Origin of the sequence: Natronococcus sp. A-GB1, assembly GCF_029688845.1 — an archaeon.
Taxonomy (GTDB): domain Archaea; phylum Halobacteriota; class Halobacteria; order Halobacteriales; family Natrialbaceae; genus Natronococcus.
Genome location: NZ_JARUKW010000006.1, coordinates 56,319 through 111,364 on the forward strand (window position 1 = coordinate 56,319; position 55,046 = coordinate 111,364).

At 64.7% G+C, this 55,046-nt stretch carries 59 protein-coding genes and 2 pseudogenes (2 of these 61 cut by a window edge); 40 read left to right on the forward strand and 21 right to left on the reverse strand.

All coding sequences use genetic code 11. The features are described from left to right. Positions 1 to 285, reverse strand: the beginning of a protein-coding gene (dph2, locus tag QA600_RS08500; protein WP_278291518.1) for a diphthamide biosynthesis enzyme Dph2. It extends 765 nt beyond the left edge of the window; the window shows 285 of its 1,050 coding nt (coding positions 1–285); its start codon is at positions 283 to 285; its stop codon lies off the left edge, out of view. 137 nt (positions 286 to 422) lie between these two features. Between dph2 and QA600_RS08505 the strand changes: the two genes are divergently transcribed. The 3 genes and pseudogenes from QA600_RS08505 to QA600_RS08515 all read left to right on the forward strand — a co-directional run bounded on the left by QA600_RS08505 (position 423) and on the right by QA600_RS08515 (position 2,344). Next, positions 423 to 1,322 carry a permease gene (locus QA600_RS08505; RefSeq protein WP_278291519.1) on the forward strand — a complete coding sequence of 300 codons (900 nt, stop codon included), beginning with the start codon at positions 423 to 425 and terminating at the stop codon, positions 1,320 to 1,322. 80 nt (positions 1,323 to 1,402) lie between these two features. Next, a pseudogene (locus tag QA600_RS08510) lies at positions 1,403 to 1,792 on the forward strand (hypothetical protein); the annotation flags it as partial. Positions 1,793 to 1,960: 168 nt separating this feature from the next. Further along, positions 1,961 to 2,344 (forward strand): hypothetical protein, encoded by a 384-nt coding sequence (locus tag QA600_RS08515; protein WP_278291520.1) that lies wholly within the window; start codon positions 1,961 to 1,963, stop codon positions 2,342 to 2,344. A 3-nt stretch (positions 2,345 to 2,347) separates the two neighbouring features. On the opposite strand, the gene QA600_RS08520 is transcribed toward QA600_RS08515, so the two are convergent. The 4 genes from QA600_RS08520 to QA600_RS08535 form a co-directional block, all read right to left on the reverse strand. Then, complete coding sequence (locus tag QA600_RS08520) at positions 2,348 to 2,956, reverse strand: hypothetical protein (protein ID WP_278291521.1); 609 nt, start codon at positions 2,954 to 2,956, stop codon at positions 2,348 to 2,350. Positions 2,957 to 3,161: 205 nt separating this feature from the next. Further along, entirely contained in the window at positions 3,162 to 3,383 is a 222-nt protein-coding gene (locus QA600_RS08525; RefSeq protein ID WP_278291522.1) for a hypothetical protein, read from the reverse strand. A gap of 1 nt (position 3,384) precedes the next feature. Continuing rightward, positions 3,385 to 3,585 carry a hypothetical protein gene (locus tag QA600_RS08530; RefSeq protein ID WP_278291523.1) on the reverse strand — a complete coding sequence of 67 codons (201 nt, stop codon included), beginning with the start codon at positions 3,583 to 3,585 and terminating at the stop codon, positions 3,385 to 3,387. Continuing rightward, positions 3,578 to 4,192: a hypothetical protein gene (locus QA600_RS08535; protein ID WP_278291524.1), complete on the reverse strand. Its 615-nt coding sequence runs from the start codon at positions 4,190 to 4,192 to the stop codon at positions 3,578 to 3,580. Before QA600_RS08535 ends, QA600_RS08530 begins: the two co-directional genes overlap by 8 nt. Before the next feature lie 343 nt (positions 4,193 to 4,535). On the opposite strand from QA600_RS08535, the gene QA600_RS08540 reads away from it, so the two are divergent. From QA600_RS08540 to QA600_RS08555, 4 genes are all read left to right on the forward strand, one after another. Beyond that, positions 4,536 to 5,075, forward strand: a complete 540-nt coding sequence (locus tag QA600_RS08540; protein WP_278291525.1) for an FxLYD domain-containing protein — start codon at positions 4,536 to 4,538, stop codon at positions 5,073 to 5,075. A gap of 781 nt (positions 5,076 to 5,856) precedes the next feature. Beyond that, the gene (locus QA600_RS08545; RefSeq protein ID WP_278291526.1) at positions 5,857 to 6,723 is read left to right on the forward strand and encodes a hypothetical protein; all 867 of its coding nucleotides are present in this window, start codon (positions 5,857 to 5,859) and stop codon (positions 6,721 to 6,723) included. A 35-nt stretch (positions 6,724 to 6,758) separates the two neighbouring features. Beyond that, positions 6,759 to 7,517: a hypothetical protein gene (locus QA600_RS08550; RefSeq protein ID WP_278291528.1), complete on the forward strand. Its 759-nt coding sequence runs from the start codon at positions 6,759 to 6,761 to the stop codon at positions 7,515 to 7,517. Between the two features lie 379 nt (positions 7,518 to 7,896). Then, positions 7,897 to 8,823: a hypothetical protein gene (locus QA600_RS08555; RefSeq protein ID WP_278291529.1), complete on the forward strand. Its 927-nt coding sequence runs from the start codon at positions 7,897 to 7,899 to the stop codon at positions 8,821 to 8,823. 120 nt (positions 8,824 to 8,943) lie between these two features. Here QA600_RS08555 and QA600_RS08560 read toward each other — a convergent pair whose 3' ends face one another. Further along, on the reverse strand, positions 8,944 to 9,918 hold the full coding sequence (locus QA600_RS08560; protein WP_278291530.1) for a tyrosine-type recombinase/integrase: 975 nt from the start codon (positions 9,916 to 9,918) through the stop codon (positions 8,944 to 8,946). After that, positions 9,890 to 10,489, reverse strand: a complete 600-nt coding sequence (locus tag QA600_RS08565) for a hypothetical protein (protein WP_278291531.1) — start codon at positions 10,487 to 10,489, stop codon at positions 9,890 to 9,892. Before QA600_RS08565 ends, QA600_RS08560 begins: the two co-directional genes overlap by 29 nt. Before the next feature lie 59 nt (positions 10,490 to 10,548). Here QA600_RS08565 and QA600_RS08570 point away from each other — a divergent pair. The 3 genes and pseudogenes from QA600_RS08570 to QA600_RS08580 all read left to right on the forward strand — a co-directional run. Next, a pseudogene (locus tag QA600_RS08570) lies at positions 10,549 to 11,307 on the forward strand (hypothetical protein); the annotation flags it as partial. A gap of 205 nt (positions 11,308 to 11,512) precedes the next feature. Then, positions 11,513 to 11,914, forward strand: a complete 402-nt coding sequence (locus QA600_RS08575; RefSeq protein WP_278291532.1) for a hypothetical protein — start codon at positions 11,513 to 11,515, stop codon at positions 11,912 to 11,914. 10 nt (positions 11,915 to 11,924) lie between these two features. Beyond that, positions 11,925 to 12,548 carry an METTL5 family protein gene (locus QA600_RS08580; RefSeq protein ID WP_278291533.1) on the forward strand — a complete coding sequence of 208 codons (624 nt, stop codon included), beginning with the start codon at positions 11,925 to 11,927 and terminating at the stop codon, positions 12,546 to 12,548. Here the strand turns inward: QA600_RS08580 and QA600_RS08585 are convergent. Continuing rightward, positions 12,545 to 14,299, reverse strand: a complete 1,755-nt coding sequence (locus QA600_RS08585) for a rhomboid family intramembrane serine protease (RefSeq protein ID WP_278291534.1) — start codon at positions 14,297 to 14,299, stop codon at positions 12,545 to 12,547. The genes QA600_RS08580 and QA600_RS08585 overlap by 4 nt on opposite strands. 92 nt (positions 14,300 to 14,391) lie before the next feature. On the opposite strand from QA600_RS08585, the gene QA600_RS08590 reads away from it, so the two are divergent. After that, positions 14,392 to 14,676: a DNA-directed RNA polymerase subunit L gene (locus QA600_RS08590; RefSeq protein WP_278291535.1), complete on the forward strand. Its 285-nt coding sequence runs from the start codon at positions 14,392 to 14,394 to the stop codon at positions 14,674 to 14,676. A gap of 55 nt (positions 14,677 to 14,731) precedes the next feature. Here QA600_RS08590 and QA600_RS08595 read toward each other — a convergent pair whose 3' ends face one another. After that, positions 14,732 to 15,556, reverse strand: coding sequence for a hypothetical protein (locus QA600_RS08595; protein ID WP_278291536.1), 825 nt, complete (start codon positions 15,554 to 15,556; stop codon positions 14,732 to 14,734). A 128-nt stretch (positions 15,557 to 15,684) separates the two neighbouring features. Between QA600_RS08595 and QA600_RS08600 the strand changes: the two genes are divergently transcribed. Continuing rightward, entirely contained in the window at positions 15,685 to 16,113 is a 429-nt protein-coding gene (locus QA600_RS08600; RefSeq protein WP_278291537.1) for a TIGR03668 family PPOX class F420-dependent oxidoreductase, read from the forward strand. Here the strand turns inward: QA600_RS08600 and hisF are convergent, their stop codons facing one another. After that, positions 16,114 to 16,932, reverse strand: a complete 819-nt coding sequence (gene hisF / locus QA600_RS08605; RefSeq protein ID WP_278291538.1) for an imidazole glycerol phosphate synthase subunit HisF — start codon at positions 16,930 to 16,932, stop codon at positions 16,114 to 16,116. Positions 16,933 to 17,045: 113 nt separating this feature from the next. On the opposite strand from hisF, the gene QA600_RS08610 reads away from it, so the two are divergent. Then, entirely contained in the window at positions 17,046 to 17,234 is a 189-nt protein-coding gene (locus QA600_RS08610; protein WP_278291539.1) for a hypothetical protein, read from the forward strand. On the opposite strand, the gene QA600_RS08615 is transcribed toward QA600_RS08610, so the two are convergent. Next, on the reverse strand, positions 17,231 to 17,455 hold the full coding sequence (locus tag QA600_RS08615) for a ribbon-helix-helix domain-containing protein (protein ID WP_005555281.1): 225 nt from the start codon (positions 17,453 to 17,455) through the stop codon (positions 17,231 to 17,233). The genes QA600_RS08610 and QA600_RS08615 overlap by 4 nt on opposite strands. A 168-nt stretch (positions 17,456 to 17,623) precedes the next feature. Then, entirely contained in the window at positions 17,624 to 17,923 is a 300-nt protein-coding gene (locus QA600_RS08620; RefSeq protein ID WP_278291540.1) for a hypothetical protein, read from the reverse strand. A gap of 238 nt (positions 17,924 to 18,161) precedes the next feature. Here QA600_RS08620 and QA600_RS08625 point away from each other — a divergent pair, with 238 nt between their 5' ends. From QA600_RS08625 to QA600_RS08695, 15 genes are all read left to right on the forward strand, one after another. Next, positions 18,162 to 18,761: a sulfite oxidase-like oxidoreductase gene (locus QA600_RS08625; protein WP_278291541.1), complete on the forward strand. Its 600-nt coding sequence runs from the start codon at positions 18,162 to 18,164 to the stop codon at positions 18,759 to 18,761. Between the two features lie 55 nt (positions 18,762 to 18,816). Next, positions 18,817 to 20,166, forward strand: a complete 1,350-nt coding sequence (locus QA600_RS08630; protein ID WP_278291542.1) for an isochorismate synthase — start codon at positions 18,817 to 18,819, stop codon at positions 20,164 to 20,166. Further along, complete coding sequence (gene menD, locus QA600_RS08635) at positions 20,163 to 21,950, forward strand: 2-succinyl-5-enolpyruvyl-6-hydroxy-3-cyclohexene-1-carboxylic-acid synthase (protein WP_278291543.1); 1,788 nt, start codon at positions 20,163 to 20,165, stop codon at positions 21,948 to 21,950. Before QA600_RS08630 ends, menD begins: the two co-directional genes overlap by 4 nt. A 240-nt stretch (positions 21,951 to 22,190) precedes the next feature. Beyond that, positions 22,191 to 24,005 carry a gamma-glutamyltransferase gene (gene ggt, locus QA600_RS08640; protein WP_278291544.1) on the forward strand — a complete coding sequence of 605 codons (1,815 nt, stop codon included), beginning with the start codon at positions 22,191 to 22,193 and terminating at the stop codon, positions 24,003 to 24,005. A gap of 135 nt (positions 24,006 to 24,140) precedes the next feature. Next, a complete protein-coding gene (locus QA600_RS08645) occupies positions 24,141 to 24,368 on the forward strand; it encodes an antitoxin VapB family protein (protein ID WP_278291545.1) in 228 nt (75 codons plus the stop codon). Continuing rightward, the gene (locus QA600_RS08650) at positions 24,365 to 24,775 is read left to right on the forward strand and encodes a PIN domain-containing protein (protein ID WP_278291546.1); all 411 of its coding nucleotides are present in this window, start codon (positions 24,365 to 24,367) and stop codon (positions 24,773 to 24,775) included. The genes QA600_RS08645 and QA600_RS08650 overlap by 4 nt, the downstream gene beginning before the upstream one ends. A 77-nt stretch (positions 24,776 to 24,852) precedes the next feature. Beyond that, on the forward strand, positions 24,853 to 25,746 hold the full coding sequence (locus tag QA600_RS08655; RefSeq protein WP_278291547.1) for a 1,4-dihydroxy-2-naphthoyl-CoA synthase: 894 nt from the start codon (positions 24,853 to 24,855) through the stop codon (positions 25,744 to 25,746). Positions 25,747 to 25,854: 108 nt separating this feature from the next. Beyond that, positions 25,855 to 27,159, forward strand: a complete 1,305-nt coding sequence (locus tag QA600_RS08660) for a Tat pathway signal protein (RefSeq protein WP_278291548.1) — start codon at positions 25,855 to 25,857, stop codon at positions 27,157 to 27,159. An 18-nt stretch (positions 27,160 to 27,177) separates the two neighbouring features. Beyond that, positions 27,178 to 28,521, forward strand: coding sequence for a hypothetical protein (locus QA600_RS08665; protein ID WP_278291549.1), 1,344 nt, complete (start codon positions 27,178 to 27,180; stop codon positions 28,519 to 28,521). Next, the gene (locus QA600_RS08670) at positions 28,518 to 29,348 is read left to right on the forward strand and encodes a cohesin domain-containing protein (RefSeq protein ID WP_278291550.1); all 831 of its coding nucleotides are present in this window, start codon (positions 28,518 to 28,520) and stop codon (positions 29,346 to 29,348) included. The genes QA600_RS08665 and QA600_RS08670 overlap by 4 nt, the downstream gene beginning before the upstream one ends. 104 nt (positions 29,349 to 29,452) lie before the next feature. After that, on the forward strand, positions 29,453 to 30,394 hold the full coding sequence (locus tag QA600_RS08675; protein ID WP_278291551.1) for a 1,4-dihydroxy-2-naphthoate polyprenyltransferase: 942 nt from the start codon (positions 29,453 to 29,455) through the stop codon (positions 30,392 to 30,394). After that, positions 30,391 to 31,440, forward strand: a complete 1,050-nt coding sequence (locus tag QA600_RS08680; RefSeq protein ID WP_278291553.1) for an o-succinylbenzoate synthase — start codon at positions 30,391 to 30,393, stop codon at positions 31,438 to 31,440. The genes QA600_RS08675 and QA600_RS08680 overlap by 4 nt, the downstream gene beginning before the upstream one ends. Beyond that, entirely contained in the window at positions 31,428 to 33,008 is a 1,581-nt protein-coding gene (locus QA600_RS08685) for an AMP-binding protein (RefSeq protein WP_278291554.1), read from the forward strand. Before QA600_RS08680 ends, QA600_RS08685 begins: the two co-directional genes overlap by 13 nt. A 48-nt stretch (positions 33,009 to 33,056) precedes the next feature. Further along, entirely contained in the window at positions 33,057 to 33,821 is a 765-nt protein-coding gene (locus QA600_RS08690) for an NRDE family protein (RefSeq protein WP_278291555.1), read from the forward strand. Between the two features lie 69 nt (positions 33,822 to 33,890). Then, positions 33,891 to 34,241 carry a hypothetical protein gene (locus QA600_RS08695; RefSeq protein ID WP_005555312.1) on the forward strand — a complete coding sequence of 117 codons (351 nt, stop codon included), beginning with the start codon at positions 33,891 to 33,893 and terminating at the stop codon, positions 34,239 to 34,241. Between the two features lie 18 nt (positions 34,242 to 34,259). Here the strand turns inward: QA600_RS08695 and QA600_RS08700 are convergent, their stop codons facing one another. From QA600_RS08700 to gatC, 3 genes are all read right to left on the reverse strand, one after another. Further along, positions 34,260 to 34,673: a hypothetical protein gene (locus QA600_RS08700; RefSeq protein WP_278291556.1), complete on the reverse strand. Its 414-nt coding sequence runs from the start codon at positions 34,671 to 34,673 to the stop codon at positions 34,260 to 34,262. A 72-nt stretch (positions 34,674 to 34,745) separates the two neighbouring features. Next, positions 34,746 to 36,017: an Asp-tRNA(Asn)/Glu-tRNA(Gln) amidotransferase subunit GatA gene (gatA, locus tag QA600_RS08705; RefSeq protein ID WP_278291557.1), complete on the reverse strand. Its 1,272-nt coding sequence runs from the start codon at positions 36,015 to 36,017 to the stop codon at positions 34,746 to 34,748. Beyond that, the gene (gene gatC / locus QA600_RS08710) at positions 36,014 to 36,292 is read right to left on the reverse strand and encodes an Asp-tRNA(Asn)/Glu-tRNA(Gln) amidotransferase subunit GatC (protein WP_278291558.1); all 279 of its coding nucleotides are present in this window, start codon (positions 36,290 to 36,292) and stop codon (positions 36,014 to 36,016) included. The genes gatA and gatC overlap by 4 nt, the downstream gene beginning before the upstream one ends. A gap of 193 nt (positions 36,293 to 36,485) precedes the next feature. Between gatC and QA600_RS08715 the strand changes: the two genes are divergently transcribed. The 7 genes from QA600_RS08715 to QA600_RS08745 all read left to right on the forward strand — a co-directional run bounded on the left by QA600_RS08715 (position 36,486) and on the right by QA600_RS08745 (position 44,277). Then, complete coding sequence (locus QA600_RS08715; protein ID WP_278291559.1) at positions 36,486 to 37,460, forward strand: transcription initiation factor IIB; 975 nt, start codon at positions 36,486 to 36,488, stop codon at positions 37,458 to 37,460. Between the two features lie 111 nt (positions 37,461 to 37,571). Then, positions 37,572 to 38,486 (forward strand): alpha/beta hydrolase, encoded by a 915-nt coding sequence (locus QA600_RS08720; protein WP_278291560.1) that lies wholly within the window; start codon positions 37,572 to 37,574, stop codon positions 38,484 to 38,486. 136 nt (positions 38,487 to 38,622) lie between these two features. Beyond that, positions 38,623 to 39,300: a helix-turn-helix domain-containing protein gene (locus QA600_RS08725; RefSeq protein WP_278291561.1), complete on the forward strand. Its 678-nt coding sequence runs from the start codon at positions 38,623 to 38,625 to the stop codon at positions 39,298 to 39,300. A 280-nt stretch (positions 39,301 to 39,580) separates the two neighbouring features. Then, positions 39,581 to 41,332 (forward strand): 4Fe-4S ferredoxin N-terminal domain-containing protein, encoded by a 1,752-nt coding sequence (locus tag QA600_RS08730; RefSeq protein WP_278291562.1) that lies wholly within the window; start codon positions 39,581 to 39,583, stop codon positions 41,330 to 41,332. Beyond that, complete coding sequence (nrfD, locus tag QA600_RS08735; RefSeq protein WP_278291563.1) at positions 41,329 to 42,708, forward strand: NrfD/PsrC family molybdoenzyme membrane anchor subunit; 1,380 nt, start codon at positions 41,329 to 41,331, stop codon at positions 42,706 to 42,708. Before QA600_RS08730 ends, nrfD begins: the two co-directional genes overlap by 4 nt. After that, positions 42,705 to 43,019: a hypothetical protein gene (locus tag QA600_RS08740; protein ID WP_278291564.1), complete on the forward strand. Its 315-nt coding sequence runs from the start codon at positions 42,705 to 42,707 to the stop codon at positions 43,017 to 43,019. The genes nrfD and QA600_RS08740 overlap by 4 nt, the downstream gene beginning before the upstream one ends. Before the next feature lie 166 nt (positions 43,020 to 43,185). Then, positions 43,186 to 44,277, forward strand: coding sequence for a P-loop NTPase (locus tag QA600_RS08745; protein ID WP_278291565.1), 1,092 nt, complete (start codon positions 43,186 to 43,188; stop codon positions 44,275 to 44,277). A gap of 26 nt (positions 44,278 to 44,303) precedes the next feature. Here QA600_RS08745 and QA600_RS08750 read toward each other — a convergent pair whose 3' ends face one another. After that, positions 44,304 to 44,480 (reverse strand): hypothetical protein, encoded by a 177-nt coding sequence (locus QA600_RS08750; RefSeq protein ID WP_278291566.1) that lies wholly within the window; start codon positions 44,478 to 44,480, stop codon positions 44,304 to 44,306. A 146-nt stretch (positions 44,481 to 44,626) separates the two neighbouring features. Between QA600_RS08750 and QA600_RS08755 the strand changes: the two genes are divergently transcribed. Beyond that, positions 44,627 to 44,956: a cupin domain-containing protein gene (locus QA600_RS08755; protein ID WP_278291567.1), complete on the forward strand. Its 330-nt coding sequence runs from the start codon at positions 44,627 to 44,629 to the stop codon at positions 44,954 to 44,956. Between the two features lie 153 nt (positions 44,957 to 45,109). Here QA600_RS08755 and QA600_RS08760 read toward each other — a convergent pair whose 3' ends face one another. The 3 genes from QA600_RS08760 to QA600_RS08770 form a co-directional block, all read right to left on the reverse strand. Beyond that, a complete protein-coding gene (locus QA600_RS08760; RefSeq protein WP_278291568.1) occupies positions 45,110 to 45,304 on the reverse strand; it encodes a cold-shock protein in 195 nt (64 codons plus the stop codon). An 84-nt stretch (positions 45,305 to 45,388) separates the two neighbouring features. Beyond that, the gene (locus QA600_RS08765) at positions 45,389 to 46,480 is read right to left on the reverse strand and encodes an asparagine synthase-related protein (RefSeq protein WP_278291569.1); all 1,092 of its coding nucleotides are present in this window, start codon (positions 46,478 to 46,480) and stop codon (positions 45,389 to 45,391) included. After that, entirely contained in the window at positions 46,477 to 47,163 is a 687-nt protein-coding gene (locus tag QA600_RS08770) for a PHP domain-containing protein (RefSeq protein ID WP_278291570.1), read from the reverse strand. The genes QA600_RS08765 and QA600_RS08770 overlap by 4 nt, the downstream gene beginning before the upstream one ends. A 272-nt stretch (positions 47,164 to 47,435) precedes the next feature. Here QA600_RS08770 and purL point away from each other — a divergent pair, with 272 nt between their 5' ends. Further along, positions 47,436 to 49,643 (forward strand): phosphoribosylformylglycinamidine synthase subunit PurL, encoded by a 2,208-nt coding sequence (gene purL / locus QA600_RS08775; RefSeq protein WP_278291571.1) that lies wholly within the window; start codon positions 47,436 to 47,438, stop codon positions 49,641 to 49,643. Positions 49,644 to 49,769: 126 nt separating this feature from the next. After that, positions 49,770 to 50,351 (forward strand): HalX domain-containing protein, encoded by a 582-nt coding sequence (locus QA600_RS08780; protein ID WP_278291572.1) that lies wholly within the window; start codon positions 49,770 to 49,772, stop codon positions 50,349 to 50,351. Here the strand turns inward: QA600_RS08780 and QA600_RS08785 are convergent. Together QA600_RS08785 and QA600_RS08790 are read right to left on the reverse strand one after the other, a co-directional pair. Further along, positions 50,324 to 52,159 carry a PAS domain-containing protein gene (locus QA600_RS08785; RefSeq protein ID WP_278291573.1) on the reverse strand — a complete coding sequence of 612 codons (1,836 nt, stop codon included), beginning with the start codon at positions 52,157 to 52,159 and terminating at the stop codon, positions 50,324 to 50,326. The genes QA600_RS08780 and QA600_RS08785 overlap by 28 nt on opposite strands. A 132-nt stretch (positions 52,160 to 52,291) precedes the next feature. Beyond that, positions 52,292 to 53,278, reverse strand: coding sequence for an ornithine cyclodeaminase family protein (locus tag QA600_RS08790; protein ID WP_278291574.1), 987 nt, complete (start codon positions 53,276 to 53,278; stop codon positions 52,292 to 52,294). A gap of 110 nt (positions 53,279 to 53,388) precedes the next feature. Here QA600_RS08790 and QA600_RS08795 point away from each other — a divergent pair, with 110 nt between their 5' ends. Further along, complete coding sequence (locus tag QA600_RS08795; protein WP_278291575.1) at positions 53,389 to 54,477, forward strand: FAD-dependent oxidoreductase; 1,089 nt, start codon at positions 53,389 to 53,391, stop codon at positions 54,475 to 54,477. Positions 54,478 to 54,522: 45 nt separating this feature from the next. Then, on the forward strand, positions 54,523 to 55,046 hold the 5' end (the start) of the coding sequence (locus QA600_RS08800; protein ID WP_278291576.1) for an FAD-binding oxidoreductase. The gene runs 643 nt beyond the window's last position; the window shows 524 of its 1,167 coding nt (coding positions 1–524); it begins with the start codon at positions 54,523 to 54,525; its stop codon lies off the right edge, out of view.

Here is a 55,046-nt window from a genome sequence, read left to right on the forward strand (position 1 = left end):
GTCGGTGCGTTTCATGAGGTAGGTGTCGAGGTCGCAGGCGCCGTAGCAGGGCTGGCCCGAGAGCATGAACGTGACGTCGTCGTCGGCCAGTTCCCGGAGGTCGTCGGCCACCTTCGGGCCGCGGCGTTTCAGTCCCTCGGGGAACTGCAGGCCGACGGTCTCGGCGTCTCGTTCCTCGATCGCCTCGATGATTCGCTCGAGTTCGTAGTCCCACTCCCGGTCGTGCTTGAGGCTCATCCCCACGTTTCTGAGGTCTCCCTCGCTGTACTCCGACTCCTGGCTCATTGTCTCCGGTTACGGCCACGGACGTATAACGGCGGCGTTTCCCGGACGACTGCCGACCACTCTGGCAAACATACACTCACTATTTCATATATAAATAGGCCAAAAAGTCATGGTGGTGGAGTTAAAATCAGGGAGGCATGACAACGGAACAGTCCCCTGACGGCTCCCTCCTCGAGCTCTACCGGCGATACGTCGGCGAGCCCGAGGGGTACACTGACGTCTACGTCGGGTTCGGCCTCTTTTTCGGCGGAATCGGTATCGGAGCGACGGCCCTCCTGCTTTTCCTCTGGGGAAGCACCTACGAGGCACGGACCCTCGAGAGCGCCTACTACGACCTGCTCCAGCCGGCGTACGCGCTGGGGCTGCTGTCGCTGCCGGCGACGATGCTCGGGGTGGTCGTCCTGTTGCCCTCCGATCGGCGAACGCTGTATGCCGCGGCCGGCGGTGCGACGATCACTGCCCTCGCTGTCGCCGGTTTCGTGTACGCGTACCACTGGTACTTCGTCGGCGACGTCGACTACACGGTAGAGATCGTCACCACGTACGCGGTCGGTCTCACCGGGCTCATCGCCTCGACCGGTGCCGCGCTGGTCGGTCACTACCTCGAGCTGGCGCGCCGGGCGGAGTCGGCCGAAGCCGACGAGGAAGACGACGCCGACGACGGACTCACGATGGAGGACATCCGCGAGGACATCGACGCCGCGATGGCCAGCGTCGACCTCTCCTGGGGCGGCGTCGAGAAGACCGACCACAAACGTCTCGAGTTCGACGACGACGGGTTCGACGACGTCTCGATGGATCCGGAACAAGGGACGACGACGATCCGTTCGTCGGGGGTCGACGACGCGGTCGCGGGCCTGAAGGGACTTCAGGGCCGGGAGACGAAGACGACCGCCTCGAACTCGACCGTCGACGACCAGACGGCGAAGCTGACCGAGCTCCGCGAGCGAAAGGAGCGAAACGGGGCCGATACCGGCTCGAGCAGCGTCCTCGACAGGGTCGTCGCTCGCGTCCGCGCGCTGCTCGATCGATCGTAGGCCGCCGTTCTCCTCGGATAGTTCATAAATCAACACATTCTCGCCATTAAACTTATAACCAGACAGGTACGTTTGGCGGTATGGCCAAAGGCCTAGACGTCGGCACGATGAATATCCTGTCGGCACAGCAGGACGGAAACGACACGGTGTTCGTACAGCAACGCAACTCCTTCGTGGAGATCGGCTACTCGGATATGGCCGAGCAGATGCTCGCTAGAAGCGAGGTGTTACACATCCGGAAGGACGACAAGGTGTACGTCGTCGGCGACGACGCCCTGAACTTCGCGAACATTTTCAACAAGGAGACACGCCGCCCGATGAAACACGGAATCCTCTCGAACGACGAGCAGAGCGCGATTCCGATGATGAAACTCATCTCTACACAAGAAGCGAGTAGTCCTCTATAACATTACGACCTCAGAAGTGTAGAAACCAACTATCACCGCTCATCGATCCTTACTCGAGTCGATCAAGCGCTCCGATTAGAAGGCTCTCACAGCTGCTCAAGAGCTTTGATACTGGATGGAGGTGATCCTACTGACCAATAATGTGAGTTGCTCTTTCGACCTTGTTACACATAATCAGAGCTACTCCGGTCATGCAGGGTCTTTAATGCGCCCTATCTTGAACTGAACCCAATGTCGGACATACCTAACCAGTCAGACAAGACGCCTCAAGACACGAACTTCGATGGGAACCAGCGTAACAGTGAGATCCTGACCGCCCTCAGCAATACCCAGCGACGGCGTATTCTTCACTATCTGAGGGAGGTAGACTCTGCTTCTCGAGATGAAGTAGCTGATCGACTGATTGCGTGGAAGCATGATTCCCCGCCTGATGATGTCTCAGACGAAACAGTAGAGAGACTCAAAGTAGAGCTTCATCATAACCATCTCCCCCAGCTCGAGGGCTCACAACTCATCGAGTACGATAGACGCTCTGAGGAACTTCTGGTCCGTGATCTTCCCGAACTCGCTGAACAGTGCCTTGAACACTGTGAAACGGCTGACCTCTCATCCTAATCTTCACTCGATGAACTCTCTCCACTGATCTACCTTCTCAGTCTGATCATCGAATACTCCGAGCTTGGAGAGATCATCGATGATCGATTTGTCGTACCGTCTCAACTGAGCGAGGAGAGTATTCCGAGTCTCCTTGCTCGAGTGAGCCGTCTCGATGACTTGGATCAGCCCTTCCTCCTCGATGTAGACCGACGCTTGCTCTACGATATCCAGCTTGATAGCGACTCGATGAGCTAACTCGCGATCGATCCGATCCCGATCATCATACTTTGCTCTCAATCGCTCGAGGATGGCCTCAGTCGTTCTTTCGATCTCTGCCTGTCTCTCGGGTTCGAGTGACTCGTAATAGCTCTCAGGATCGCTTCTGAGTCCATGAGTAGCTCCGTTACGATTCCCGGATGGGGCTCCTGCATTACCCCCGTGGAACTTACATCGACCCTCACCGAGATGATCCGTTCCATGTCCTGCTCTCTGAGAGCAGTAGCCGATGAACCGGACTGTTCCATCATCATCCCGATTGATCCGTTTCCCGTTACACCGATAGCCGGGATCTACAGTCGGAACGCTCTCTGATCTCTCACCGATCATCTCACCTTCATCCTCGAGACTCATCTCATCACCCCTATGAGATCGACTGTAGATATCGAGGATGACTGCTCTCGAGGATGCTCAGGCATGGTATTGAGACGATATTCTACTCTGCTGTGATCGGATTCTCTTTGACTCATAGGCTCTCAGTTGGCTCTCAGTGGATCGGATTCTTGGCTACTGTTCTCCCTTCGGATGATGATGAGTCGGATGAGATGGAGAGTGAGGGCTACCAGAAGACTGTCTCATCTCCAATCTCTTTCGAGGAGAGATGCTCACTGGTAAGGAGATGTTCTCGAAGCTCCTTCTGATCCATCTCATCGAACTCATCAACGATCTCCTCGAAGCCCACAACTGGATTATCCCACGTACCAGTCTGCTCGATGACCCACTCATCGACTTCCGTTCCGTACTTCTTGGCTCTCTCGTAGTCGAATCTACGCCCTGTCATCTCACCACCAAACGTAGTGATCGCCAATCTGCTTACTCGAGACAGTGGGCTCATCCCGGAGAAGCTCCAGAGCTACATCGACAGGGAGATCCTGTTCCTCAGCAACCTCCTCTGTAGTGACTACCGGATTCCGGTGATGGTTCACATTGTGCTTCACTGCTTTCCGGACGTTTTTCTGACGTTCTGTGAGGTCGTCACTCATCGTCATCACCCTGAGCACCAGAGCCGGGTTCGGGGATATCCATATCGGAGCCGTCAGTATCGACGTTAGTCGTAGAGAACCCCGTGTAGACTCCATCATCAGACTGGCCGGAGTTGGCTTTCTCTCGCTCTTTCTGCTCCCGCTTTCGCTCCTCCCGGATTCGCTTCATCTCCGAATTGAAACGGCCTTTCTGCTCCATTAGATCAGGCGTTCGTTCTCGCTCAACCTCGATTGTATCCTGATCATCTCCCCGAGCACCGCTACCGGGCGATGGGATGGAAATCTCCTCAGTATACGTCTCAGAGTTACTATCTCGATTGACCTGAGTCGTATTCGAGTTCGTTCGAGAGCCTGCAACGGGGATCTCAACAGTGCTCTCAGAGTTCGAACCCTCGAACTCCTCAGCGACCTCTCGCTTCTGCTTGGGAGTCATCTCCTCGAGAGCAGATTCAGGGATCGAGGAGTTAGCTCGAATGCGCTGATTGAGCTGTTCCTCCTCATCAGCAGTGTTGGCCTTGGCTTCGAGCTTAGCCTCGAAGCGAGCAACCTCCTTAGCGAACTCCTCTCCACCAACTCGAAGCGCGTTCTCCACGATCGGACTTGCCATGTATCATACACACTCATCGAGAATGATAACGGTAACGGCGAAAGCCATGATAATACTCTGATCACAGCCTGTATCCACGATATCGTCTCTTTCTACTTCCCTCTTTCCGCTCTGATCTGAAACAGCCGCATACCAAATATCGAGAGGAACAGTTAGGGAGCCTTATTGGACCGTTCAATCAACCCCGGTCGTGGTCCCAATCGAACTGTTTCGTCGATTTTTGCAAGAGCGCGATTCTTCTACTCGGGTGTTGATTTGAATAACAGTCCTCTGTAATTAACACCGAGAAGAATACTTGCTAACATCGATAAGTTTTTGGAGATGGTGAGTCTCTGTTGTTGTTATGGATCGACGTAAGGTGCTGCTGGGTTCAGGTGTTGCTCTTTCAACAATCCTCGCAGGCTGTGGTGGTGAGACCTCTGATGATGAAAACGGGGCAGACGACAGTGCTGACGATGATACCACGGACGATAATGGGGATGACGACGCGAATGGAGGGGACAATGGGGATGACGACGCAAATGGGGAAGATAATGGCGCTGACGACGGTGCCGATGAAAACGGCGAAGACCCTGAAGAAGTACTTGAGGACGAAGATACTGAGTCTACCCGGGACGGGCTTGAACTACTCGAACACGAACTCGTTGGAGATGAATTTTCGGCCTCAGTCGAAGGTGTCGTCGCAAATAACACTGGAGAAGAACTCGATTACGTCGAGGTCGGTGTTGTGCTGTACAACGCTGAGGGCCAGCGGATCGCTGATTCCTTTACAAACACCACCGATCTCTCAGACGGAGAAGAATGGGCATTTGAAGTGATGACCATGGAGGAGATGGATGAAATCGACGACTATACGATTGCAGTGACGGATAGCCCGTTCTAAGGCCTTCACCAACTACACGGCGTGCTTCTTATTATTTGGTTGCAATAGAGCTTCTGAGATCGGAGAGTGTGGATCCAAAATGGATGATGGATCCACCCGATCGTGCAAGATCCTACTGGAAACGCTCGAGTTGATCCGAGGAGTCAAATCCTCGGTATCATCCAGTAGATGATCCACCACCTTAGGGTCATCGGCGATATATCATTCTGATCAGAGATATCTAATCGATTTAGAGGAGGGTTGAGAGCACACTTCTCTGTGGTACAGTGAGAAGCATTATAGGAAACCGTACAGTACTGGTTAGCAGAGAGGTTGCAATTATGGTTTATGAAAACCAAACCGCGATTTCGGTTCCAGTTGAAACCAGAGATCGAGTCCAAGCTGCTAAAGACGAGATGAACCTCAGTTACCGGCAGTTCTTCGAATTAGCAGCCCGAGAACTGCCTGAAAGCGAGGGTGAGGATCAGTCGTGAGATCCTCAACTCGATGGGGACTCTGGATGACCGGAGCCCTATGCTTCTATGGGCTTTCAGAGCCCGTAACGGCTCTCCAGATAGTCTTTGGAGTACTGTGGGTAGCTTTCCTCATTCTAACCATCGAATCGCTTCAGAACGAACTGAGCCAACTTACAGAGCAAGCTCGATGATGCAGGGATTGATCGGGAGAGTAGGGATCTCCCGGGATGCTGAGGATGGATGGGATGGCTCGGTCAGTTCCGGATTGAGCTGCCTTATGCCGCATCGAGCGACTGAACTTCGACCGTCAATCGATCAATCGAGCCATGTCAACCATAGATAGCGGTAGCCAAAGGAGTTTCGCTGGGAGTGAGCCGTCTCTCGTACCAGAAGGCGGCGTACCGATCGATGAGCTATCAGGAGAGAAGTTCCATGCTCATGTTCGGTACGCTTCCGAAGATTTTGATTCCTTCCAGGAGATGTCCCTAAGATCCGTCTCAGAACATATCCCGGAAAGCGCGAATTACGTCAGTACAGGAATTTACTTTCTCAACGAGGATCAGGAGGATCGAGTCCATGAGAGAGTTCCACCGAAGGAAATCCAGAACAAGTGTCTCGATGACGGTAGAGTACTCTGCTCGGTCATAGCCGAGACGGATGATCTTGAGGATGGAAAGACTGTCAGAGAGTGTATAGAAGCTCTCGAGGCCTTCGCTGAGGAGTGGTTGGGAATCAGTGAGTATGGTCTCTATCACTCCGGAAATCGATCAATCCATCTCGAGACCGATCGGTATGTCACTGTAGAAGGCCTCCCACGGCTCAAGGAGGAAGCTGAGCAGTTCAATCAGTACAGTGAGGTCAAACTCGATACGAGTGTCTACGATCCAAACAGTGTATTCCGAATCGAGGGAGCAGAGCATCGAAAAACGGGACTCTACAAACGAGAGATCCCCTCCGACTCCGACCGATCAGATATCACTCGTAGAATCACCGATCAGATATCACTCGTAGAATCACCGATCAGACTGAGAAAGAGACCTTCCATGATCTCCCGACTCCCGAGGAACACATCGAAGAATCCCATCTCGATAACGATCGATGGGACCGATCGATTCAGAAGCATCCCTACTATACTTCATCCACTAACAGCCATACTACAGCACCACAACCACATTGTTGTCCAGGAGATGTAAGTATAGAGTCTATACCCCAAGAATTCGATGACCAGTTGCTTTGGGGGTACTTAAAGAAAAAGGAGGATCAGGACTATCTCGGACTCGATCGGACTCCGGACTACGAGGAGATCGTTCCCTTCTCTCCATACAAGAAGTCGGGGGAGGGGAGCGCCCGCTCTCTGATCGTTGCTAAGCAGGTTGATGGCCTTCTCTGTCGGAGAGATGATCAGAAGAAGGTCTACCTCCCTGCTGAGATCAAATCCGCTGTAGGCGGGGGAGACGGCTCTTACAGTCGATCGGATACTGATACCACACTGATCGAACTGTCGAAGCAAGATTACGCTAAGTGGGACTACGAGCCGGGAGATTACGTCGTTATCATCGGAGGGAGATCGGGATCATCTCGTATCTTTAATCCCGATGAGAAGACAGCAGGGAGAGTCTACGGAAAGCTCAATCGAGAGGGACGTGAGGCTGCTTTAGAGTTCCTCTCGGAGAGTGGTTACGAGGTAGGAGAGAGTGGTTACAACGGAGATCGATCTGCTGTGAGTAGCAGTAGTGGAGAGACTGAAGCGATGAAAATCAAACACGGGATAGAGAACGGGACTCGGGAGAAAAGCTACGATAACGTCCTGAGAGTGGTCTGTCGGCTGTTAAAGGTTGATGGATGGGATTCAGCCTATCAGTGGTGTAGAGACGTATTCGGCTCTGAATTCGATCCAGAGAGGACATATCAGCAACTCAGTGGACTCGTAGAGTATTACGACGACTTAGATGATGTGAACGTTCCCGAGAAGGGTGATCATCGATGAGTCTGAGTGATCCCTCGGAGGATCTTGATCGTATTCGTTCAGCGAGGGAGGGCAGTACCGAGAACTCGGATAGCCCTGCTATTCTCGAGTGTCCTGTTGAGGGATGTGGCCGGGTAACCGTCGGTGATCGAGTTGGTTTATTCTCCCACGTTGCTCAGAGCAGTGATGAGGCTCACTCCGGACTCGAGCTGAACGATGAGTTTGAGGTAGTCGAGAGAGGCTCAGATTCGTCTGAGAGCGATTCCTCGAAGAAGGATGATGGAGATACTATCGATAGTCCGGAGTCGCCTGATGAGCCTCTCAACGTCTCATGGGGACCGGCGGATTCAACGGACTCATCCGAACGATTACATAATAGGGCTTCCGACTGTCCTTGGTAATGAACCTCCCCGATCTCTCTACTCGACAGCAGATGACTCTCATAGGGGTAGCAGCGTTCCTGATCATCACCGTCCCTGATCTGATATATATGTGGCACGGTGAATCAGGTCTACAGTCCACTTCCATCTCGATTTCAGGACTTCTCACTCTCGCTCTTGTCGTTCTATACTTTCAGCAGTACTCTACTCAAAGCAAGCAAACGGATCTGATGGAGGATCAACAGTCAGTTCAAAAAAGACAAACGAGTATCATGGAGGACCAGCAATCTATCTGGGAAAGACAGGCTGAAATCATGGATCAGCAGCGGTCGATCCAAGAGACACAGAACGAACTGATGGAGCGGAGATTGGACTCATCGGTTGCTCGAGTGGGAGAGATTACTGCTGATGGGGATAAAATCCACCTTAGCCTGAAAAACTCCGGTAGAGGGGCTGTGAAGTTAATGTATCTCCGAAGTGAGATCATAGGAGACACAGGTTCAGTAGAGGTTGAGCCGGGATATTCTCAGCTGACTGCTGTGGAAGGTGATTCCTCTTTGCCACCCTTCTCCCCTCCGAAAGAGTACAAAGCGAGAGTAGAGATAGGTCAGACTGGATTAGATGGTAGAGTCAAGGGCTATCCTTTCAAGAAAATCTCAGGCGATTTATCTGAGGCACAAATGGAGGAAGACATAGGAGAGCTGAAGGTTAGGTTCACACTCGAAATTAACGATGAGAACACTCGCCCTGAAGATTTTGAAACTGTGAAGGAATTCGAACTCGGAGAACAGGAAATCAGAGTACCTGAGGAGGAAAGACACAAACGTGATGGCGATGACTTAGTAGTGCCACAATCACAGACCTTTTCCGAATCGATTAAGCTGGTAATCACACCGGGAGCTACAAACATTCTCCCTGAGGATACTGATCTACTACAGAGTAGCTAATCCTCATATCGCCATGAGAAGCGATACAATCGATCCTATTTCTCCGTAGTGGAAATAGACTCACTTCTCGAAAAGATCGATCAGAACGGAACTCAGCGGTCTTAGAATCGATTGCAGTAGTTAGTCGTCAGTAACTCCGAACTGACGGAACGCTTCCCTCACGTCATCGTTGATCAACTGGAGGTACTCACTGGTTCTCTCGATATCAGCATGGCCCATATGCTTCTGGAGGTTCCTGATATCGATCCCCGACTTCAGAGCATGAACAGCATGGCCATGACGTAGAGCATGACAGGTGATCCGGTATCGCTTTCGACCTTGCTGATCCTCATACATCACCTCCTGTATATCAGCGTTCTCAGCGGCCTCTTTGATGATATTCCCGAGTCGATCCTTCTTCAGCTCCCCCTTCTGACCGAGGAATAGGTGATCGGACTCAGCAGCAGCGAGGTAGGAGTCCCGGTAGCCCCCATCGATCCATTGCTCCATCAGGAGATCGAGAGACGGTTGATAGAACACAGTCCGACTCGATTGAGTTTTCTGACTCCATATCTCGATAGACCTCTCCTCTCGATTGATATCCTCGAGTTCGATCGATACGAGTTCAGAGCGACGGACTCCAGTTTGAAACATGAGTCTGATGATCAGTTCGTTCCGGAGAGTTGGCTTTGGAACGTTCTCAGTCATCAGCTCTACATCCTCAGGAGTGACGTAGATCACCTCGCTCTCATCGAATTTCTTCGAGGAGTTCCCGTTCACGTAATCCTTCCTCGAGAGCTTCTCAAACGGGGAATCATCGTACTCATCGATATCGGTGAGGAAGTCGTATAGCTCTCGGAGGGATTGGTACTTCGAGGCCACAGTGGAAGGAGCGTAGCCCTTGCTGTTCTGCTCGAGGAGATAGCTCTCAATCTGGAGCCAATCGAGGGATGCACAGTCCCCATACCCCTGATCCTCCAGCCACTCATTGTAGTCCCTGAGATCGACTCTACGCCGCTTGAACGTTCCCTCTGACTTCATCCCCTTCACCCGGTCCAAATGTCGCTCTATGTGGCTATCCATCGGCCTAAGCCTCCTTGTAGAAGCGAGGCTCATCTCCGTTCTCGTAATGCTGAGCCCATCCCTCGATCTCCTCGTTTAGAGTGAGGGAGTGGACTTGGCTCATATCCTCACGGAGCTTCTCGAGAGCCTGCTGAACCCGATGCTCGCTTTCTTCAAGCTCATGAGCGATATCCTCAGGCTTCCCCGTGTGAGAGATCGGAGTCCTTGGATCGGGACGGGCTCCCGACTTCTGAATCTTCTTCTCATAGCTGATCAACTCATCTCGCTCAGGGAGAGCAGAGAACACATCCGAAGCGAGCTTCTTGATCTCAGGATCCTCTCTCACTTCATTCTCGATCGAGCCGACCCGGTTATCGAGTTCATGGATTTGACCCTCCATCCGATTGATCCCCTCGAGAACTTCTGATAGCTTCTCAGTGACGTTCTCAGAGGCTTCTCGAGACGATGAGTCTCCTTGAACCTCCTTCTGGATACACGTCCTCAGGAACTCACTGAAGCTCCTGAAGCCTGCTTCATCAGCGTATTCCTCCCACTGCTGCTTCTGTTCCTCCGATGCTACGAAATTGACCTGAGTCCGTTTGGCTGAGTTCTCTGAGTCTCCCATCGTTCTGACTTCGAGTTCAATGGCGATGTTGAAGAAGATTACTATACCGACGAATCGAGATGAAACTCATCATCCAGCAGGTCGTCGGCGAACCCGACCGCCCCGGCGAGAAGGTGTACTTCTCGACGCCCGCGGATCCGATCGACTCGGAGCTCTCGACGCTGTACCACCAGAAGACGATCGAGTCGTTCCTCGGCGATATGGGGTACGAAGCCGAACCCATCAACGAGGGGATGTCCGTTATCTACAGCGAACTCGCGGACAACAACTTTACCGGGCTGGGAATCAGCTTCGGCGCCGGGATGACGAACGTCTGCCTGGCGTACTACGCGGTGCCGGTGATGAAGTTCTCGGTCGCCCGCGGGGGCGACTGGGTCGACGAGCAGGCCGCCCGCGCGACGGGGACGCCGGTCGACAAGGTCACCTCGATCAAGGAAGACGACTTCGAACTCGACTTCACGACCGACGTCGGCGGGGTCGAGGGCGCGCTGTCGATCTACTACGAGAACCTGCTCGACTACGTCATCGAGAACATCGTCAGCGAGGTCGACGAGGAGGACATCGAGGAGGGACCCGACATCCCGGTCGTCGTCACGGGCGGGACCTCGAGCCCGCGCGGGTTCGAGAAGCTGTTCCGCGACCACCTTCGCGAGGCGAGCATCCCGTTCTCGATCAGCGGCGTCTCCCACGCCAGCGAACCGCTGTACAGCGTCGCTCGAGGCGGGCTGGTCGCGGCTCGCTCCGACGAGGATGTCGATCACGAGGAGTCCGAACCCGAACCGGAGCCGGAAGCGAAACCGGCGCCGCCGAGCGAGTGAGCTGCTGCGGGCTGTCTCCGTACTGAACGTTTTCTCGAGCCGGCCCGTTCGTGCTCCCGGCCGGCTCGATACGCCGTTTTCGACCGAGCAGCGGTAGTGTCGTTCTCGCGGTCGATCGCCATCCCCGAGCCATGCCGTTCAACGCCAGCATATTACTTCTGTGCATCAGAAATGTTTTTGTATGCAGGCCATGTATGCACTCGCAATGAGTACGACGTCCGGTCCCGAACTCGAGTCGCCGATCGACCGCTGTCGACCTGCAGACGTCACGCCGGTCACGATCGAGGCGACCGCACTGGAATCGACCGCGCCGGAGTACCTCCGGGAACTCAAGCGCGACCTGCACGGCGAGGGGCTCTCGCCGACCGAACTCATCCTCGAGGCCTGTTTCGACGAGGACTGCTCGCTCGCCACCCAGGACGAGGTCGACCGCATCCGGAGCTACGTCCGAGCCGGCGCGTTCCTCGGCGTCGACGCCGTGACGGTGTCCGCCGACGCCGTCGCGAACGCCGAGAAAGTCCGACCCGCGCTTGCGGCCTGCGCCGAACGCGCGGACCGGGAGGGGATCGCGCTCGAACTCGACGCACCCATTACGCTCGAGCCCTGACGCCGGCGTAATGTCCGGTCCCTCCCGGCGAACGCTCGCCCGTCGGCTCGAGTCGCTGGCTGACTTCGCCGAACCGTCGGCCTCACTCGAGCAGTACCTGACGCCGCCGGAGGTCGCCGCCCACCTCTGTCACCTCGCCGGGCTGCAGGAAGACCTCGAGCGCCGGGTGATCGATCTGGGCACCGGAACGGGGATGCTCGCGGTTGGGGCCGCGCTCTCGGGGGCCGACCGCGTCGTCGGGATCGACGTCGACGCCGACGCGCTCGCACTGGCCAGGGAGAACGCCGGGCGGGTCGGCGTCGCCGACCGCATCGACTGGCTTCGCGGCGACGCGACGCGAGTCCCGCTCGCTTTCGGGGAGGCGACCGTCGTCTCGAACCCGCCCTTCGGCGCCCAGCGGGGCAACCGCCACGCCGATCGGGCCTTCCTCGAGACAGCACGGGAGATCGGGACCGTCTCCTATACGATTCACAACGAGGGGAGCCAGTCGTTCGTCGAGTCGTTCGTCGCCGACGCCGGCGGTACCGTCACCCACGCGTTTCGCGCCGAGTTCCCGATCGAGAGGCGCTTCGACTTTCACACCGAGAGCGAGCGCACGCTCGAGGCCGAGGTCTTCCGAATCGAGTGGGACTAATCGTACGTCTCTTCGGCTGCGATCGGAACCTCGGTCCCGTTCGAAACCGCGTAGATCGTTCCGTCCTCGCGTTCGAACGCGATCCCGTCCGCGGTTGCCAACTCGTTCTCGGCGGGAACCGGTACGATTGCGGTCTCGTTCTGGTGGCTCACCTCGAGCAGGAACTCGCCGTCCTCGGTCGCGACGGTCACGTTCCGGTCGTCGATCCGCGCGTCGGCGGTCGACTCGGTCGATTCGTGGGCGAGCTGGCGCTCCTCGCCGCCGCCCTCGAGCCAGACCTGGTAGACCGTCTCGTTGCCGACGGGCTCCCAGCCGGTTCGCTCGACGGTAACGCCCTCCCGCCAGCCCGGCCCCCCGACGTACACCGTCTCCTCGCCGCTGAACGCGAGCTGCTGGCTCGACACCGCGTCGAGCCAGACCTGGTGGCGGTCGCTCGAGACGATTACGCCGCTCGACTCCATCGAGACGGCCTCCTCGAGCGGACCGACGGCGACGGGCGAGACGAGCTGGTTCTGAGCGCCCTCCTCGTAGGTCACGGTGTAGCCCTCGATCTCGACGGCGGCGTCGGCGGTCGTCTCCCCGTCGATCACGAGGAGGTTCGTCGGGACGGCGACCCCGGCCAGCGAGGCGGTGACGAGCAGGACGGCCAGAAACGCCGCCCGCTTGTGGTGTCGGCGCCCGACGTTCGCTCCCCCGGCTATCGCGGCGACGCGCTCGAGGCGGGCGCCGGTTCGGTCGGCGCTCCGCCGGGCGAGTTCGAGCGCGCGGTCGGCTGTCGTTCGGTCGACCGATCCCTCGCTTCGGCGGAGGCGACGCGGGAGCAGCGGCGTCGCGGAGCCGGTAACCGCAACCGTGACGACGACCGCGAGGATCGCCACGACGACGATCCCGGGGCCACGCAGCAGGACGAACGTGTTCTCGCCGCCGAACCAGTAGATCGCCCACAGCGACTTGCCGAATCCGAACAGCAGGATGGCCAGCCAGAGATGGAGGGGGTTCGGGCGTCGGCTCCGTCGCTCGAGCACCAGCACGCCGAGGACGATCCCGATAAAAAAGCCGAGGCCGTGGCCCTGGATGGCGATCGTCGCCCACGACGGCGGCTCCGGGGGGCTCGCCTCGGCGACGTGGACGGTGATCGGGCTCTGGAGGGCCTGCAACACCGTCAGCAGCGCTCCCTGCAGGCCGACCGTCCCGATCAGGGTCGGGATCGGGTAGTGGACGATCGCGAAGCCGGCGAACGCGAAGACGATCCCCGAGAAGCCGATCACCGGGCCGAGCGCGAAGAGGCTGGTCGCCAGCCCGACGGCGACGACGACGAGGGGGAACACGACCAGCGCGCGCACTCGAGGGTCGGCCAGCCGCGAGCCCCGCTCCTTGTCCGGGTAGTGTCCCCAGGCGTACTCAGCGATCGGTGCGACGACCGCGGCCCCGGCCAGGTTTCCCAGCAGGTGGCTCGGACCGGCGTGGGAAAAGGACGCGGTGAGCATCCCCAGCGGAGCGAAGTACGACCAGGCGCGGTAGGGAATCGTGACGGGATCGGCGAAGTCGGTGATCCCGTCCTGGACGAACAGGTAGACACAGCAGACCCCGACGAGGACGACGATCGACCCCCAGGGAACGCCCCACAGGAGTCGGGCCCGTGCGGCCTCGCCCCAGGGCCGCTCCGGGCGGTAGAGCCGTCTGACGACCGCCACCGAACCCAGCAGCGTCGCCAGCACGGCGAGTCCGAAGCCGACCGCGATCGGATCCATACCCAGTGGTTCGACCGAACCCGTATAGGAATTGCTGCCGTGCGGGGGTCGAAAAGGAAAGGTACAAGCGCCCGACGGCCCCACTGGCGGGTATGGAACTGCGGGTCACCGAGAGCAGCGAGACCGAACTCTCGATCGAGATCGCCGGCGAGGACCATACGTTCATGAACGTGCTGAAGGGGACGCTCCTCGAGCGCGAGGACATCGCCGCGGCGACCTACGACGTCAACCCCGAACAGTCGGGCGGCCAGACCGAGCCGATCCTGACGATCAAGACCGAAGGCGGCGTCGACCCCCTCGAGGCGCTCGAGGCGGCCGCGGCCGACGTCCGCGAGAAGACGACGGCGTTTCGCGACGCGTTCGAAGCGGCCGCGTAGACCGGCTTTCGACTGTTCTTCTCGGTACCGTTTCCGAACGGAGCCACGCGTTCGATCAGCAGGCTGCGTAGACGACGTGGACCGTCCCGTCGACGACGTGGAGGTCGAGCCCCTCGCCGGGCGGCCCGGCCAGGATCGCGTCGCCGTCGTCCGTTCCCGCTAGCGCAGCCGCGACGTCGTCGGCGAGGGCGGCCTCGTCGTCGTAGTCGTCGACCGTGGACTCGAGTGTGAACTGGACGCCGACGAACTCCGCCTCGCAGTCGACCCCGAACTCCCCGGGATCGGCGGGACTCGGCTCCGCGTCGTCGTACTCGCTCGCGACGAACGCCCGATTCTGGTACTCCGCGAACGCCGCGAGGTCGTCGTCGTACGCGCTCGAGCCGTCGGCTCGTTCGGCCTCGAGTCGCTCGTGAACGGTGAGTTCGGTCTCCTCGAGGTCGATCCCGGCTGCCTCGGTCCCCTCGCCGGGGGCATCGGGCGGCGATGGCGAGCCGATCCCCGGCAGCACCGACGGCGAGATGATCCCCGTCGCAAAGAGCAGGACGACGACGCCGATCACGGCGAACACCGGCAGGTAGGGTTTCGCCACGTCGACCCAGCCCGGGACCTCAAGGTCCCGGTCGACGTCATCGTAGCGCTGCTCGACCTTCTCCAGGTCGTGGCCGTTACAGCGCGAACACGGCGGATTGTTCTTGACGTGGTCCCGACCACAGTTCTGACAGCGCCAGACGTACGTCGTCCCGGTGTCGACGGTATCCGTCCGCGGCTCTGCCTCGTCCTCTCGGACGACCGCCTTCTCGAAGCTGTTGTGTCCGCACTCGCGACACGGGGGGTCGTTCTCGTCGTGTGGTTCCCCACACCAGGTACACCGCCACTTCACTGGTAGAAGGGCACGACCGCGACGAGATAAGCGTACTGGATCGCGAGGTCTTCGCCCGGGACCGCCATCGCATCCGTGTGCTCGCAGCGCGGGAACAGCCTTTCGGCGCTCGCCGCCGTCCTCGGCGTATGCAACCGGAAGAACGGGCGTTCCTCGAGCGCGCCCGCGTCGGACGGCTGGCGACGGTCGACGACGGGGGCCGACCCCACGCCGTCCCGATCTGTTACGCCCTCCCCGACGGATCGCGGCTCGTCTCCGCGGTCGACGAGAAGCCGAAGTCGACCCGAGAGCTCCGTCGCGTTCGAAACGTCAGGTCGAACCCGCGGGTCGCGGTGGTCGTCGACCGGTACGTCGAGGACTGGGCGCGGCTCGCGTGGGTGCAGGTCCGGGGCCGAGCGACGGTCCTCGAGTCGGACGCGGCGGACTACGACGCTGCCGTTTCCGCACTCGAGACGAAGTACGATCAGTACGCCGACCACGACCTCTCCGGACGACCCGTCCTCGAGATAGAGATCGGTTCGACGGTCTCGTGGGGGAGCCTCGACGGGGTTCCGTAGCTACTCGAGTCGGACCGGAACGCCGCGCTCGTCCAGGTACGCCTTCGTGTCCTCGATCGAGTACTCGTCGAAGTGAAAGATCGAGGCCGCCAGCCCCGCGTCGGCGTCGGCCTCGGTGAACACCTCGTACATGTCCTCGGGGCTGCCACAGCCCGAAGAGGCGATGACAGGGGTGTCGACGGTGTCACAGACGGCCTTCGTCAGCGGTACGTCGTAGCCATTCTTGGTGCCGTCCTTGTCGATCGAGTTGACGAACAGCTCGCCGGCACCCCGCTCTTCGGCCTCGGCGGCCCACTCGAGGACGTCGATCCCGGTTCCCTCGCGGCCGCCCTTCTTGGTACACTCGAACCAGCAGGACTCGCCGTCCACCTCGACGTAGTGTTCGCCGTCCTCGTCGAACCGACGACGGGCGTCGACGCTGATGACGATACACTGGCTGCCGAAGGCGCGGGCGCCCTCGGTGATGAGTTCCGGTCGCTCGAGGGCGCCGGTGGTGATCGAGACCTTGTCGGCTCCCGCCCGCAGCGTCTCCTTGATGTCGTCGGTCGTGCGGATCCCCCCACCGACGGTCAGGGGAATGAACACTTCGTCGGCGACGTCGTTGACGACGTCGAGCATCGTCTCGCGGCCCTCGGCCGACGCCGTGATGTCCAGAAAGACGAACTCGTCGGCGCCGGACTCGTTGTACGCCTTGGCCATCTCGACGGGGTCGCCGGTGTACTCGAGGTCCTCGAAGTGGACGCCGGTGTACACCGCCGGGTTCCCGTCCTCGTCGAGGTCGACGTCGATACACGGGATGACGCGTTTCGTCAGGGTCATTCGTTGTGCGAGGGTTGGCACCCCGGGTAGTAAAGCCGTCTGGATCGGGCAGTCACCGCTCCTCGTCGACGCGTGTAGGTGTCTTTAAGAAGCCGACTCGAGTAGACGCGAGTATGGCAGACGACAGCGAGACAGATCCGGCGGTCGATCACGACTCGGGAGCCGACGTCGGCCACGACCTCGAGGCCGAGCGAACTACTGCACCGATGGGTGAGTACACCGCACGCGACGTCGGTATCGGCTTCGTCGTCGCACTGGTTGGCCTTCTGGTGACGTTCGGGATTCCCCTGCTCGCGATCTAGAAGACGTACTCGTCGTCGTGGCCCATCATCCCGTCGTCCTCGAGGCCACTGCCCATACCCTCGTCTTCGTCTTCCATCGGACCGCTCGTCTTGTACGCCTTGATTCCCGTCGACAGGAGGTCCTCGATCGCTTCCTCTCGGTTGACGAACTCTCCCCGCTCGACCATCTGTGCGATCTGCATCTCGAGATGTTCGGGGATGGTGATCTCTACTTTCGGCATCTGATTCGGCTTTCGGCGAGGGGGTATTTAGCTCTGGCGGGGAATCTACGCCGACGTGAAAGAAAAGATCTCTCGGGTGCAACTATTGTTTCCGGTCCCGTGACGTCGAGAGGCGGTTCGCGGCGCCCGCTATCGGTTTCGTCGACGAACCGCCCGCAGTGGTGACAGTTACTTGTTACCCATCATCGAGTCGATGGCGCTCTTGAGTGTCGTTCCGGGTCGAGTGATCGTATCCATCTGCTGGCGCATCTTTCGCTGGTTGAAGTAGCTCGCGAACGCGAGGATGGTGGGCGGCCAGAGGCCAACGAAGATCCCTCTCTCTCGGTCGCCGCGCATGAAGAAGTAGTACCACGAGAGGCCCACCGAGGCGACGGCCGCCATGAACGCGGGTCCCATCGCTTGTTTGCCGACTTCCTCGGTTGCACGCCCGGAGACATCCCGTTCCGTTAGCTGTTGTTTGCCTTCCATACACTGCTTCGGTCGACGAGGCCGTACTAAGGGGTGGCGAGGGTTTCGAGACGTACCTTCGGATTACCGAACGGTTTCGATCGTTTCGAACGGTTCCGGCGTCCCCTGCGTCCGTCGAATCGATCGTTTCCGTCGCGATAGGAACCACCCCCGACCAAACCGTCGCCACCCTCGATCCGGACGATCCGGCAACCGCCCGCAACGTCAGACCTACGTGACCGCAACTCGAGGATCGAACATGGACGACGTAACCGACGTCACGGAGCTCTACCTCGAGTTCGGCGACGAACGCCTCCCGCCTGGCCAGCGCGAGACGACGGCGTTTCCGGTGCTCTCGAAGAGCGGGACACCGAAGTTCGACCCCGAGACGTGGGAGTTCACCGTCACGGGGGCCGTCGAGGAGGAACTCGCCCTCTCCTGGGAGGAGTTCCGCGAGCTGCCGACCGTGACCCAGCGTCAGGACTTTCACTGCGTTACCGGCTGGAGCAAGTTCGACTGCGAGTTCACGGGCGTTCCCTTCACCGAACTCGCCGAACGCGCCGGAGTGCGAGACGACGCCGTTCACGTCATGTTCTCGGCGCTGGACGACTACACGACCGACCTCCCGCTCGAGGACTGCATGCGCGAGGAGGTGTTGCTGACATGGGCGTACGACGGGGAGGAGCTGCCGGCCGACCACGGCGGCCCGCTCCGGGTCGTCACCCCCCACAAGTACGCCTACAAGGGCGCCAAGTGGGTCGACGGGATCGAGTTCCTCACCGATCCAGAGCCGGGTTACTGGGAGCGACGCGGCTACTCGGAGACAGCCGATCCCTGGAGCGAGGAACGATACAGCTAGGCTCATTCCTGGTGAATAGTTAGGCTGAAGGCGGGCCAGTCCTGACGTTCCCTCGATGGACCGAACGTTGGGCGGGCGACAACCGACCGGCGACTCGAGGCCCGCAGACGGGAGCGACGACACCGGGCTGGCGAGTCGGAGTCGCGAACTCGAGGACGTTTCCTTCGGTGCGATCAGCGAGGCCGACGGCACCTGTCGCGTCCAGTGGGCGACCCCGGAGGGGCTCGAGGTCGTCGGACGCGGCGTCGCGGCTCGGCTTACGGCCCGCGGCCCCGAACGGTTCGAGAGGATCCGCGAGCGGGCCGCCTCGGTCTTCGGAGGACTGGATCACACCGGTCCGGACGCCGCCCGCCCGCGCGCCTTCGGGGGCTTTTCGTTTCACGACGGCCACGAGCCGGTCGCTCCCTGGACGGGGTTCGAGGCCGCCTCGTTCGTCGTCCCCGAAGTACTGGTGAGTCGGAGCGACGAGGGGACGTGGCTCACCGCGGTTGGCGCCGACGCCATGGAAGCGACACACCGACTCGAGGAGTGGCACGACGGTCTGCTCGAGCTACCGGCGATGCGTCCGAGCGGCACGGGTCCCGGCGTCGCCTCGACCCGGCGGACCACACCCCTCGAGAGCTGGCGAGAACAGGTCGAGCAGGCGCTCGATCGGATCGAGGACGGCAAGCTCACGAAGGTCGTCCTCGCGCAGGCGCTATCGGTCAACCTCGAGGGGCCGATCGACGTCCCCGCGACCGTCGAACGGCTACGCCGGCAGTATCCGAACTGCTACCGGTTTCTCGTCGGCAACACGACTGGCGGCACGTTCTTTGGCGCCCCGCCGGAGCGGCTGGTGTCGAAACGCGGTGACCGGGTCGAGACCGAGGCGCTCGCGGGCTCGGTGCCCCGCGGCGAGACTCCCGAGGAGGACGACGAACACGCCGAGCGGATGCTCGACAACGAGAAGTTCCGGCGCGAGCACGGACTCGTCGTCGAGTCGATCCGCGACCAGCTCGCCCCCCTCGCGAGCGAGCTCACGGTCGACGACCGGACGATCCGCCGCCTGGCGACGATCCAGCACCTGCAGACCCCGATCGAGGCGACCCTCGAGGCCGAACACCACGTCCTCGAGCTCGTCGAGGCGTTGCATCCGACGCCAGCTGTCGGTGGCGTCCCCCCCGAGACGGCTCTCGAGACGATCCGCGAGACCGAATCGTTCGACCGGGGCTGGTACGCCGCTCCGATCGGCTGGTTCGACGCCGACGGCGACGGCGAGTTCGCAGTTGGCCTCCGGTCGGGCGTGGCGACCGACGAGACCGTGACGCTGTTCGCGGGCAACGGGATCGTCGCCGACAGTGATCCCGACGAGGAGTGGGAGGAAGTACAGCTGAAGTTCCGTCCCATCCTCGACGAGCTGCGATGAGTGCGCCCAACCGCGCGACGCTGTGGGGTCGGACGCTCGTCGACGAGCTCGCGAAGGGCGGGCTCGAGGCGGTCTGCATTTCGCCAGGGAGCCGATCGACGCCCCTGACCGTCGCCTTCGCCGAGAGCGATATCGAGGTCTTCTCGCACCTCGACGAGCGCTCGGGGGCTTACTTCGCACTCGGTCGGGCCCGACGCACGGGCGAGCCGACGGCGCTGGTCTGTACCTCCGGCACCGCAGCCGCAAACTTCCATCCCGCGGTCATCGAGGCCGATCAGGCTCGAGTCCCGCTGCTCGTGCTGACCGCCGACCGGCCCCACGAGCTTCGCGACAGCGGCGCGAACCAGACGATCGACCAGGTCAAGCTGTACGGCGACGCCGTCCGCTGGTACGCCGAACTCCCCGACCCCGAGGCCGACGAGCGGAAGGTCCGGAATCTGCGGACGACCGCAGCCCGCGCGCTCTCGGAGACGGTCGGGACCCCCGCGGGACCGGTCCACCTCAACTGCCCGTTCCGGAAACCCCTCGAGCCGACCGAGACCGAGGAGATCCCCGACTCGTTCGCCGAGACGCTCGCCGGACGGGGACGGGAGAGCGCGTTCGTCGAGGCCCATACCGGGCGGCCGACCCTCGAGCCCTCGAGCGACGCGGTCGGCGCCCTCGCGGAGGCGCTCGCGACGGCCGACCGCCCACTGATCGTGGCGGGCCCCGCCGATCCCGTCGACCTCGTCGAGCTCGAGCCCGCGACGGTTCTCGCAGTCGCCGACCGCGTCGGCGCCCCCGTACTTGCGGACCCGCTCTCGGGGCTGCGGTTCGGTGAGGGTGTCGCCGACGGACTGGTCTACGGCGGCTACGACGCCTATGCCCACGTCCTCCCGGAGCCCGACGTCGTCGTCCGGTTCGGTGCCTCGCCGACCTCGAAGTCCCTTCGGGGAGCCCTCGAGACGGCCGACGCCGACCAGTACCTGCTCGACCCCGCCGGGGAGTGGCGCGAGGCGACGTTTACCGCGACCGACCTGCTGGCTGCGACGCCGGAGTCGGTGTTCGAAAGCGTCCGCGAACGCCTCGAGGAGTCCGGCGAGGACGTCTCCGTCGGTGCCGACGACGAGTGGCTCGAGCGGTTCGATCGGGCCGAACGCGCCCACTGGGAGGTTCTCAAGCGTGCCCTCGAGGCCGACGCGCTCGAGCGCGACCCCTTCGAGGGGGGCGTCTTCGCGACCGTGTTCGCCGAGGCGCCCGATCCTGCGACGATAGCCGTCGCCAACAGCATGCCGATTCGGGATGCAGACCGGTTCGCTCGGCCTCGAGCGGCCGATCTCACCGTGCTCGGAAACCGCGGCGCCAGCGGCATCGACGGCACCGCGAGCACGGCCCTCGGTGCCGGCAGCGCGACCGACGACCCGCTCGTGCTCGTCACCGGCGACCTCTCCTTCTATCACGACTCGAACGGTCTGCTGGCGGTCGGTCGCTGCGGCGTCGACGCGACGATCGTCCTGCTGGACAACGACGGCGGCGGGATCTTCCACAAGCTGCCGATCGCCGACTTCGAGCCCCCCTTTACGGAGCAGTTCGAGACGCCTCACGGCCTCGAGTTCGAGCCCCTCGCGGAGCTGTACGGCCTCGAGTTCGAGCGCGTCGCACCCGTCGACTTCGCGACGGCGTACCGACGGTCGCTCGAGCGTGCGGGGACGCAGGTGCTCGCCCTCGAGTTCGACTCCGGGGCGAACCACCGGCGCCGCGAGGAGCTAGAGACGCGACTCGAGGCCGCGCTCACGACCGACTGAGTCTCGACGTGTGGTCGAACCGGATCGAGTACACCGTATTCCGGTGTACCGACTCCAGTCGATCGGCTCCGAACGCTGACGATCGAATTCAACCGTCGGTTTTGCTTCAGGGCGGGATAGGGCCGGACAACTGTAGCTGCTCGAGCGGTCTCGACGGCGGATTTTCTTCCCGATCGGGAGGTCGTAGTTTCCGAAACGGTTTTGCGTACGAGTAGTGAGTGTCCGGATGGCAGAAAAGTCATGTCACGAGATGACAACCCACGGCGAGCGGAGGGACAGACGGGCAAACGGGCGACCTCCTCGAGGCTTCGGCGTCGGGCCTTCCTCTCGAGTGCGGGGGTCGCTGCGGGGGCGCTAGCGTTTGGAACGCCGACGGTCGCGGCCGACGACTACCAGCCGGTCACCGACGTCCCCGGGTTCAGTTGCGATCAGCCGCAGTTCACCTGTGGACGGGAGGTCACCGCCGCAGACGGGATGGTCTCGACGGTCGATCCGATCGCCTCGGGGGTCGCAGCGCAGATCCTTCGGGAGGGCGGGAACGCGATCGACGCAGCCGTCGCGATCCAGTACGTGCTGACGGTGACCCAGCCCCACGGGTCGGGGATCGGCGGCGGCGGGTTCATGGTCGTTTACGACGCCGACTCGGATACGGTCGAGTGCGTGAACAGCCGGGAGCGCGCCTCCCAAACCGCGTCGCCGGAGCTGTACCACTACGACGGCGAGTACGATCAAGACATCGAAACCGGCGAGGCGATGGGGACGCCGGGGACGGTCAAGGGCCTCGAGACGGCCCGCGAACGGTACGGGAGCTGCTCGCGCCGGCGGCTGATCGACCCGGCGATCCGCCTCGCACGCGACGGGTTCACCGTCGACTGGTTCCTCGCCGAGGAGATCGCCGAAAACACCGACAAGTTCAACGACGCGGCCATCGAGACCTACAGCGACGACCAGGGGAACCTCTACGAGGAGGGCGACACGATGACCAACCCGGACCTCGCGGACACCCTCGAGTGCATCCAACGACGAGGGGCCGACGGCTTCTACGAGGGCCCGGTCGCGGCGGACATCGCCGCGACGATCCGGGAGTACGCTCGCGACCCCGACCAGGTCGTCGACGAGGACGACCTCTCGAGGTACGACGTCACGATCGACGACCCGGTCCGCAAGGAGTGGCGCGACGTCGAACTCGTTGGCCAGCCGATGCCGAGTTCGGGGCCGACGGTCGTCGCGATGGTTCTGCGGATGCTCGAGTTCCTCGAGGTCGAGGAGTACGACATCCGCTCGGCGGAGAAGTACCACCTGATCGCCGAGTCGATCTACTCCGCCTGGGCCGATCGGATGGAGTACATGGGCGACGACGAGTTCGTCGACGTCCCCGTCGACGCCCTGCTCGACGACGACTACCTCCAGTCGCGGGCCGACCCCATCGAGTTCGGGGAGACGGTCTTCCCCGACGACGACGAGATGGGGCCGGGCCAGCCCGGGGAGACGACCCACTTCTCGGTCATCGACAAGTGGGGCAACGCCGTCTCCTACACCTCCACGATCGAGCAGTTCATGGGCTCGGGCAAGATGGTTCCCGGCCGCGGGTTCCTGCTCAACAACGAGCTTACCGACTTCGACGACGAGCCGGGCGGCCCGAACGAGCCCGACGCCTGGAAGCGCCCGCTGAGCAGTATGAGTCCGATGATCGTGATGCGGGACGGGAAACCGGAGTTTACGGCCGGCTCGCCGGGCGGCTGGGCGATCGTCAGCGCGACGTTCCAGTCGATCCTCCACCGCTACGACTACGGGCTGAGCCCGCTCGAGTCGATCACCGAGCCGTCGATCTACACCCATCACTTCGGGGGTATCGAGTGGGACGAAGGGGTCCCGTCCGAGGCCCGAGACACCCTCACCAAGTGGGGCCACGAGGTCGACGACGAGCCGAGCGAGATCGGCAACGTCCAGGTCATCGCCAGCGAGGACGGCGTGCTGACGGGTGCGGCAGACCCGAACCGCGACGGGCAGGCCGTCGGCTTCGACCGTGCTCCCGGGCAAAGAAGCGACGACTGACGGACAGGGCGTCCTCGGTCGTGCACCAGACGAGTTGATTCGGAAATGAATTCGAGCTAGAATCTCCTTCTTTCCGAGTGTGGGACGAGAAGTCCAGTAGCTAGCTTTATTCTGACTGCATGCATTGGTGCATACATGAGCACCTCGATCCGGCTTTCGGAGGAGGCAAAGTCACGATTAGATCGATTCAAACGGGAGGGAGAGAGCTACAACGACGTGATCCTCCGTCTCACATCGGAGGATAAGTGGGCCGGGTTCGGGATCGCGTCGAGCGATTCGGAGCGGTCGAAGGAGGGAATAGAGGAGATCCGAGAGCAGATGCGAAGCCGCATGGATCACCGAGTCGAGGAGAGCGATCGATGACAGTACTCGTCTTCGACAACAACCTCCTCAGTGACTATCTCAACGGCGTCGACGACGCGAGATCGTTCCTCGAAGAACACGAACGAGATCCGTGGGGTGTGCCGTCTATCGTTCTCTTCGAAGCCCTCATGGGGAGTCTGTACGGCTATATCGACGCGCCTCCGGAAGAAATCATCCACTCCGTAACGACATCTATGGAGATCCTCGAGACCACCCGGGAAACAGCAACCGAAGGCTACGAGCTGCAGCAAGCGCTCCAGAAACGAGGCGCACCCGTGGATCAACTCGATGCGTTGATCGCGGCGTCTGCCCGAGAGCACGGCGGACGATTTGCAACGGCTGAAAAGCAGTTCTGGACGGACGACGTCCGAGCCGTACTGGACGTCGAGGAGTACGATCCGTACTGACGGAGGGTGACTGGCCCGAGTACGCTCTCGACCGGCGACGCGAACCTATTTGACGCGACGGCGACCACACTCGAGCGATGGTTTCGGAACTCTTCGACGAGGCGCGCTGGGAGCCGATCGAGGACGTCGATCGGGACTTTCGCGACATCACGTACCACCGGGCGGTCGACTCGGGAACGGTCCGGATCGCCTTCGATCGGCCTGACGTTCGCAACGCCTTCCGGCCGGGCACGGTCGACGAGCTGTACGACGCACTCGAGCACGCGAAACGCCAGACGGACGTCGGCTGCATCCTGTTGACGGGGAACGGCCCCTCGCCGAAGGACGGCGGCTGGGCGTTCTGTTCGGGCGGGGACCAGACGATTCGCGGGGAGGACGGCTACCAGTACGAGGGTGACGAAGAACGAGCCTCCGAGCAGGGTCGCTTGCACATCCTCGAGGTCCAGCGGCTGATCCGCCACATCCCGAAGGTCGTGGTCTGCGTCGTCCCCGGCTGGGCCGTCGGCGGCGGGCACTCGCTGCACGTCGTCTGCGACCTCACGCTCGCGAGCGAGGAACACGCGAAATTTCTCCAGACCGACCCCGACGTCGCGAGCTACGACGCCGGCTTCGGCTCCGCGTATCTCGCCAAACAGATCGGCCAGAAGAAGGCTCGCGAGGTCTTCTTCCTCGGAAAAACGTACTCGGCCGAGGAGGCCGCAGAGATGGGAATGGTCAACGAAGCCGTTCCCCACGACGAGCTCGAGGAGACCGCCCTCGAGTGGGGCGACCGTATCAACTCGAAGAGCCCGACGGCGATGCGGATGCTCAAGTACGCGTTCAACATGACCGACGATGGGATGGTCGGCCAGCAGGTGTTCGCGGGCGAGGCTACCCGACTGGGTTACATGACCGACGAGGCGGCGGAGGGCCGGGACGCCTTCGTCGAGGGCCGCGAGCCCGACTTCGACGACTACCCCTGGCACTACTGAGGAAAGATTGCCGCTATCGGCAACGATCGTCTCCATACCGTCGCCGACGGCGGTCGAAACCGACGGCGTGAGAAACCCATATGGCGCCTACGCCCCGACACTGGGGTAGTGTCCCTCCCCGATCGATCCGCGCTCTCCCGCCGTGAGTACGTTCGCGCGCTGGTCGCTACCGGCGGAGCGACGGCGCTGAGCGCCTGTCTCGAGCTGTCGGACAGCGAGAACGAGGACGAAGATCAGGTTCCCGCGGGCGTCGACGACCCGTCGTCGCTGCCCGAACGCCAGCACGCCTGGGACGGGTCCCTCCCGGCAGACGGGGACGAGAACGTTCGCCCGGCTGCACACCACGTCCTCGTCGCGCTGTCGCTGAACGACGGCGTCGAGAACGGAGGCGGTATCGATCCCGACGTCCGGGAGACCGTCGAGAACGCCCTCCAAACGCTCGAGCGGGCCTACGAGCGGAGCAACGACGGCCTGTTGTTCACGATGGGGTACACGCCGTCGTACTTCGATCGGCTCGAGGAGCCGCTGCCGGAGTCGGTCGATCTCCCCGAACCCGAGCCGCTCCGCGAGGGTGAGACGCCCGCGCTCGACGAGTTCGACGCTCTCCTGCACCTCGCGAGCGATCGGCCCGAGGTCGTCCTCGAGGCCGAGGAGGGGCTGTTCGGCGAGCGGGAGTCGGTCAACGGGGTCGAACCCGAGGCGGAGCTCTCGGGAGTTTTCGACCGCGAGGACGACCGCCGTCGGACGGGGTTCGTCGGCGACGGGCTGCCGGCCGAACGGACCGACATCCCCGGCGTTCCGGAAACCGTCCCCGGGGATGCACCCTTCTTCATGGGGTTTCGCTCCGGGTTCGCCGACAGTCAGGCGAGCGAGGACCGCGTGACGATCGAGTCGGGGCCGTTCGCGGGTGGGACGACCCAGCAGGTGTCCTCGATGGAGATCAACCTCGAGCAGTGGTTCGACCAGGAGAACCACTACCAGCGCGTCTCGAAGCTGTTCAGCCCCAAACACGCCGACGAGGAGGCCGTCGGCGAGGTCGGGGAGGAACTCGGCGCAACGAACGGGCTGACGGACGAACGCATCGCGGCGACCGAGGACGACGCCCGAGGGCGGGGCGTCGTCGGCCACGCTCAGAAGGCCGCGCGGGCTCGAGAGGACGGCGAGCCCCCGCTCCTGCGACGGGACTTCAACACCGTCGACGGCGACCGACCCGGCCTCCACTTCCTCTCGCTGCAGCGGGAGATCGCCGACTTCGTCCGGGTTCGCGAGGCGATGAACGGGACGGATCTGGACGTCGCGACGGCGAACAACGGCATCCTACACTACCTCTTCGTCGACCGGCGGGGGAACTATCTCGTCCCGCCGCGATCGCTGCGAGCGCTCCCGCCGGCCGATCCGGGCGATGATAGCTGATCACGGTGCGAACGATACATGAAACAGGAACGATACGACACGCGACGGACGATCGACCGCCGGACGCTCGTCCGGCGAACTGGCGCGCTCGCCGGAGCGGTCGCGCTTGCCGGCTGTACCGGAACCGACGGAGACGGAACGGACGACGAGAACGGAGCCGACGACGGGAACGAGGACGACGACGTCGAGGCCGTCCCCGAGATCGTCGAGGTCGAGGACCCGCCCGAGGCGGTCTACGTGCCGACCCACCGCGAGCAGATGCGAACGCTCGAGCCGATCGAGGACGGCGACGTCGCGATCGCGCCGATGCTGTCGTACCCCCATCCGTTCTGGATCGTCGCCGGCGGCGGCGAGGACTCGGTCGAGCGCGTCGACCCGGAGGAGGGCCACGGCGTCCATATGATGTTCACCGCCTGGGACCGGGAGACGGGGACGGTCCTCCCGGTCGACGACGGGGCGGAGCTCCGGGTGTTCCAGGACGGCGAGCAGGTCGGCTCGCCGCTGTCGCCCTGGACGATGCTCTCCCAGGAGATGGGCTTTCACTTCGGCGACAACGTCTCCTTGCCCGGCAACGGTAGCTACACCGTCGAGGTCGAGATGCCGGCGCTCTCGACCCGAAAGACGGGTGGGCTCGAGGACCGACTGACCGAGGCTGCGAGCGCCAGCTTCGAGTTCGAGTACGACGAGGCGTTCCGCGAGGAGGTCGTCGACGGGGTCGAGTATCTGGACGAGGAGCTGTGGGGCGAACGGGGCGCACTCGAGCCGATGGATCACGGAGAGCACGACCATCACGGCGAGGCTGACGATCACGGTCACGAAGACCACAGCCACGACGACCACGGCGACGGGGGCGACCACGACGACCACGAACACGGCGACGAGAACGAGCACGCCCACCACGAGATCCCCTACTCCCAGCTCCCGCCGGCCGAGGAGTACCCCGGAACGCTGCTCCGCGAGGACGGCGCCGACGGGACCGAACCGCCGGACGACGCCGATCTCCCCCGAAGCGGGGACGCGGCGATCGTCGCGACGCTGCTCGAGTCAGAGTCGCGGCTCGCGGGCGACGAGCGGTACCTGCTGGTCTCCCCGCGGACGCCGTACAACCGGGTGCCACTGGCGGACGCAACGCTGGCCGCAACGGTCGAGCGCGATGACGGGTCCGGCACCGACACCGTCCTCGAACAGACCCTCGACGGCGAGTACGGACTTCACTACGGAGCCGAGGTCGCAGCCGAACCGGGCGACGACGTGACGGTGTCGTTCGAGGCGCCACCGCAGGTCGCCCGCCATCAGGGGTACGAGACCGCCTTCCTCGAGATGGAGCCCCTCGAGCTGACGGTGCCGGAGGAGACGGAATGAACCCCGATCGGACGCGACGGGCGTTCGCGATCGTACTGGCCGCGCTCCTCGCCGTCGGCGTCCTCCTCCCGGCGACGGCGCTGGCCGGCGACAACGCGACGAGTTTCTACTTCGACGACGACGAGATCGCGGCCGAGCCGGGCGAGACGGTCGAACTGGAGCTGATCGCCAGCGATCACGGCGACCTCCACGGCAACGGGATCGACGAGCTCGAGGCGACCCTCGCATACGAGAGCGACCTCTTCGAGGTCGTCGACGTCGAACACGGTTCGATGCTCGCCGCGGGCGACTCCGACGCCGAGGTCGAGGGCTCGAGCAGCGTCGACGAGGGGACGGGGACGGTGACGATCGAACAGGAGCGAACGCCATCCGGCGACGGCGCGACCGCGTCCGACGTCGCGGCGACGATCACCCTCGCGGTCGCCGAGGACGCGGAAGCGACGAGCGAGACGATCGAGATCGCCGACGCGTCGACGACGCTGGTCACGGACTACCCGCAGGCGTCGTTCGAGTACGACGCAACCATCCACGTCGCCGGCGGTGACGGAGACGTGGCGGACGACGAGGCTGACGACGCCGAGACCGACGGCGTGACCCTCGCCGACGACGTCGAGGAATCGAACGGCGACGACACGGACGCGGACGATGACAGTACGGTCGACTCGGGCGATACCGCCGGAGCCGACGAGAACGGGACGGCCGACGACGCTGCGGACGACGCGGAGTCGAGCGGCGACGCCGACTCGGTCCCCGGCTTCGCCGTTCCGGCCGCCGTCGCCGGACTCACGCTCACGATCGCGCTCCTCGTCGCTCGCCGCCGAGTCTGAGAGACGATTCTGTGTCGGGAGCAACGGCGGTTCGACCGCGGGCTGAACGTCCGGTCGGCGTCAATGCCAACGTTGACACTTCCTCGAGTCGGAGTAGTCGGACAATGAGTACGGCGGAGTTCGACATCTCGCGGACGAAGGCGTGGGTGATGGCCGCGCGCCCGCAGACGTTGCCCGCGGCGGCGGCGCCGGTCATCGTCGGGGTCGGGATCGCGATCCACGAGGGCGTGTTCGCCCCGCTGCCGGCGCTGATGGCCTTCGTCGGCGCGGCGCTGATCCAGATCGGCACCAACTTCGCGAACGACTACTACGACGCGATCAAGGGGGCCGACACGGAGGACCGAGAGGGGTTCACTCGAGTCACCCAGTCGGGGCTGATCCCGGCCGAACGGGTCAAGCTGGCGACGATCGTTACCTTCGGGCTGGCGATCCTCTCGGGGACCTACCTCGTCTACGTCGGGGGCGTGCCGATCCTCGTGATCGGCCTCGTCAGCGTTCTCTGCGGATGGGCCTACACGGGCGGTCCCTACCCGCTGGGGTATCACGGTCTCGGGGATCTGTTCGTGTTCGTCTTCTTCGGACTGGTCGCGGTGGTCGGTACGTTCTACGTCCAGGCTGCGGCCCAGCTCGAGCCGTTCATTACGACGTTGCCCGAGGGGACCGTGACCCGCGAGGCGATCCTCGCGAGCCTCCCGATCGCGGGACTCTCGACGGCGATCATCGTCGTCAACAACGTCCGCGACAGGGAGACCGACGCCGAGACCGGGAAGCGGACCCTCGCCGTTCGACTGGGGTACCGGTGGAGTCGCCTCGAGTATCTCGCCCTGCTCGGGCTGGCGTATCTCGTCCCGCTGTGGTTCTGGCTCGGCGAGGGGTTCGACCCCGCAGTCCTGGTGCCGCTGGTTACGCTCCCCTACGCCGCAATGATCGGCCGCACCATGCTGACCCGCACCGACGGCGAGGCGCTCAACCCCGCCCTCGAGCAAACCGGAAAGCTGCTCGCGCTGTACGCCGTCCTGTTCGCCGGAGGGCTGGTGCTGGGATGAGCCGATACGATCTCGAGTATCGGTCGTTCTCGCTGTCGCTCGTCGAACCGCTCGAGACCGCCAGCGGCGCGATCGAGTCCCGAGACGGCTTCCTCGTCCGCGTAACCCGCACCGACGACGACGCCGTCGGCTACGGCGAGGCGACCCCGCTGCCGGGGTGGACCGAGTCGCTCGCGGACTGCGAGGCCGCCCTCGAGCGCGCGCAGACGGCGCTCGATTCCGACGAGGACGACGTCCTCGAGGCCGTTGACGAGGCCGTGGCCGCCCGGTACGGCGTCTCGCTCGCGCTGGCCGACCTCGAGGCCTCGAGCGAGTCGACCCCGCTGTACCGGTACTACAGCCCGGACGCGCTGGTCGCCCGGGTGCCGGTGAACGCGACCGTCGGCGACGGCTCGACCGAGGACACCGTCGCCGCCGCCCGGGACGCCGTCGAGCGCGGCTTCGGCTGCTGTAAGCTCAAAGTCGGTCGCCGGAGCGTCGATGCCGACGTCGAGCGGATGCGGCGGGTGCGGGAGGCCGTCGGTCCGGAGATCGAACTCCGGGCCGACGCGAACGGCGTCTGGGACTACGAGGAGGCGCTCGAGGCGATCGAGGCCTTCGACGATCTCGAGGTCTCGCTCGTCGAACAGCCCCTGCCCGCGGGCGCCCTCGAGGGCCACGCCGACCTCCGGGGGCGGGGCGTCGGGATCGGCCTCGACGAGGGGCTGCTCGAGCACGGCGTCGACGCGATCTGCGAGGCACAGGCCGCCGACGCCGTCGTCCTCAAGCCGATGGCGCTGGGCGGACTCGACGTCGCCCAGCAGGTCGCGACGTGGGTCGACCAGCTCGGCGTGACGCCGCTGGTGACGACGACGATCGACGGCGTCGTCGCCCGGGCCGGCGCCGTCCACCTCGCGGCGTCGCTGCCCGATCCGCCGGCCTGTGGGCTGGCGACCGGCGACCTGCTCGCCGAGGACCTCGGCCGGGATCCCGTCCTGTTCGAGAACGGCGCGGCGGTCGTCCCCCAGGCCAAGGGGCTGGGCGTCGAGGGGGTGTGGACCGAGTGAGTCCCCTCGAGTGGCCCGCCCGGGACCTCGTGAGCCACCGCGTCGCCTCGACGTCCGGACGGACCGCCGTGATCGACGCCGGCGCCGACAAATCGTGGACGTTCCGCGAGCTCGACCGACGGGTCGAGACGGCCGCACGCGAGCTTCAGGAGCTCCTCGAGGTCCCCCGCGAGGACCGTCTCGGACTCCTGCTCGATACCCGGCCCGCGTTCGCGACGCTGTTTTTCGCCGCGATGCGACTCGGCACGACCGTCGTCCCGCTGAACGTCCGTGAGACGACCGCCGAACTGGCCGGGAAGGCCGAACGCACCGGGATCGACGCCATCGTCTGCGAGCACGAGACGGAGGCGGCCGCCCTCGAGCTGGCCGACGCGCTCGAGGACGCTCCGACTCCGGTTCGTTCGGTCGACGAACCGACCTCGGGTCGGGTACGGACGCTGGCGGTCGGCGAGGAGCCGACACACGGCGAGTTCCGCCCTGCCGTCGAACCCGCCAAACTCGAGCCCGACGACGTCCAGCTGATCCTCTTTACTTCCGGCACCTCCGGCGAGCCGAAGGGAGTTCGGCTGACCGTCGGCAACCTCGTCGCCAGCGCGACCGCGTCGGCGTTTCGCCTCGGCGTCGACCGCGAGGACCGGTGGCTGTGCTGTCTCCCGATGTACCACATGGGCGGCCTCGCGCCCGTCGTCCGTTCGGCGCTGTACGGCACGCCCGTCGTGATCCAGCGGGAGTTCGGTCCACGGAGGACGGCGCGAGCCCTCGAGCGCTTCGAGGCCACCGGCGTCTCGCTGGTGCCGACGATGTGTACGCGCCTGCTCGAGGCCGGCTGGGAACCCCCAGAACGGCTGCGGTTCGTCCTGCTGGGTGGTGCACCCGCCTCGAGCGAGTTGCTCGAGCGCTGCCGCGAGGCCGGCGTTCCGGTCCACCCGACCTACGGGATGACCGAGACGGCCTCACAGATCGCCACCGCGACGCCCGCCGAGACCGAAACTCACGAGGGAACCGCGGGCCAGCCCCTGTTGTTCACCGACGTGACCGTCGTCGACGAGTCGGGCGAACCGGTTCCTCGGGGTGAGATTGGCGAGTTCGTCGTCTCCGGGCCCACGGTGACGCCGGGCTACCTCGAGGCCGAGCGGACCGAGGCGGCGTTCGGTGAGCGCGGGCTCCACACCGGCGACGTCGGCTACGCGGACGCCGACGGCCGGCTGTGGGTGCTCAACCGCCGGAGTGACCGGATCGTCACCGGCGGGGAGAACGTCGATCCCGGCGCGGTCGCCGACGTCCTCCGGGGCCACCCCGCGGTCGCGGACGCGGCCGTCGTCGGCCTCGAGGATCCCGAGTGGGGCGAGCGCGTCGCTGCGCTGCTCGCTGCCGAGGCGGGATCCGTCGATCTCGAGTCGGTTCTCGGCCACTGCGACGACCACCTGGCAGGCTTCAAACGGCCGAAGACGATCGCCGTAGCCGAATCGTTACCGCGAACTCACTCGGGGACCGTCGACCGCGAGGTCGTCCGGACGCGGCTGCTCGAGTCGGGGACGGACGTCTCGACGTGGTCGCGCAGGGAGTGAGGCTCAATCGGACGCGAAGTTAAGACCCTCCCGTTCTTACCCCCGCCCGTGTGTACGCTCACGCTCGCCTGGCAGGTCTTCGACGACGCGCCGGTGGCGGTCGCCGCCAACCGCGACGAATCGCTCGAGCGCGAGTCCCTCCCGCCCGGCGTCTACCGCGATAGCCCCCGAGTGATCGCGCCTCGAGACGCCGAGGCCGGCGGCACCTGGATCGGCGCCAACGAGCACGGCCTGTTCGTCGGGGTTACGAACCGCTGGGGAACGCCCGAGCTCGCCGCCGAGCGCTCTCGGGGACTGCTCGTTGCCGACGCCCTCGAGGCCGAGTCGGCAGCCGAGGCGACCGCACTCGTCGAAGAGGAGACCGCAGCACGGGAGTACGACGGTTTCTACCTCGTCCTCGCCGACGAGCGCGACGCGCTCTGCCTGCAGTGGAACGGCGCCCTCGAGCGAACCGACTTCGAGCCGGGGGTCCACGTCGTTGTCAACGCCGCGGTCGACGACGACGTTCGCCTCCCGTCCGAGCGAACCGAGGCGGCCCGCGAACAGGCTCGAAACGCCCGCAGGGTGCGTCGAGAGCTGACCGTCGGCCGCGAGGAACAGGTCGACGACTGGCTCGAGCGGGCGGGCGGGGTCCTCGGCGACCACGACTACGGCGTCTGCGTCCACGGCGACGGCTACGGCACCCGCTCCTCGTCGCTGATCGCGCTCGGCGCGAACTCGCGGTACCTGTTCGCGCCGGGACCGCCCTGCGAGACGACCTACGAGCCCGTCGCCGCCGCGGCCTCCGATGGGAACCGCGAAGGGCACATTTAAGCGGCTCGCTCCACCTGATACAGGTATGCACGCACTTGCGCCCGTAGCGGCGAGCACGGGGTGGTCGCAGTGAGCGTCTCCGAAATCGAGGCCGAGCTCTCCGCGGACGAGCGGGCCGGGCTCGAGCTCGTCCGCGACAGCGGAGGGATCCACCAGAGCGACTTCTGGAAGGAACTCGACGTCTCCTCGCGGAAGGGGAGCCGGATCGTCGAATCGCTCGTCGAGAAGGGGCTGGTCGACCGGGAGGACACGATCTACAACGGGCACAACACCTACTACATCACGCCGATCGCCCGCGACCTCGATTTTACGCTGCTGATGGCCGGCGACATGCTCTCGCCGTTTATCGGCGAGGACGAGGTCGACCCCAACAGCGACGCCTTCTCGCAGTGGATCATGAACCTCGCCTACGAGGAGTGACGGCCCTCGAGGACTCGCTTAGCCGTCTCGTTCGAAGCGCTCGATAAGCACGAACGGCTCTTTCTCGCGGTTCGTCGCCGACGGTTCGCCGACGATCGCCTCGAGCAGCCGCCGGTGAACGTCTCGGGCCGCCCGCCGTTCGGCGACCTCGAGGCCGTGGCGCTCTCCAATTCCGGTCCAGAACCCCGACTCGAGCCACAGCACCGTTTCGTCGTTCGACCGGTAGCAAACGTCGCGATCCGGGAGCGTGCCGTCGATCGCGGACTGCCGGCCGCTGAGCTGAACCCGGGCGAGCACGGCGACGAGCTGTGGGCGCGAGACGGGAGTCTCGAGCGCAACGGCGTCGACGGTCTCACCGAAGTACGCCGCGACGAGATCGCAGGCTCGAGCGAACTCGTCGAACCGAACCGCCTCGTCTGCCGTGAGCTTCATTGGAATCGACCGGCGACGCGCCGATAGGTCACCAGTTGTCAGCGGGTTAGCAAAAAGCTGCGGGCCGATCGCTTACTCGAGAGCGCTCGCGGTCCGGATCAGTCGCTCCTCGCCGAAGGCGGGACCGACGAGTTGGAGTCCGACAGGGAGACCGTCGGTCTCGCCTGCGGGAACCGAGATTGCCGGCAGGTCGGCGAGGTTGACCGGGACGGTGTTGGCGTCGGCGAGGTACATCTGGAGGGGATCCTCGAGGCTCTCGCCGCGCTCGAACGGCGGCACGGGCATCGTCGGCGAGGCGAGCACGTCGGCCTCCTCGAGGGCCTCGTCGAAGTCCTGCTTGACCCAGGCCCGGGCGTCCTGGGCCTTCTTGTAGTACTTGTCGTGGTACCCCGCCGAGAGGGCGTAGGTGCCGAGCAGGATCCGGCGTTTGACCTCGTCGCCGAACCCCTCCCTGCGGGCCTGCGCGAAGGTCTCGTTCCAGTTGCCGTCGGCGTCGGCGTCGTGTCCGTACCGCACCCCGTCGAACCGGGCGAGGTTCGAGGAGGCCTCCGACATCGCGATCACGTAGTAGGCCTCGACGGCGTGCTCGACCGACGGCAGCGAGACCTCACGGTACTCCGCGCCCTGCGCCTCGAGATCGGCGATGGCATCCCAGAACGTCTCGACGACGCCCTCGTCGGCACCCTCGAGCAACTCGGTGGGGACGCCGATCGTGAGCCCGTCGACGTCGCCCGTCGCGGCGTCGGCGTAGGTCGCACCCTCGAGTTGCGGCTCGCGGGTCGTCGCGTCCCGCTCGTCGTTCCCCGCGACGACGTCAAGCAACGCGGCGGCGTCCTCGACGGTGTTTGCGAACGGGCCGATCTGCTCTAAGCTGTTGCCGTAGGCGACGAGTCCGTACCGCGAGACCAGGCCGTACGTCGGCTTGATGCCGACGACGCCACAGAAAGCGGCGGGACAGCGGATCGATCCACCGGTGTCGGAGCCAAGCGCGAGGTCGGCCTCGCCGGCGGCGACGGCGGCGGCGGAGCCACCGGAGGAACCGCCCGGAACCCGCCCCGGCGCGGCCGGGTTCTCGGTCGCGCCGAAGTGCGACGTTTCGGTCGTCGACCCCATCCCGAACTCGTCCATGTTGGCCTTGCCGACGATCGTCGCGCCGGCCTCCTTGAGCCGCGAAACTGCGGTCGCGTCGTAGGGGGGGACATACTCCTCGAGCATCCGCGATCCACAGGTCGTCCGGACGCCTTCGGTGGATATGTTGTCCTTGACGGCGACGCTCTTCCCTGCAAGGGGGCCGTCGTCGTCGCCCTCGATCGTCTCCTCGGTAATGAAGACGTTCTCGCTCATGAGACGTTCGGCCCCTTGAAGTAGCCGTCCTCCGTTTCGGGTGCGTTCCGCAGCGCCGCCTCCCGGTCCAGTGAGTCGCGTTCCTCGTCGGGCCGCATCACGTTCGTGAGGTCGGCCTCGCGGTCGACCTCGGGCACCTCGTCGAGGCTGTCGAAGTACTCGAGGACGTCCGCGAACTGTCGGGTGAACTGGTCGACCTCCTCGTCGGTCAGGTCGACGCGAGCCAGCTCCGCGACGTGGCGGACCTCCTCGGCACTGACGGCGTCGTCGGTCATACCAGATCCCACCGGCCTCCGGAGAGTAAGGGTTTCGATACCGCGGGAACGGCGATCGGTGTCTCCCGCCCATCGTAATCGCGTATTACCGTTCGGGCGCGGCAAGGACGATCGGAGTACTTAACTCCGTCGAATCCTTGAAGCGGGAACGGAAACGGTCTCCGGTCGGCACACCGGCCGGATTCTCCCCACGATGACAGACTCACGAATCCGACCCCGGAGCGACGAGCGACGCTCGAGCGAGCGTGAGGAGTCGACCGAACAGGACGAACGCGAGCGGTGTCCCGAATGCGGCGGCCGGCTGCGCTCCGACAGCGAACACGCCGAGACGGTATGTCAGGACTGCGGGCTCGTCGTCGACGAGGGCGAGATCGACCGCGGCCCCGAGTGGCGCGCCTTCGACTCAAGCGAGAAAGACGAGAAGTCCCGTGTCGGCGCCCCGACGACGAACATGATGCACGACCAGGGACTGTCGACGAACATCGGCTGGCAGGACAAGGACGCCTACGGCCGCTCGCTCTCGAGCCGCCAGCGCCAGAAGATGCAGCGTCTTCGCACCTGGAACGAGCGCTTCCGCACCCGCGACTCCAAGGAACGCAACCTCAAGCAGGCCCTCGGCGAGATCGACCGCATGGCCAGTGCACTCGGCCTCCCCGAGAACGTCCGCGAGACAGCAAGCGTCATCTACCGGCGGGCCCTCGAGGAGGACCTCTTACCGGGGCGCTCGATCGAGGGCGTCGCCACTTCTGCGCTGTACGCCGCGGCTCGCCAGGCCGGTACTCCTCGTAGCCTCGACGAGATCGCTGCGGTGTCACGGGTCGAGAAGGACGAGATCGCCCGCACCTACCGCTACGTGATCCGCGAGCTGGGCCTCGAGGTTCAGCCCGCCGACCCCGAGAGCTACGTGCCCCGATTCGCGAGCGAGCTCGAACTCTCCGACGAGACCGAACGGCGTGCCCGACAGCTCCTCCAGACGGCCAAGGAGGAGGGGGTTCACTCGGGGAAGTCGCCGGTCGGGCTCGCGGCCGCCGCCGTCTACGCCGCGGCCCTGCTCACCAACGAGAAGGTCACACAGAACGACGTCAGCGAGGTCGCCAGCATCTCCGAAGTGACGATTCGGAACCGGTACCACGAGCTGCTCGAGGCCGAGGGCGGCGCGCCGGTCTGAGGGCGCTCCGTGGAATCGGGACGGGCCGTTGAGGCGCTCGAGGGGAGTTCGGCGCTCGGCGCGTTTTCCGCGACCAGTACGTAAATCAGCCGTCGGCTCGCATCGTCGCCCGTGCAGACGACACCATCGCCCCTCGAGACGGACGCCTCGCTGCTCGCGTTCGACGGCGCGCGATCGACCTCGCGGGTCGTCAACGGACTCAGAGAACACGTCGTCGTGGCCGGCGAGGCGGACGACCCCCTCGTCGTCCTGCTACACGGGTTTCCCGAGTTCTGGTACGAGTGGCGCGAACAGATCGAGCCGCTGGTCGAGGCCGGCTACCGCGTCGTCGTCCCCGACCAGCGGGGGTACAACCTGAGCGAGAAACCCCGAAAGGCCCGAGCGTATCAGCTCCGGGATCTCTCACGGGACGTCGCCGATCTGATCGCGAGCGAGGGTCGGGAGCGCGCCCACGTCGTCGGCCACGACTGGGGCGGCGTCGTCGCCTGGGACCTCGCGCGTCGCTACCCCGACCGGGTCGACCACCTCGGGATCATCAACGCACCCCATCCGACCGTCTACCGCCGACAGCTCCGGTCGAACCTCGAGCAACTCCGTCGAAGCTGGTACGCGATGGCGTTTCAGCTCCCGTGGCTGCCCGAACGACTCTGCCGGTACGACGACTTTCGCCTCCTCGAGCGGGCCCTCCGGGACACCGCGGCTGAGGGGACGTTCACCGAGCGGGAGCTGACCCACTACCGACGGGCCTGGGCCCGCGAGGGCGCGCTGACGGGCTCGCTGAACTGGTACCGGGCGATGGCGCGACATCCGCCCGAGGCGTCGCGGGATCGAGTCGAGCAGCCGACGCTCGTAATCTGGGGCGAGGCCGACAACGCGTTCGTTCCGGAACTGGGCCCGGCGAGCGTCCGGTTCTGTGATCGGGGACGTCTCGAGCGCCTGCCGGAGACGAGCCACTGGGTGCCCCACGAACGGCCGGCCCGGACGACCGAGCTGCTGTGTGACCACCTCGACGGGAGCGAGGACTGAGCTCGACAGCCGTCGAAACCGGTCGTACTCCACGACATTTAGCGGGAGCACGCCCGTATGTTCCATTCCCACGCGATAGGAATCGTGGGGGATATCTTGCTCCCGTGTCCCATAGGTTCTACCCGAACTGGTTCGCATGGCCCAGGCAACACTCACCATCACGCTGCCCGAACAGGTCTGGATCCAGCAGGTGTCGACGGCGTACCCGGAGGCGACGTTCCGTGTACTCGCCGCCGTTCCCGGCAACGAATCCGGGTTCGCGCTCGTTCGCCTCGCGGGGTCGGCGGTTCCCGAGATGATCGACGAGATCGAGGCCCACCCGCAGGTCCTCGAGATCACGGTCGTCCAGCGGAGCGAACGGGAGGCGACGATCCACTTCGAGACGACGGCACCCCTGCTGTTGTTCTCCTCGCGGGAGTCCGGTATCCCGATCGAACTCCCCGTCGAGATCCGGGGCGGCGAGGCGACCATCGAAGTCACCGGCTCGCGCGAGCGTCTCGCTGAACTGGCCGAACAGCTCGAGCAGTTCGGGCTCCAGTACCGCATCGAGCAGGTCCAAGAACACCTCCACCAGAGCCAGCTCCTCTCCGAGCGCCAGCTCGAGGTCGTCGCCGCCGCCGTCGACGAGGGGTACTACGACACGCCGCGGCGCTGTTCGCTGACCGAGCTGGCTGGCCACCTCGGGATCGCCAAATCGACCTGTAGCGAGACGCTACATCGGGCGGAGGAGGCAATTGTCAAACACTTCGTCGAGGACCTCCCGGCGCTCCACGACGACGACGAGATGATCGAGAGACCGCTCGCGGGAGACTGACCCAGATCGCCTTCCGACCTCGGATCCGAACCCGGGTTCGATTCGTCCAGCGAACGCCGTCGCGAATCGCAGTGCCGAACCGAACGAGTGCTAAAGGATTTCGGTTCTGGTCATTAATATGCTGACGAACATGTTCGGACCCGTTCTCAGAAGTTGGAAATCGCCTCGATGGTTCAACACCATCTAGTTGCGAGTGCGGGATAGAGGCTACAGATATGGCTGTATTCAACTTCGTACCGACGTGTAATCGAACCGTTCCGACGAGAGGTGTTCTCGGGGAATGAGTGCGGACGACGAGTCGTTCCACCCACTCGGCGAGGAGTGGGAGAACGACCTCGAGGGGATGCTCGACGACACCGAGTACGACACCGATCTCGGGATGGCGATGGCAGAGGACGCCATGCGGGTCACTCGCGGCGAGCTCTCGGAGGCCGATTTTCACGAGAAGTACCACGATGACGTCCTCGAGGAGTTCGGCGAGGACAACCGCCCGACCCAGGAGGCCTACGAGAAGGCCCAGGAGGAAGCGAAGGGGACCGTCGGCAGGATGCTCTCTCGCTTCGATGGTGACGGTGAGGAACCCCGCCGCGACGTAATGAAAAAGATGGGCGCCGGCGCGGCCGCAGTCGGTCTCGGCGCCTGGGCGACCGTCGACGACGGCGAGCAGCAAGCGGCCGCCGCCCAGGACGACGAGGATGAGTCCGGCGCGCCCGAGGGCGGCGAGGGCGACTTTCAGTGGGGGATGGCCATCGACCTCGAGCGCTGTGACGGCTGTCTCTCCTGTGTGACCGCCTGCTCCTCGGAGAACAACCTCGACCAGGGTGTCAACTGGATGTACGTCCTCGAGTTCGAGGACCCCGGTGCGTCGAGCACGACGAGCCGAAACCGGATGGTTCGTCCGTGTCAACACTGTACCGACGCGCCGTGTGAGAAGGTCTGTCCGACGACGGCCCGCCACACGCGGGATTCGGACGGCCTCGTACTGACCGACTACGACGTCTGTATCGGCTGCCGATACTGTCAGGTCGCCTGTCCCTACGGCGTCAACTACTTCCAGTGGGACGAACCCGACATTTCGACCGACGAGATCGCGGAGTTCCACGAGGACCACGAGGGCGATCACATGACGACCGACGACGGCTACGGCAGCGAGCGCTGGGTCGACAGCCGCGCGCCAAGAGGCGTCATGAGCAAGTGTACCATGTGTCCGACCCGTCAGGACGGTCAGATGGGCGACGAGATGATTGGGACGACCGCCTGCCAGGAGGCCTGTCCACCGGACGCGATCCAGTTCGGCAACATGCACGACGAGACGAGCGACCCGCAGACGTACGCCGCCAACCCGGCCCGCGGTCGGACTCTCGCACAGATCAACCCACCGTCGGCCGACGAACTCGAGGAGGACCTCGAGGGTGCCGACGACGACCTCGAATCCGTCCTCGAGGCGGCCGAACTCGACGAGGAAGAGCTCGCGCTGATGATCGCGGTGCAGATCACCGGCGGCGACGAGATGGGTGAGGGTGACGGCAACGTCGCAGAGCTCGAAAACGACGTCACCGAGGCGCTGGCTGCGATCGAAGACCATGGACTTGGCCTCGCGAGCCAGGAGGTCCTCGCGGAACTCGACCTCGCCGACGAACCCGACCTCGAGGAGCCGGCCGACGGCGACGAGGAGGGTGTCGACGTCGACGACGAAGACGACGAAGAGGAGAACGGGGACGACGACGAGGACGAGGACGACGACAACGGGTTCGAGCCGGACGAGGAGGCCGCACAGTTCCTGCTCGAGCAGTTCGCCGGCACGCCGGCCTCGAACTTCAAGCTCCTCGAGGAGCAGGGAACGAACCCCAATATCATCTACCTCGGCAACGAGCCCGGCCCGCAGGCCGAACAGATCGAGCCGACGGGAACGGGCGTCAACTACGAGGACATCAGCTACGAGCGCGCCGACGGCGAGTCCGTCGAAGCCGTCGACAACCGCAAGGACGTTCTCGACGAGGGTACCGTCGGTGACGCCGGGGTGTCCCTATGAGCACCAAGTCGCCGACCGAGGCGGACATCCTGCGTCCGATCCAGAACGTCTCGAAGCTGTACTTCATCATGTTCGCGCTCGCCGGGCTGGCGCTCGGCGGGTTCCTCGTCGCCTGGGGCTACCAGCTGTACCAGGGGCTCGTCGTCACCGGACTCTCCGACTGGGGGAGCGGTGGCGGCGTCACCTGGGGGCTGTACATCGGCGCGTTCATCTGGTGGGTCGGGATCGCCCACGGGGGGATCATCCTCTCCGCGGCGGTCAGACTCCTCGGAATGGAACGGTACATGCCAGTCGCCCGTCTCGCCGAGCTGCTGACCCTCGCCGGCCTCTCCGCGGCAGGATTCTACATCCTCGTCCACATGGGCCGTCCCGACCGGATGGTCACGAGCGTCCTCGGCCACTACCACATCACGGTCAACAACTCGCCGCTGGTGTGGGACGTTACCGTCATCACCGCCTACTTCGTGTTGACGGCGACCTACCTCGCGCTGACGATCCGCTACGACGTCACGCGGCTGCGCGACCAGCTGCCTGACCGCTTCGACCCGATCTACGACGGGCTGACCCTCGGTTACTCCGAGAAGGAGGACCAGATCATCGATCGGATGGTCTGGTGGGTCGCCCTCGCGATCATCATTATGGCCCCGCTCCTGCTTCACGGCGGTGTGATTCCGTGGCTGTTCGCGGTGCTGCCGAACTACCCCGGCTGGTTCGGCGCGGTGCAGGGCCCGCAGTTCCTCACCATCGCGCTGACCTCCGCGATCAGCGGCGTGATCCTGCTGTCGGCCGCCTTCCGGCGCGCCTACGACTGGGATCACATCATCACGGACGACATCTTCCGCGGCCTCCTGCTGTGGCTCGGGTTCTTCTGCATGTTGTTCCTCTGGCTCCAGCTCCAGCAGCTCACCGCCGGGAGCTTCCACCCGACGATCGACCACGGCGAGGCGACCGCCTCGAAGTTCACGCACCCGCTGTACATCATCCCGATTGGGGGCGTCCTCGGCGTGCTGGGATTCATCTTCGCGACGACGATCCGTCCCGCGCTGTTTACGAAGCTCCGAGCGATGGTCGCCAGCGTGATCGTGCTGACGGCGACGCTGGCCGAGAAGCTCTACTTCGTCCTTTCGGGCTTCTGGTACCCCTCGTTCAGCATCTACGAGGCGACGCCCGGCGACTACTTCCCGAGCGCGATCGAACTCTCCTCGCTGCTCGGCACGATCGGCCTGGTCGTGTTGTTCTTCCTGGTCGTCGCGAAGGTCATCCCCGTGGTCGAACTCCACGCGATCGAACACCTTCGTGGCGATCACGGACACGGTCACGAACACGAGCACGAACCGGTAGAGGAAAGTACGAAGCAGCCGGAGGTTGAAGCATGATCTCGGCACCGGCTGTCGCAAACGCCCTCTCCCATATCATGTACCACGGGTACGACGGCACCGAGGGTCTCACCGGATTCCCCAACATCGGGACCTACCTGATCTTCGGGGTCGTTCTCGTGCCGGTCTACGTGATGGTCGCCGCGTGGTTCCTCGGCGAACCCCGCGATACGAGCACCGGACTGCTCGGTGTCGGCTACCTCGTCGGAATCACGGCCCAGATGTGGATCGGGATGTTCATCCTGACCATGATCATCGCGGTCCTGTTCTACGGCGGACTGCCGGAACCGTTCGCGTCACCGGGTCCGTAACCCGGACGATCGCCCCGACCGAACCGACGTTCCTTTCTTTGCGCCGATACCGACCGAGCCCCGCGTTCGCCCCCGCTGGTCGTTCTCGGCCACCGTTTCGCCCACCGAACCATCACACGTATCCCGTTGCACACCCTACCGATCGTCGAACACGCCTCCACCCAGTATGAGCATCACAGAATACGAACTCAAGATCGAACTCGAGGGCATCGAGGACCCTGACATCGACGAGGACATCGTCACGCTCGGCCTGGTCAACGACGTCACGATCGACGACGAGACCGCCCGGATCTCGCTCGCGTTCAACACGCCCTACGCTCCCGCCGAGATGGAGATCGGCAACCGGATCCGCGAGGTCGTTCAGGAGGCCGGCCTCGAGCCCGACCTGCGCGCCCACGCCGGCGCCGAGCACGGGTTCGACGATGAGGTCCTGCCGCGGGTTCGTAACGTCATCGCGGTCTCCTCGGGGAAAGGCGGCGTCGGCAAGACGACCGTCGCGGCCAACCTCGCGGCGGGCCTCGAGAAGCGCGGGGCGATGGTCGGCATCTTAGACGCCGACATCCACGGCCCGAACATTCCCCGCATTTTGCCCGTCGAGAGCGACCCTGGCGTCACGCCCAACGAGGACATCGTCCCGCCCCGATCGGACGGCGTCCGCGTGATCAGCATGGGCTTCATGATGGAAGAAGAGGACGACCCGGCGATCCTCCGGGGGCCGATGGTCAACAAGTTCATGATGAAGTTCTTGGACGGCGTCGAGTGGGGCCGGCTCGACTACCTCATCGTCGACCTCCCGCCGGGCACCGGCGACGCCACGCTGAACCTGCTGCAGTCGATGCCCGTCACGGGAGCCGTCGTCGTCACCACGCCCCAGGAGATGGCCTTGGACGACACCCGAAAGGGGATCCAGATGTTCAACAAACACGACACGCCCGTCCTCGGCGTCGTCGAGAACATGAGCACGTTCATCGCCCCGGACACGGGCAAGGAGTACAGCCTCTTTGGCACCGACGGCGCCCAGCAGATCGTCGACAACTACGACGTCCCGCTGATCGGCCAGATCCCGATCCACCCCGACTTCGGCGCCGACGGCAGCAAGGGGACCCTCGTCAAGGACGACGACAGCGAAGTCCAGGAGACCCTCGAAGAGCTGGTCGCCAACGTCGCCGACCGCGTCAGCGAGGCCAACCGCCGGACCGTCTCGGAGAACACCTCTGATACGCCCGACGACGCCCTGCCGACCGAACTCGAGGACTAGGCGGACTGTCGGAACGATTTTCTCGGTTACTGCTCGTCGACGTCGGCAGGCTCGTCGATCGCAGTCGCCGGAAGCGCGAACCGTCCGGCGTCGGTGAAATTGCCGCCGAAGAACGACTGCAGCGCGAGCTTCGCACCGACGTACGAGCCGACGGCGACGTCCAGAAACGAGAGGAGAAATCCGAACGCGAACGCCACGATCATACGATCTATGTCGCCTGATTCCCCATCTGGTTTTTGGCACGATCGCCGCGAGGCTCGCGACACGTGGGCTCTCGCGAGTAGTCTGTACCCGTTCCGTGCCGAGTCATGACCGACACTTTTGGCCGCGGGGACCGAATCCGAACCCGATGACACTCGATAGCTACACCGACGCGGTCGCTGACCTCGAGCCCGCAGACGGCGAGGTCGAGAGCACGGAACTGGTCGTCGAGGACGACGTCCTCGTCAAAGCGTTCGCCCTCGGACCGGGTGCGACCCTCGAGCCCCACGAACACGGCGACAGTACGAACGTCTTCCACGTCCTCGAGGGGACGGTGACGGTGCTGCGGGACGACGAGCGCGAGGAACTCGAGGCACCGGGTGTGGTGCTCAACGAGCGCGGCGTCGAACACGGCGCGGAGAACGAGACCGACGAGACGGTAATCTTCACCGCGAGTCTCTGCCCGCTGCCGTCCTGACGGACGCACTTCTTGTGGTTTGATCGCGAGACTCCGCGAGAGAGCGGGTTCGGCGGCCGAACGGTCGTCGCTGCCGACAGCGTCGGCTGTCGTCTGTGAGTGCTCCAAAAAAACGAATCGCCGTTCACCGTCTTCCAACGGAGAGAAGCGAGATTAGTTGCGGACGACGTTCGTCGCGCGGGGGCCCTTGGGGGCCTGTTCGATGTCGAATTCGATCTCTTCGCCTTCCTCGAGGTCCGGGCCGCCGACGTCTTCCATGTGGAAGAAAACGTCCTCGTCCGCGTCGTCCGTGGAAATGAAACCGTAGCCGCCTGTATCGTTGAAGAAGTCAACGTTACCTTTCGCCATTACAACTAACGGTAGGGCTATCGCCTGCATAAGCGTTCCGAGAGTCACGGTATCACGACCGCCGCCTTCGATTCCCACGTCTTCTCAGGCCTCGAGCAGCGACTCGACGTACTTCGTCACGTGATCATCCATCCGCCGTTTGTACCCCGCCTGGCGGGCCAGCCGATCGAGCTCGCGGGCGACGAGGCTGCCATACTGGACGGCCTTCTTGTCCCGCATCGCCACCGCCTCGGGCAGGGACTCGCTCGCCACCCGCCGGAAGCCCCGCTTTCGGACTTCCTCGTCGGCGAGCAACTCGTCCGGCAAGCGGAGCGCGGCGTCGACGACGCTGTCGTGGAGCAGGGGTGCGACGGGCTCGAGCCCCGTCGCCTCGACGGCGCGGACGTCTCGAGGGAGCTGTTCGGGGAGACTGGCAATCTGTTCGCGGACGGCTTCTCGAACCGTCTCGGCTTCGACCCGGTGGTCGAGGCGAACCACTTTCTCGTAGCCGCCAAACAGTTCGTCGGCACCCTGGCCGACCGCCAGCGCCTCGTACCCGTCGCGAGCGACGGCCTCGCCGGCCAGGTACAGCGGCAGGGCGATCTGGACGTCCATCGCGTTCGTCCGCCCGATCGCGCGGGCGACATCGGGAACCGCTCGCTCGAGGTCGGCGGGCTCGAGTTCGACGACGGTGAGCTCGCGGTCCATCGCCACGGCTGCCGTGCGGGCGGCCTCGACGTCGTGGCTGTCCGGGAAGCCGACGACGTAGATCGGCGCGTCGAGGAGCTCGGCGACCAGTGCGGAGTCGACGCCGCCGGAGAACGCAACCGCAATATCGAGGTCGCGCTCGCGGACGCGGTCAATCGCCGTCCGAAGTGCTCGACCGAGGCCTTCGAGGGCGGCCCCGGGTTCGGCGGGCGTCGGCTTGGGAAGCGACCAGACGTTCGACGGTGGCTCGCCGGGAGCCGCGATCGAGCCCGCAGGAAAGAGCGCGGGGTCCGCGAGCGAGCCGGGCTCGAAGGCCCACGCGTCGGTCGAGTGGTCGGCACCCCGCTCGACGAATAGCGGAACCCGTCCCAGCACGTCTCGAACGAGTCGGCCGTCGACCTCGCCCGCGAAGCCGAACGTCCCCGGCAGCGGCTCTCCGGTCTCGAGGGCTCCGCGGACGGTGTCGGGATCGGTCCCGCGAAGGGTCATCTGAGAAGTCCGAGCGCGGTGTTTCTAATACGGCGCGTGACACCCCCACCGAACTGGCGGAAGCTGATGTGCCACGGCGTTCGTTTCCCCTCGACCGACGTCCTGCCCTCGTGGATCGCCTCGAGGATCGCCGTGGCCGAGCGCTCGTCGGCGTCGACGCGGGTGACCGCCTGTCCGACCATCTCGCTGATGTGGGCGTCGCTGCCCGCGGTCATCGGCATCCCGTGATTCCGGGCGAACCGCCTGGCCTGGCGGTTGGCTCGCCCGGTCAACAGCCGCGAGTTGTACACCTCGATCGCGTCCGCCTTCGTGAGCTCCTCGGACGCGATTCGTGCGGTCACGCCGTGGCGTGACTGCTGGAATGGGTGGGGGATCACCGCTAACCCCCCCTGCTCGCGAATCCGCTCGAGGGTCGTCTCGTAGGACAGCCCCGGCGGCACGGCCTCCTCGATGCCCAGCCCGAGGATGTGTCCGGCCGCACTCGAGATCTCGATCGCCGGAACGCCGACGAGTCCGTACTCGGGGGCACGTTCTGCGGCCTCGAGGCTCGCGTCGATCTCGTCGTGATCCGTAATGGCGATCGCGTCGAGGCCGACGGCCTCCGCTTGTTCGAGGATGAGCTCGACGGAGTCCCGGCCGTCGTAGGACAGCGACGAGTGGGCGTGAAGTTCGACCGACAGCACGAGTACGCCTTTTCACCGGTCGGTCAAAAACACCCCGATCGGCGGCTCGAGCCCGTGGGCCGGAGCCGCGGCTCGACGGTCGACGGATCGGACCCGAGCGGAGCGGTCCCACTTCGAGCAGGAAATGAAAACGGAAACGTAAACGGATGCGCAAACGCTCGTTCCCGTGAGTCCGTCGCGGACCCGCAGTCGGGAGCGTTCTCGAGCCACTCGGTGGTCACGAACGTGCATATAGAAACCCCTATACTCCCCGACTTTCATCACCTAGATGAATGAGCCTTGCCGATTCGGACCGCGAACTCGTCGTCGAGGAGCTCGGACGGGAGCCGACGCCGGCCGAGGCGGCGCTGTTCGAGAACCTCTGGAGCGAACACTGCGCGTACCGCTCCTCGAGGCCCCTGCTGTCGGCGTTCGACAGCGAGGGTGAGCAGGTCGTTGTCGGGCCGGGCGACGACGCGGCGGTCGTCGCGCTGCCAGACCCCGAGACGGGCGAGAACGGCGACACCTACGTCACGCTGGGGATCGAGAGCCACAACCACCCTTCCTACGTCGACCCGTTCGACGGCGCCGCGACCGGCGTCGGGGGAATCGTCCGGGACACGCTCTCGATGGGCGCCTACCCGATCGCGCTCGCGGACTCGCTGTACTTCGGCGAGTTCGACCGCGAGCACTCGAAGTACCTGCTCGAGGGCGTCGTCGAGGGGATCAGCCACTACGGCAACTGTATCGGGGTCCCAACCGTCGCGGGTAGCGTCGACTTCCACCCCGACTACGAGGGGAATCCGCTGGTGAACGTCGCTTGCGTCGGACTCACCGACGAGGACCGACTCGTCACCGCCGTGGCCCAGGAGCCCGGCAACGAGCTCGTGCTCGTGGGTAACGCCACGGGACGGGACGGGCTGGGCGGCGCGAGCTTCGCCAGCGAGGACCTGGCGGAGGACGCCGAGACGGAGGACCGACCCGCCGTCCAGGTCGGTGACCCGTATGCAGAAAAACTGCTGATCGAGGCCAACGAGGTCCTCGTCGAGGAGAACCTCGTGGAGTCGGCCCGCGACCTCGGCGCGGCCGGGCTGGGCGGCGCCTCGAGCGAACTCGTCGCCAAGGGCGGACTCGGTGCCGAGATCGAACTCGAGCGGGTCCACCAGCGCGAACCGAACATGAACGCCTTAGAGATCCTGCTCGCGGAGTCCCAGGAGCGGATGTGTTACGAGGTCACGCCGGAGAACGTCGATCGGGTTCGCGAGATCGCGGAACGGTTCGATCTGGGCTGTTCGGTCATCGGCGAGGTTACCGACGGAAACTACACCTGTACCTTTAACGGGGACACGGTCGTCGACGTCGGCGCCGAGTTCCTCGGCGAAGGCGCGCCGATGAACGACCTGCCCGCCGAGGAGCCCACCCAGCCCGAGACGGACCTGCCCGAGGTCGACCTCGAGGACGCCCTCGAGACCGTCGTCTCGAGCCCGAACACGGCGTCGAAGCGGTGGGTCTACCGCCAGTACGACCACGAGGTTGGCGTTCGGACGGCCGTCGGGCCGGGCGACGACGCGGCGATCGTCGCCATCAGAGAGGCAAGCGCAGAGCCACGCTCCGCGGACGAGTCGAGCGGTGGTAACCGCGAGACCGACACCGGGCTCGCGATCTCCTCGGGCGCCGCCCCGAACTGGACCGCGACGGCGCCGTACGAGGGCGCTCGAGCGATCGCCCTCGAGAACGCGACGAACGTCGCGGCCAAGGGCGCGACTCCGCTCGCGGCGGTCAACTGTCTCAACGGCGGCAATCCCGAGAAGCCCGACGTCTACGGCGGCTTTACGGGGATCGTCGACGGCCTCGCCGAGATGTGCGCCGAGCTGTCGACGCCGGTGGTCGGCGGAAACGTCTCGCTGTACAACGACTCCGTTGCTGGACCGATCCCGCCGACGCCGACGCTGGCCCTCGTCGGCACGAAGGCGGGGTACGACGCCCCGCCGCTGTCCATCGAGTCCGAGGGGGACCTCCTGCTCGTCGGTGACCGCGGTCTCGAGGCCGACGAGTTTAGCCTTGGTGGTTCGGAGTACCTCGCACGGTTCGACGGCAGCGATCGCTTCCCCGCCCTGCCCGAGGAGCCGGCGGCCCTGATCGAGACGGTCGCTGACGTCGCAAACGCCGACTCGACGCTCGCGGTTCACGACGTCAGCCACGGCGGGCTCGTCGTCGCGCTCGCGGAGATGATCACCGAAGACGTTGGCCTCGAAGTTACCGTCCCCGGCAGCGACCCAACTGGCGCGCTGTTCCACGAGCAGCCGGGGCGCGCGCTGATCCAGACCGACGATCCGGACGCTGTCCGCGAGGCGTTCGACGGCGTGGCCCCGGTCCGCGAACTCGGCACCGCGACGACGGACGGGACACTCACCGTTCGGGACGCCGACGGCGAGAGCTTCGAGGTCGGCGCGGCCACGATCGCCGACTGGCGGGCGACGATCGAACGCGAACTCCACTGATCCCCCGGCTGTGGACGTGGACGTTCGTGCTGCAGCCGTGTCCCGCTCCGTAGACGGGCCCGGTATCTTGATATACGACCGGACCGAACGCTACGACGAACTGATAGCTCCTGGTTCGTCCGTCAAATGGATACCGACACCCCCTCCGTGCTGATCGTCGAGGCCGAGCCCGACCTCGCCGAGCTGTACGCCTCCTGGCTCGAGGGCGCCTACCACGTCGAAACGGTCCGCGACGAGTCGGCGGTCGGTGCGGTCGTCGACGGGGGGTTCGATGTCGTCATTGTCGACTGTCACCGCCTGCCGGACGGGCCGAGCAGCGAGCTGTGCGATTCGATCAGCTCCCGAGGGATCGACAGCCAGGTTGTGGCCGTTACGGGAGTCGAACCCACTGTCGACCCCGAAGACGCGGCGTTCGACGACTATCTCCTCAAGCCGATCTCGCGGGACGACCTCCGACACAGCGTCGAAAACCTGCTGTTGCGACGCACCTACGACGAGCAACTCGGCGCGTACTTCGAACTCGCCTCGAAGAAGGCATCCCTCGACGGACGGCTCAGCGAGGCCGAACTCCAGTCGAGCCAGGAGTACGCCGAGCTCGAGGATCGGATCGCGGTCCTTCGTACCAAGGTCAACGAGACGCGCTCGCAGCTTCTCGAACGGGACCACAATCGACTGCTCTATCAGGACGTCTCGTCGGCCCCCGACTGACCGCCCTCCTCGCCGTACTGGAGGGTCGCGATCCCCGCTAGTTCGATCCGTCTTCTACCCCGTTCGTCGCGCCCGATTGCGGGTCGCCAGCCGTGGGCGCGGGCGATCGCCTCGAGGACCGCCAGCTCGAGCCCGCGGGTATCGTCGACCCGGTCTTCGGGCTGGGTCGCGTCGTCGCGAACGACGAGTCCGCGCGACTCGGACTCGAGGCGCCCGATCTCGACGGTCACGTCCGCACCGTCGGCTCGGGCGGCGATCTCGTCAAACGCCGACTCGAGGAGGTGGCCGAACCGCTCGCGGTCGGCCCGGAGCGTCGCCGGCTCTTCGAGGGTGATCGCGTTAGCGTCGAGTCGCGACGATGCGACCGCCGACTCGATCGCGGTTCCCAGATCGATCCGGGATCGCGCGCCGACGGCAGAGGCCTCGCGGGCGAGTTCGCGAACGTCGTCGACGAGTCGATCTGTTCGCTCGAGGGAGGCCTCGATCTCGGATTCGGCCAGCGGGAGCTCCCGGTCGTCGTCAGCGTCGAGGATCGAGGCTACCTGCTCGAGCTGGTACTGCAGATCTCCCGAGAGGATCCGCGCGATCTCCTCGAGACGTTCGGTCTGGCGTTCGATTCGCTCAGTTCGCTCGCGGAGGACCCGTTCCCTGTCTGTTCGGTCGAGTGCAGCCCGAGTGTTCTCGATTAGCGTCGAGAGCAGCTCGACGTCAGTCTCGTCGAACGCCCTTGGCTCGAACGATCCGGTCATGAGCACGCCGTGGGTGCCGATCGGCGCGATGATCTCCGAGCGCAGCGGCGTGTCGGGGTTGTACAGGTCGTCGACGGTCCGGAGGTCGTCGAAGCGCTCGATCTCGCCGTCTTCGAAGACGTCCCAGACGATCCCCTCGCCCGGGCGAAATCGGGGAAATCCGCCGAACTCGTCGTACGCCTCGGCCGTCCCGGCGACCGGCTCGAGGTAGCCCCGTTCCTCCTCGAGCAGCCAGACGCCGCTGATCGGCAGGTCGAGCAGGTCGCTGCCGGCGCGGACGGCGACGGCACAGATCTCCTCGGGGTCGTCGGCCTCGAGGAGCCAGCGGGTCACCTCGTGGAGGGATTCGACGACCCGTTCGTACTCGCGGCGATCGGTGACGTCCCTGACGACCGCCGCGGCGGTCGCGGTTCCGTCCCGCACCGGAACGATCCGCAGCTCGCCGATCCGTTCGCTCCCGTCGCCGTCGGTAATCGGGAGCTCGAACCGGCGCTGTCGGGCCAGCCCCGACTCGACGTCGCCGATGCCCCGGCGGATCGCCTCGCAGTCGTCCTCGCTGATGCCGGCGAGCTCGGCCAGCGTCTCGACGCGTTCACCGACGATCGAGCCGCGGTCGGCGCCCAGGAACTCGATCATCGCCCCGTTGACGGCGACGATTCGCCGGTTGCCGTCGATCGTTACGACGCCGTCGTCGATCGCCTCGATGACCGCGGCGTGGTGGTTGACGCTTCGCCGTCGGTCGTCGAGCTCGAGTACGAACGCGGAGAGCCCCTCCTCGGCGGGGTACGCTCGCAGCTCGAACCGCGCTTCCCGCTCGTGGTGATAGAACTCGAACGTCGTCGGAAGCTCGTCGTCGACCGTCCGGTAGAACGCCTCGGGGAACTGACTCTCGAGGGTCGCGGGTACTCCCTCCTGAACGGACCGACCCAGCAGCTCCTCGCTCGAGGCGTCGAACAGTGCCGCCGCCTCGTCGTTGAGGTAGGTGAACTGGAGCGACGCGTCGAGCGCGAAGACGCCGTCTGCGATCCGATCGGCGAACGGAACCGAGCGAACCGTCACGGCCGTTCCCCTCGATCGTCTCGCCCCCGCCCGTCACCTCGAGTCGAACGGGTCTGGTTTCCGATCATCGATACAAAAAACCGTTCGGGACGGGGGGATTTGAGTTCCGCGGCCGCACCTGCCACGTCGGGCCTACAGCGGGTTCTCGGTCCCCAGGTCGGCCTCGAGCGCCCGGTCGTAGACGAACCCTGCCGTCGCGGCGTCGAGCACCGCGGAGCCGACGCTCGCGGCGACAACGATCTCGTCGGGCGACTCCCGGTCGAACTCTCCCGCGAGGACCCCGCCAAGGGGCACCAGCTCCCGGTCGCCGTGCTCGCGCAGATCGCCCGTCTCGGCCGCCTCCTCGGGGACGTCGGCGACGATCGTCGCCGCGCGGTCGACCGTCGTCGCGTCCAGCTCTCGCATCTCTGGCGTGTAGGCTCCGACCGCGACGACCAGCGTCCCCGCCGAAAGCGCCTCCCCCGGGAACACCGGCTCGGTGCTGGTCGTCGCCGTCACGACGACCGACGCTTCCTCGACCGCCTCGCGGGGCGTCCCGACCGCGTTCGCCGGAACGTCGAGTTCGCTCTCGAGTTCCTCGGCGCAGGCGACCTTCGAGTCGCTGGGCGAGTACACACGGATCGCCTCGAGTCGGGAGCCCACCGCGGCCGCGATCGCCCGCGTCTGCCAGCGGGCCTGCGTGCCGGCGCCGATCACGCCTACCTCGACCGGTCCCGACGGCGCCAGCTCGCGGGCGGCGAGCCCCCCGATACAGCCCGTTCGGGCGCTGGTGATCCGGTTTGCGGCCATGTACGACAGCGGCTGACCGGTCTCGGCATCGGTGAGCGCGAGCTGGGCGGTGACCGTCGGCAGCCCGCGGTCGGGGTTGTCCGGACAGACCGTCGCCAGCTTCGTGACGGCGTAGGGCTCGCCGTGGATGTACGCGGGCATACAGAGCCCCGTCCCGGTCGGCTCCGTCGGGTCGTCGGAATCGAGCCCCGTCCCGATCGGGTAGTGGGGTCGCTCCGGGCGTTCGACCTCGCCCGCGTACTGCCTCTCGAAGGCCTCGCCCAGCACCGGAAGCAGCTCCTCGAGCTCGAGCACCGACGCCACGTCCGTATCGGAAAGTACGCGTACCATGTGCCGACTATCGTCGGCCCCCTACTTCATACGGACTGCTGTACGTCATCGACGGCACACTCGCGAGCGCGGCGGGAAACGACTGTATTCCCGGCCCCCGAAGGGAGCGTATGCACACCGTCATCGTCGGCGGCGGGATCGTCGGAACTGCGATCGCCGCCCGCCTCGGTCCGACCGACCGCGAGGTCACGCTGCTCGAGCGAGCCGAAATCGGCGAGGAGACGACGGCCGCCTCCGCCGGACTGCTGATGCGGACCGTCGTCGACCCCGACCCGTTCGACCTTCGGATCCGTGAGCGCGCCCACGCCCGGTACCGGGAGCTCCGCGAGGACGGCGACCTCGAGACCGATCGGATCGGCATCGTCTACGTCGCCGAAACTGCGGCGTTCGCCGACCGCCTCGCCGACTCCGCGAGGGCGCTTCGCGAGGCCGGGATCGACGCCTCGTTTCTCGAGCCCGACGAACTCGTCGGAGTCGGGATCGAGCCCGACGGCCTCGAGGGCGGGCTCTACACGCCGGAGGATCGGGTCTGCGATCCCGAAGCCGCGGCGACCCTGTTCGCCGAGCGCGCGCGCTCGGTGGGCGTCGACGTCCGGACCGGCGTTTCGGTCACGAACGTCGAGACTCGAGACGGCGCCGTGACGGCAATCGAGACGGGCGAGGGTCGGCTCGCGGCCGATCGGGTGATCAACACGACCGGTCCGTGGGCGCCGCAGCTGAACGAAACGGTCGGGGTCGAGCTACCGCTGTGTCACACCCGCGGGCCGATGCTCGCGGTCGAGACGGGCGACACCCTCGAGGGGCCGACGGCGATCTTCGAGTCCAAACGGTACGTCCGACCCACCGAGACGGGCGCCTGGCTCGGCGCCTACCGAACCGACTACACCGAGGACCAGCGCTACGACCTTGCGGACCGATCGATCTCCGCGTCGTTTCGCGACTCCGCTCGGGAACTCGAGGCGTTCGTCCCCGGCCTCGAGGGCGCGACGATCGTCGACGACTGGGTCGGCTACCGGACGGTCACGCCCGATGGCCGCCCGCTCGTCGGCGAGACCGAAATCGACGGCTACCTCGTCGCGGTCGGGCTGAGCGGCCAGGGGATCACGCTGGCGCCCGCGGTCGCCGACGTCGTTCACGGGCACCTCGAGGGCGACGTCGACCCTGAGTACCGGCGTCGGCTCTCGCCGACCAGGTTCTGAGACGGACGACGAACGCTTATCCCGACCCGTGCCAACGTACCTCGTATGCGCACCGTCGTTATCGGTAGCGGGATCGTGGGACTCGCGAGCGCGCTCGAGCTCGCGGAGCGCGGGCTCGAGGTCGTCGTCTGCGAGAAGGGGTCGATCGGGAGCGGCAGCACGGAGCGGGCCGCCGGCGGGATCCGCGCGCAGTTCTCGACGCCGACGAACGTCGAACTCTCGCTCGCGAGCATGGCCGTCTGGAACGGGTTCGAGGAGCGGTTCGACGTCGACATCGACTACCGGCGGAACGGCTACCTGTTTCTCGCTCGAACCGACGAGACCGCCGCAACCCTCGAGACGGCCGTCGAGATGCAGAACGAACGGGGGGTGCCGAGTGAGGTGCTCGAGCCCGAGGCTGCCTGCGAGCGCTGTCCGGGAATCGATTCCCAAAAATTCGTGGCGGCGACGTACTCCCCGACCGACGGCTTCGCGGACCCCCATCTCGCGCTGCAGGCCTACGCCCGGGCCGCTGCCGACGCGGGCGTCGACGTCAGGACCGGAACGCCCGTTACCGACGTCCTGCGCGA

Coding starts and splice junctions, on each gene's coding strand:
- QA600_RS08540 (WP_278291525.1), top strand. CDS start 4,536: ATGGATCGACGTAAGGTGCTGCTGGGTTCAGGTGTTGCTCTTTCAACA.
- QA600_RS08795 (WP_278291575.1), top strand. CDS start 53,389: ATGCACACCGTCATCGTCGGCGGCGGGATCGTCGGAACTGCGATCGCC.
- QA600_RS08755 (WP_278291567.1), top strand. CDS start 44,627: ATGACACTCGATAGCTACACCGACGCGGTCGCTGACCTCGAGCCCGCA.
- QA600_RS08760 (WP_278291568.1), bottom strand. CDS start 45,304: ATGGCGAAAGGTAACGTTGACTTCTTCAACGATACAGGCGGCTACGGT.
- QA600_RS08790 (WP_278291574.1), bottom strand. CDS start 53,278: ATGGTACGCGTACTTTCCGATACGGACGTGGCGTCGGTGCTCGAGCTC.
- QA600_RS08655 (WP_278291547.1), top strand. CDS start 24,853: ATGGTTTCGGAACTCTTCGACGAGGCGCGCTGGGAGCCGATCGAGGAC.
- QA600_RS08525 (WP_278291522.1), bottom strand. CDS start 3,383: ATGACAGGGCGTAGATTCGACTACGAGAGAGCCAAGAAGTACGGAACG.
- QA600_RS08555 (WP_278291529.1), top strand. CDS start 7,897: ATGAACCTCCCCGATCTCTCTACTCGACAGCAGATGACTCTCATAGGG.
- QA600_RS08665 (WP_278291549.1), top strand. CDS start 27,178: ATGAAACAGGAACGATACGACACGCGACGGACGATCGACCGCCGGACG.
- QA600_RS08725 (WP_278291561.1), top strand. CDS start 38,623: ATGGCCCAGGCAACACTCACCATCACGCTGCCCGAACAGGTCTGGATC.
- QA600_RS08680 (WP_278291553.1), top strand. CDS start 30,391: ATGAGCCGATACGATCTCGAGTATCGGTCGTTCTCGCTGTCGCTCGTC.
- QA600_RS08600 (WP_278291537.1), top strand. CDS start 15,685: ATGCAACCGGAAGAACGGGCGTTCCTCGAGCGCGCCCGCGTCGGACGG.
- QA600_RS08700 (WP_278291556.1), bottom strand. CDS start 34,673: ATGAAGCTCACGGCAGACGAGGCGGTTCGGTTCGACGAGTTCGCTCGA.
- QA600_RS08580 (WP_278291533.1), top strand. CDS start 11,925: ATGTCCGGTCCCTCCCGGCGAACGCTCGCCCGTCGGCTCGAGTCGCTG.
- QA600_RS08625 (WP_278291541.1), top strand. CDS start 18,162: ATGGACGACGTAACCGACGTCACGGAGCTCTACCTCGAGTTCGGCGAC.
- ggt (WP_278291544.1), top strand. CDS start 22,191: ATGTCACGAGATGACAACCCACGGCGAGCGGAGGGACAGACGGGCAAA.
- QA600_RS08670 (WP_278291550.1), top strand. CDS start 28,518: ATGAACCCCGATCGGACGCGACGGGCGTTCGCGATCGTACTGGCCGCG.
- QA600_RS08765 (WP_278291569.1), bottom strand. CDS start 46,480: ATGACCCTTCGCGGGACCGATCCCGACACCGTCCGCGGAGCCCTCGAG.
- QA600_RS08740 (WP_278291564.1), top strand. CDS start 42,705: ATGATCTCGGCACCGGCTGTCGCAAACGCCCTCTCCCATATCATGTAC.
- QA600_RS08515 (WP_278291520.1), top strand. CDS start 1,961: ATGTCGGACATACCTAACCAGTCAGACAAGACGCCTCAAGACACGAAC.
- QA600_RS08610 (WP_278291539.1), top strand. CDS start 17,046: ATGGCAGACGACAGCGAGACAGATCCGGCGGTCGATCACGACTCGGGA.
- QA600_RS08565 (WP_278291531.1), bottom strand. CDS start 10,489: ATGGGAGACTCAGAGAACTCAGCCAAACGGACTCAGGTCAATTTCGTA.
- nrfD (WP_278291563.1), top strand. CDS start 41,329: ATGAGCACCAAGTCGCCGACCGAGGCGGACATCCTGCGTCCGATCCAG.
- QA600_RS08675 (WP_278291551.1), top strand. CDS start 29,453: ATGAGTACGGCGGAGTTCGACATCTCGCGGACGAAGGCGTGGGTGATG.
- QA600_RS08715 (WP_278291559.1), top strand. CDS start 36,486: ATGACAGACTCACGAATCCGACCCCGGAGCGACGAGCGACGCTCGAGC.
- QA600_RS08650 (WP_278291546.1), top strand. CDS start 24,365: ATGACAGTACTCGTCTTCGACAACAACCTCCTCAGTGACTATCTCAAC.
- purL (WP_278291571.1), top strand. CDS start 47,436: ATGAGCCTTGCCGATTCGGACCGCGAACTCGTCGTCGAGGAGCTCGGA.
- QA600_RS08780 (WP_278291572.1), top strand. CDS start 49,770: ATGGATACCGACACCCCCTCCGTGCTGATCGTCGAGGCCGAGCCCGAC.
- QA600_RS08530 (WP_278291523.1), bottom strand. CDS start 3,585: ATGAGTGACGACCTCACAGAACGTCAGAAAAACGTCCGGAAAGCAGTG.
- QA600_RS08620 (WP_278291540.1), bottom strand. CDS start 17,923: ATGGAAGGCAAACAACAGCTAACGGAACGGGATGTCTCCGGGCGTGCA.
- hisF (WP_278291538.1), bottom strand. CDS start 16,932: ATGACCCTGACGAAACGCGTCATCCCGTGTATCGACGTCGACCTCGAC.
- QA600_RS08585 (WP_278291534.1), bottom strand. CDS start 14,299: ATGGATCCGATCGCGGTCGGCTTCGGACTCGCCGTGCTGGCGACGCTG.
- QA600_RS08590 (WP_278291535.1), top strand. CDS start 14,392: ATGGAACTGCGGGTCACCGAGAGCAGCGAGACCGAACTCTCGATCGAG.
- QA600_RS08505 (WP_278291519.1), top strand. CDS start 423: ATGACAACGGAACAGTCCCCTGACGGCTCCCTCCTCGAGCTCTACCGG.
- QA600_RS08575 (WP_278291532.1), top strand. CDS start 11,513: ATGAGTACGACGTCCGGTCCCGAACTCGAGTCGCCGATCGACCGCTGT.
- QA600_RS08560 (WP_278291530.1), bottom strand. CDS start 9,918: ATGAGCCTCGCTTCTACAAGGAGGCTTAGGCCGATGGATAGCCACATA.
- QA600_RS08645 (WP_278291545.1), top strand. CDS start 24,141: ATGAGCACCTCGATCCGGCTTTCGGAGGAGGCAAAGTCACGATTAGAT.
- gatC (WP_278291558.1), bottom strand. CDS start 36,292: ATGACCGACGACGCCGTCAGTGCCGAGGAGGTCCGCCACGTCGCGGAG.
- QA600_RS08520 (WP_278291521.1), bottom strand. CDS start 2,956: ATGAGTCTCGAGGATGAAGGTGAGATGATCGGTGAGAGATCAGAGAGC.
- QA600_RS08730 (WP_278291562.1), top strand. CDS start 39,581: ATGAGTGCGGACGACGAGTCGTTCCACCCACTCGGCGAGGAGTGGGAG.
- QA600_RS08630 (WP_278291542.1), top strand. CDS start 18,817: ATGGACCGAACGTTGGGCGGGCGACAACCGACCGGCGACTCGAGGCCC.
- QA600_RS08545 (WP_278291526.1), top strand. CDS start 5,857: ATGTCAACCATAGATAGCGGTAGCCAAAGGAGTTTCGCTGGGAGTGAG.
- QA600_RS08615 (WP_005555281.1), bottom strand. CDS start 17,455: ATGCCGAAAGTAGAGATCACCATCCCCGAACATCTCGAGATGCAGATC.
- menD (WP_278291543.1), top strand. CDS start 20,163: ATGAGTGCGCCCAACCGCGCGACGCTGTGGGGTCGGACGCTCGTCGAC.
- QA600_RS08750 (WP_278291566.1), bottom strand. CDS start 44,480: ATGATCGTGGCGTTCGCGTTCGGATTTCTCCTCTCGTTTCTGGACGTC.
- QA600_RS08745 (WP_278291565.1), top strand. CDS start 43,186: ATGAGCATCACAGAATACGAACTCAAGATCGAACTCGAGGGCATCGAG.
- QA600_RS08535 (WP_278291524.1), bottom strand. CDS start 4,192: ATGGCAAGTCCGATCGTGGAGAACGCGCTTCGAGTTGGTGGAGAGGAG.
- gatA (WP_278291557.1), bottom strand. CDS start 36,017: ATGAGCGAGAACGTCTTCATTACCGAGGAGACGATCGAGGGCGACGAC.